Source organism: Acinetobacter uliginosus (assembly GCF_044130295.1).
GTDB lineage: Bacteria > Pseudomonadota > Gammaproteobacteria > Pseudomonadales > Moraxellaceae > Acinetobacter.
Window position 1 is genome coordinate 1 of record NZ_JBIQOC010000017.1, and the last position, 57,671, is coordinate 57,671.

A 57,671-nucleotide genomic window follows, 5' to 3' on the forward strand; every position below is an offset into this window, starting at 1 on the left:
TTTCGCTTCACCGCCGTAAGTTTTTGCACAAATAGTTGCAATCGCAGCAGTTAAAGTAGTTTTACCATGGTCGACGTGACCAATTGTGCCCACGTTTACGTGTGGTTTGTTACGTTCGAACTTAGCCTTAGCCATGAGATCTTCCTTATTAAAATACTTATGGAGGGTTAGCTCCATAAGTGATTTTGGTTTTTAACTATGAATTAGTTTGGGCTTATAGTAATCGAAAGATTACTCGTCGTCACCTTTTTTACCACCAGATTGGAACTTGCTGATGATGCCTTCAGCCACGTTACGTGGAGTTTCAGCATATTTAGCGAATTCCATAGAGTATGTCGCACGACCTTGAGACATAGAACGCATTTGAGTCGCGTAACCAAACATCTCAGCCAATGGAACTTCAGCACGGATTGCTTTAGTACCACCAGGTAAATCGTCCATACCTTGAACCATACCACGACGACGGTTTAAGTCACCCATGATATCGCCCATGTAGTCTTCTGGAGTTTCTACTTCAACTTTCATGATAGGCTCAAGCAAGATAGGATCTGCTTTCATGAAACCGTCACGGAATGCGTAAGAACCAGCCATTTTGAACGATAATTCGTCAGAATCGACATCGTGGTAAGAACCGTCGAACAATGTCGCTTTAATACCCACAACAGGGTAACCAGCCAATACACCATTCTTCATACGTTCTTGGATACCTTTATCCACAGCACCGAAGAATTCTTTAGGAACTACACCACCAACAACTTCTTCAGCGAACTCGTAGTCTTTACCAGCATCAGCATCCATTGGTTCTAAACGTACGTATACGTGACCAAATTTACCTTTACCACCAGTTTGACGTACGAACTTACCTTCTTGTTCAACTGTCTTTTTGATCGTTTCACGGTAAGAAACCATTGGTTTACCAATGTTTGCTTCAACACCGAATTCACGCTTCATACGGTCAACGATGATGTCAAGGTGAAGCTCACCCATACCAGCAATAATGGTTTGACCTGATTCTTCGTCAGTACGAACGCGGAATGATGGATCTTCCTTAGCCAAACGACCTAAAGCAATTGACATTTTTTCTTGGTCAGCTTTAGTTTTTGGTTCAACAGCCAATGCAATTACTGGCTCTGGGAATTCCATACGTTCAAGTGTGATGACATTTTTCTCATCACAAAGTGTATCACCAGTTGTAACGTCTTTAAGACCTACACACGCAGCGATATCACCCGCACGGATTTCTTCAACGTCTTGACGATCGTTCGCGTGCATTTGCACGATACGGCCGATACGTTCACGTTTAGATTTAACCGGGTTATAAACAGAGTCACCTTGTTTAAGAACACCAGAATAAACACGTACGAATGTCAAGTTACCTACGAATTTGTCGTTCATGATTTTGAACGCAAGCGCAGAGAACGGAGCTTCGTCAGATGCTTCACGAATCGCTTTAGTTTCAGCTTTATCGTCAAGTACACCTTCGATTGCTTTAACTTCAGTCGGTGATGGCAAGAATTCAATTACTGCGTCCAACATACGTTGAACACCTTTGTTTTTGAACGCTGTACCACAAAGCATTGGTTGAATTTGACAAGCCAAAGTCTGAACACGTAGACCAGCAACAATATCTTCTTTAGAAAGATCGCCTTCTTCTAGGTATTTATCCATTAGCTCTTCAGAAGCTTCAGCAGCAGCTTCAACCATATTGGTGCGCCATTCTTCAGCAGAAGCTTGAAGTTCAGCCGGGATATCACCGTATTCAAACTTCATACCTTGTGAAGCTTCATCCCAAATGATCGCTTTCATTTCGATCAAGTCGATCACGCCTTGGAAGTTTTCTTCAGCGCCAACAGGGATAACTACAGGTACAGGAGATGCACCTAAACGTGTCTTCATTTGTTCAACAACACGGAAGAAGTTTGCACCTGTACGGTCCATCTTGTTCACGAATGCTAAACGAGGAACTTGGTATTTGTTCGCTTGACGCCATACAGTTTCAGACTGAGGTTGTACACCACCTACAGCACAGTAAACCATACATGCACCATCAAGAACACGCATAGAACGCTCAACTTCGATTGTGAAGTCAACGTGTCCCGGAGTATCAATTACGTTGATACGGTGTTCTGGGAACTGTTTACTCATACCTGACCAGAATGTAGTCGTAGCAGCAGAAGTGATGGTAATACCACGTTCTTGCTCTTGTTCCATCCAGTCCATTGTTGCTGCACCATCATGTACTTCACCAATTTTGTGAGATACACCTGTGTAGAACAAAATACGTTCTGTAGTCGTGGTTTTACCAGCATCGATGTGAGCTGAGATACCAATGTTACGGTAACGAGAAATTGGGGTTTGACGAGCCATGATTTCTTGCATTCCTAAATTTTGTTGTTTAAAACAGGACGCTTTAAGCTGCCAAGCAGCTTAAAGCGATTCGATGACAACATGGTGAAAACCAAAATTGCCACCCTCCTGAATAGGGGCTGTTTTATCCGCTTAGAAACGGTAGTGAGAGAAGGCTTTGTTGGCTTCAGCCATACGGTGCACATCTTCACGTTTTTTAATCGCTGAACCCTTACCTTCAGCTGCATCAAGCAACTCGCCAGCAAGACGTAAAGCCATTGTTTTTTCAGAACGCTTAGCAGCAGCGTCTACTAACCAGCGCATAGCTAGGGCAGTACGACGGGATGGGCGTACTTCCATAGGCACTTGATAAGTAGCACCACCAACACGGCGTGCTTTTACTTCGACCATAGGGCGAACTTTTTCAAGAGTAGTCTCGAAAAATTCAACTGGGTCTACTTTAGATTTTTCTTGAACGCGATCTAAAGCACCGTAAACGATACTTTCAGCAATAGATTTTTTACCATCTTGCATTACGTGGTTCATGAATTTAGCGATTGTTTGGCTGCCGAACTTAGGATCCGGAAGGATTTCACGGGCAGCGACTACGCGACGTCTTGGCATTTTAATACACCTATAAATATGACACTTCAGGTTTATCCAGCATGAGTACAAAGTGTCATGTACATTCGCTGGCCTTACTACACGTCGCTTGAATTTCACAAAATTAAATGCAGAAATCAGACAAGCGAGACGATAAAGGATTGCGGTTCTACGTTCTTAAAAAGCTAATCTAAACAGATTATTTCTTAGGACGTTTAGTACCGTATTTAGAACGAGACTGGTTACGATCTTTAACACCAGCGCAGTCTAAAGAACCACGAACGGTATGGTAACGTACACCTGGTAAGTCTTTAACACGACCACCACGGATAAGCACAACACTGTGCTCTTGTAGGTTATGGCCTTCACCACCGATATAGCTTGATACTTCAAAACCAGAAGTTAAGCGAACACGGCAAACTTTACGCATTGCTGAGTTAGGTTTTTTAGGTGTAGTTGTGTAAACACGTGTACAAACACCACGACGTTGTGGACAAGCCTTCAACGCAGGAACTTTTGATTTTTCAATCAAAGTCGTACGACCCTTACGGATCAACTGATTTGTTGTTGCCATTTGGCAATTCTCCCGTTAATAAAAAGCCTCAAAAAAATACCACTTTTTGAGGGCACACAATTGTAAGCGAAGATAGAAAAATGGTCAATATTCGAGGCCATATCAAATATTGACCACTTAGCTGTATATTGGTCAGTAGACGCTTTTTTAAAGACGTAATTCCAGACTTTTATGCACTCTATTTTGTAACTTTTTTCTTGACGGGCTTAGGGGCTTCATTTTGTTCAGATTGCGAAGCAGCAAGTTGCTCAGTGCCTGCATCAGCTCCTTCAACATCTGCCTGCGTATATTCATCTATTTCCGGTTCATCTACCGTGATAGCCGGTTTTTGCGGTTCAACCTGAGCATGCGGTTCAACCATGTGTTCAGCCAAATACTCTAATCCTTGTTCTACCCGCTCACTTTTACGTTCATCATCAACAATGGCATCATCTGCTTTCTTCTTAATAGTTACTTTGGCAATCGTGCCATGCCCTTGCACCGGAATGTCCTGATCAAGTTTAAGCTCGCCGGAATTTGGCTCGTCTTTAGTAAAGGGATTTAACAATCTTGGCGCTGCCTGCGCCAACAACTCCAGGGATTTTTCATAAGCCGCAATAGGAGACAACTCCACTCCCTGATGCTGCTGCAAATAGCTTCTGGCATGGGAAAATATTTGCTGGGCTTTCTGGTTGACATCTTCCACCAGTTTCCAGCTATAGGCTGCACCTATACCTGCTCCGGCAACAGGCGTTAATTTACTGATCAATGAAAGGTTTGGGAGATGATTTAACCAGTTCCATTTTATGTCGCCATTTTCATTGACCAGCCATTTTTTCAGTGGCTCACTGTCATTGCTGGAACCCAGCATGTTTTGCAATTGTGCAGTGTCATTGGTTTGCAGCATATTAGAAACGATTTTCAGTGCCATCAATACACTCTGCTTTTCAGCAATCTGGCCCAAGTCGATTTGTTTAAACACAAACTGGACAATATCCTGTTCGGTATCTTTGTTCAATTCAAAGCCATAGGCACGCCCGACCTGATAAATCATGCGCAAGGACATGAGCAGTGATAAAGGCACGTCAATCGCTGAACCAACTACGCCTGTGGCACCGGTAACAGCCCCCTGTATAGAAGCCAGCCATTTGTTTTGTTCAGCCAAAGCCTGGCTCAACCGTTTGGAACGGTCGACATCCTGAGTCAGTTCCTGTAAATCTTTTGCTCCAGCCTGATCCAGTACAGTATCTACAGAACTGAGATTGGAAGTGAACTGATTTAAATGGTCAAAAAAATAGTCCGAAACCTTGTCTGAAAAATCCGGCGCAACAAAACTGGCCACACGATTCACTTTGCTGTACTGGCGACCCAGCAATTGTCTGGAGACATTGGGTAAATACTCACGCATCATTTGTTGAGGATTATCATATTTTCTAGGTTCAAATACGCTTTGAGAACGGGCACTTCCCTCAATGACATGACCGTTGCTCAAGGCCCCGGAAGCCTTGCCAGCACGCTCGGCAGCCGCGTGATTCAGTGCACTCATTCCTGTTACACTGATCTTTTTAGCCACTCCCAAAGCATTGGAGAGGAATCCACCTGAATGTTTATTATTGGTATCTGCCATTCTTTTACCCTCATCTTCTATTCTTACAATTATTGATAAATACTAGGTGTAGTCTAAGTTTATCTCAACACGAATGTGTATCTTTTAGTTAATTATGCCGCCTAAACATTACAGATACATACTGTCGAAATAGGCATAATATTTGCCATAAGAATTCAAAACCCTTTCTGCTATCATGAATGCGACCGAAAGACATGAGTAATGCGCTGGATTGAGGTTTTTACTTTTCTGCCTGAATCAGCTGCCTTTACTCAAAAATATCACCATATAAGGGATCTTTAGATGAAGCGTGTTGTAATCACTGGTATGGGTATCAACTCATGCATTGGTAATTCTTTAGAAGATGTCACTCATTCTTTACAAAACGGGATTTCTGGAACACGTTTTAACCCGACTTATGCAGAATTAAACTTTAAGAGCCATGTCAGTGCAGCCGCTGAACAAGATTTTGACCATATTGACCGTAAATTGAAACGCTTTATGGGTGTTTGTGCCATGTATGCCTACAACTCGGCAGTTGCTGCGGTAGAACATGCAGGTTTAAGCGTTGAAGATTTGGCGGGCAACCCACGTTATGGGATTACCGGTGGTTCAGGTGGTGGTTCAACTGCATCTGTCATTGAAATGAACGAATTACTGCAAACCAAGGGTGCGCGTAAAGTAGGTCCTTTCTTTGTTCCTCGTAACATGACCAACACCATTACCGCAAACGTAGGTGTGGCATTCAAATTACAAGGTGTGGCACATACCATTACCAGCGCATGTGCTACTTCTGCAGATGCCATTGGTTATGCCTATAACCTGATTCAACTCGGCAAACAGGATTTAATGCTTGCTGGTGGTGGTGAAGAAGATCACTGGTCTCAAAGCTTGCTGTTTGATGCGATGGGTGCACTTTGCTCTAAATACAATGACACGCCTGAAACAGCGTCTCGCCCATATTCGGCTGACCGTGACGGTTTCGTGATTGCCGGTGGTGGTGGTTTTATGGTGCTTGAATCACTGGAACATGCGCAAGCACGTGGTGCAAATATCCTGGCTGAAGTAGTTGGCTATGCTGCAAACAGCGATGGTGCAGACATGGTTGCTCCAAGCGGTGAAGGCGCAACACGCTGTATCCTGATGGCCCTTGAAGAAGCGAAACAGCATGGTGTTGACAAGATTGACTATGTGAATACCCATGGTACTTCAACTCCAGCTGGTGACGTGACTGAACTGAAAGCGATGGAACGTGCATTCGGTGAAGGTCAAGTACCGCCTATCAGCTCAACCAAGTCTATGACCGGTCACAGCCTGGGTGCTGCGGGCGTGCATGAAGCCATTTATTCGGTCTTGATGATGCAAAATGACTTTATTGCGCCAAACATCAACGTGACTGAACTGGATGAAGGTGCAAAACCGTTTGATATCGTACTTGAAAAACGTGACGCAAAATTGAATACTGTGATGAGTAACAGTTTCGGTTTTGGCGGTGTAAATGCTTGTCTCGTTTTCAAAAAATGGGAAGGCTAAGCTAAGAAGTGTTGATCATTCAGCAGTGGATGATCAACTTCTGCCACACTGCCCTTTAAAAGGGTGAATGGATGGATGCTCCTTCTGATGCTTTCTTGTGGGTAAAAGCATTACATATTATTGCAATCGTTTGCTGGTTCGCTGCATTGTTCTACCTGCCACGTCTATACGTTTACCATGCCATGAGTGATGATGCAGTGAGTCATCAGCGTTTTGAAGTCATGGAACGCAAACTATACCGTGGCATTATGTGGCCTTCAATGATTGCAACACTGATCACCGCGCACTTTCTAGTCGATTGGGGTGATGCAACGCGTCATTACCACGATGCACTGTGGTTTTACCTGAAAGTCGGATTGGTCGGATTATTGGTGATTTACCACTTTGTTTGTGGTTATTACCGTAAAAAACTGATCGGCAATGCGCATTACAAATCACATAAATTCTGGCGCTTCTTTAATGAAATGCCAACGCTGATTTTATTTGCCGTGGTAATTCTGGTAGTAGTGAAACCCATCTTCTAAGCATTAAAAAAGCCCTCAATCGAGGGCTTTTTTACATCTGACAAAAACCATATCTGAGAGAAACTTAGTTCAACATTTCCTGATTACGTTTCACCAGCATGTCCTGATGACGTTTGCGCATCCGCGGTTTATACAGGAGCTGATAAGTCACGGCTAAAATAATCAGCCAAATCGGACTGATCATCAGGGCACGCAAAGTATCGGCTTCCAGACTTAAAATAATCAAAGTAAAGAATAAGAACACCAGTACCACATAGGACATCCAGATCCCGCCCGGCATTTTAAAGGCTGACTTTGCATGCAGTTCTGGGCGCAGTTTACGGTAACGGATATAGCACACCATGATGATGCTCCAGATACTGATAAACAAAATCACGACAGCGAACTTGCCAAGGTAAAGGCTTCAACCGTGTTTGGTACAAAGTATTGCAATGCTGCACCTGCCATAATAAAGGCACAAGAGAACAATAAACCTTTGGCAGGTACGGCACGCTTAGACAATTGCGCCAGATTTTGCGGAGCCTGCCCTTCCCGCGCCAAGCCAAACAGCATGCGCGACGTTGAAAATACGCCACTGTTCATGGATGACATGACCGATGACAGCACCACCAGGTTCATGATAATCGCTGCTGCACCAATACCCGCATGCATGAACAGCGATACAAAGGGACTCTGATCCGCAGGAATCTGGTTCCACGGGGTCACCGACATCACAATGAATAACGACAACACATAGAATAAAATAATCCGGGTCGGAATGGCATTCACCGCTTTTGGCAAGTTCTTTTCAGGGTCTTGGGTTTCTGCTGCCATAGTTCCAATCAGTTCCACTCCAACAAAAGCAAACAAGGCAATCTGGAACCCGGCCAGGAAACCGCTGCCACCTTGCGGAAACATGCCGCCATGCGACCAGACATTACTAAAACTGGCAAGCGAACCTCCTGGCGCATGAAAATGGTTAAACACCATAAAGCCACCAATACCAATCAGTCCCAAAATGGCCAAAATCTTGATGAGCGCAAACCAGAATTCAATTTCACCAAACAGACGTACGGCGAGCATATTAATACCAAGTACCAGCAACACGCAGGCCACGCTGATCATGGCCTGTCCGGATGGCGTAAAGGCCATCCCTTCAGGCAGCCAAAAGCTGAGATAGTTGATAATAGCAGCCAAGTCTGCGATGCCAACCAGCACCCAGCCCAGCCAGTAGGACCAGCCAATATAGTAGCCTGCACCCGGACCAATCAGGTCATGCGCCATATCGATAAAGGATTTGTAATGCAGGTTGGAAAGTAAAATTTCGCCCAATGCACGCATCAGGAAAAAGAACATAGTACCAATGATCGTATAAATCAATAAAATTGAAGGGCCAGCCAGGGAGATGGTTTTGCCTGAGCCCATAAACAGGCCTGTCCCAATCGCGCCACCAATGGCAATGAGTTGCAGGTGACGGTTGGACAGTTTTCGTTGTAGTTCATGCGATGATGCCTTGGCATCGTCTGCTCGTGGTGTAGTGGTCATAACTGAACATCCTTTTAACATACGATTGCGTGTAAACCATGTGCTTTACATTGCAGGTCATCCCAACCAGCGACATTTACACGCCAGGCAGCACATCGGTCTCAACCGCTTTGCTGCCATACGGGGGAGATTTTTGACATTAAGGCTGTGCCGCCGTTACCGCAATTTCAATCAACCAGTCCGGATTGACTAGATCAGCCTGAATGGTGGCACGTGAAGGTGGAGTACAACCTTTCATCCAGTCAATCCAAATGGCATTGACGATTGAAAAGTCAGCGAGATTTTTAATATAAAGCTGTGCAGACAGCAGTCGGGATTTATCGGTTCCGGCCAAAGCCAGCAGTTCATCAATGGTGGCTAAAATTTCATGGGTCTGACCTGCGACACCATTACCGGTGTTCTTAGGTACTTGTCCTGAAAGATAAACTACCTGATTGAACACCGTCACGGCGCTCATGACGGCGTTGCTATTGAACTTTTCTATATCGCTTTGGGACATCTACATTTCCTTGTATCAATAAATTGAATGAATGATCTGATTTTTTAAAATTTAATCTTGAATAAAATTGACGCGTGCAGTGACAGCACACATCAACTCATAACCAATGGTGCCTGAACCGGCAGCGACCTCATCAATACTGAGCACAACACCTTGGGAAGATTTTCCCCACAGCACCACCTCACTGCCCACACCCGCATCATGTATAGTCGTTAAATCTACCGCGAGCATATCCATACTGACACGACCGACTAAATGGCTGCGCTGACCATTCACCAATATTGGCGTTCCGGTTTTGCTCAGACGCTGATAGCCGTCGGCATAACCGCAAGCTACGATGCCAATACGCATCTCCTGTTCAGCAACAAACTTCGAGCCATAACCCACGCTATCACCCGCTTTAAGCTGTTGAACGGCAATAATTTCACTGCGTAGACTCATCGCAGGCTGCAAATTCCAGTCATCAATGCTATGTGCAGGGAAATCGGGAGAACTGCCGTACAGCATGATGCCGCTACGGATCACATCTGAATTTAAATCTGTATGGCGAAGAATGGCAGCACTGTTACATACGGAACGCGCACCCGGTAAATCCTGTGTAACTACCTCAAACAACTGGCATTGATGCTCAATGCCGTCGCGTCCTAAACGATCTCCGTCAGCATCGGAGAAATGCATCATGTGAGTGATGCTGTGAACGTTAGGCAGTTGAGATAATTGTTGCCAGATGTCGCGGTAATGAACAGTCGCAAAACCCAGACGGTTCATGCCACTGTTCATTTTTAAATAAACATCAAACCGGGCTGGTCTGGGGAATCGGGCTAACCATTCAATCTGATATTGGCTATGAATGGTGAAACTCAAATTCAGCTCATCACAGTCAAACAGATCTTGCTCGGAAAAGATGCCTTCAAGCAATAAGACAGGACCTTTCCAGCCCAGAGCACGAATGCGTTTCGCCTCTGCCAAATCGAGCAGTGCAAAACCATCGGCAGATTTGAAAGCTTGATAGACACGCTCAATACCATGACCATAGGCATTGGCTTTCACCACCGCATATACTTGGCTATTCGGCATTTTAGTACGGGCAACATTTAAATTGTGCTGCAGTGACTGACGATGAATCACTGCAGTAATCGGACGTGGCATGTTGTTCTTCCTTGAATCAATATGACCTAAAACAGATTAGGCTGCTGAAGGGTAACGTTGGATCGATAGACCTTCGGTACTGATGTCCGGTTGATGATTCATGACCAGGTCACTGATCAACTTGCCTGAACCGCAGGCCATGGTCCATCCCAGCGTGCCGTGACCGGTGTTGAGGAACAGGTTTTTAAAACGTGTTGCACCAATAATCGGGGTAGAGTCCGGTGTCATTGGACGTAAACCGGTCCAGAAGGTCGCTTCTGCCAGGTTTCCACCCGGGAATAAATCTTTGGTAACCATTTCCAGAGTTGCACGACGATCCTGGTTTAAGCCATGATTAAAACCACTCAGTTCTGCCATACCACCCACCCGGATACGCTGATCAAAACGGGTAATGGCAATCTTGTAAGTCTCATCCAGCACGGTAGACTGCGGTGCAAATGCAGGATCTACAATAGGAATGGTCAGTGAATAGCCTTTCACCGGATAAACCGGTAGGTTCAGGTGCAATGGTTTTAAAAAGTCACGTGAATAACTGCCAAACGCCAAGACATAACGGTCTGCAGTGAGGACTTGTCCATTTACCACCACGCCCTTGATGTCATCGCCTTCAACCACCAGTTTTTCAACATTTTGGTTGAACTTAAACTCTACACCCAGCTCTTTGGCCAAGTTTGCCAGTGCATTGGTAAAGAGGTAGCAATCGCCGGTTTCATCATTTGGCAGATGCAGGCCACCGACCAGTTTATCTTTGGCAAATTCCAAAGCAGGTTCCACTTTGGCCAGATCATCTTTGAGCAAAAGTTCATGCTCCACACCACATTCTTTTAACACCTGAATGTCACGTTGCACCATGTCCAGTTGCGCTTCATTGCGAAAAACTTGCAAAGTGCCTTTAGAACGATTCTCATAGTGAATGCCGGTCTGTTTACGCAGCTCTCTGAGGCAGTCACGGCTATACTCAGCCACCCGGGTCATGCGCTCTTTATTAATCGCATAACTGTGTGGATTACAGTTCTTGAGCATCTGTGCCATCCACTGTAATTGCCACATGCTGCCATCCATATTGATGGCAAGCGGTGCATGATGCTGGAACATCCATTTCACCGCTTTAAAAGGAATACCGGGCGCTGCCCATGGCGTCGAATAACCTGGTGAAACCTGACCTGCATTGGCAAAACTGGTTTCTTCAGCAGGACCAGACTGACGGTCCAAGACAGTAACGGTTGCTCCCTGTTGTGCGAGGTAATACGCACTTGCAACCCCGATCACACCACTACCCAAGACAATTACACGCATTGCTTATCCCTAACGCATACTAGTTTATTTCACTAGTATATTTTTTGATTGATAGTTTTTTTCACTGTTTTAAGCGCTATAATCTAGGTAATTTAATAGTTTCGTCGCGAAAAAATTCTAAAAAAAGGAAAATCATAATGCGTAAATTGGATCGTATAGATCAGCAGATTCTGGATATTTTGCAGCGCGATGGACGGATTGCCATCAGCGAATTGGCATCTCGGGTCAACCTGTCCACCACCCCCTGTTCGGAACGGGTCAAACGCCTGGAACGCGATGGCATCATCATGGGCTATTATGCGCGGCTAAACCCGCAACTGGTCGATCGCAACTTGCTGGTATTTTTAGAAATCAAACTATCCGCCAAATCAGGCGATGTGTTTGATCAGGTTGCACGTGATTTAGTGGAAATTCCTGAAGTTCTGGAATGTCACCTGATTTCAGGCGAATTTGACTATCTGGTGAAAGCACGCTTAAAAGAAATGAGCGCCTATCGACGTCTACTTGGCGACTTACTCAAAAAACTTCCCTCCTCCGCTTCCTCACACAGTTACATTGTCATGGAGGAAGTGAAGGAAAGTTTTTATCTGGACCTACGTTAACGGTCCCAAAAGCTTGATTCAGGGAAGATACTAAAGGAACTACTTGCTTGTATTGAGTGATCAAAAAAATTGAAGCAAATCGGAAAATTTGGCTATCCGTGCTTTAGGTTTTGCCTGAGTAAGCTCTGCATCAGAACCATAACCATAGTCCACTGCGATGGTGTCTATACCATTGCTGCGAGCACCAAAAATATCATGCTCACGGTCACCCACCATCACACATTCAGCTGAATCTAACTTTTCCTTTTCAAGGATATAGGCAATCAAATCGCCCTTGTTGGTCCGCTCACCATTCAGCTCGCTGCCATAGGCATATGTAAAATATTGCAGCAGATTAAAATGTTCTAAAATTTGCTTAGCATAGATTTGAGGTTTGGCCGTAGCCAAATACAAATGGAAACCCTTTTGCTGCAAGGTTTGCAAAGTTGCAGCGACATCTTCAAAAACATGATTTTCATACAAACCGGTCACAGCAAAACGTTCCCGATAGCCCATCAAGGCCTGTTCAGCCAAAACATCATCCACCGGCACATTTAAAATTTTCGCCAAAGATGCCTGCAAAGGTGGACCAATAATCCAGTCGATGTTGACCTCATCGGCAATCGGATGGCCCACTTTGGTCAGACCATAACGTGCTGAAGTGGTGATCCCCACTTTGGGATCAGTTAATGTTCCATCCAAATCAATCAAAATATTCTTAATCACCAACCGACCCTTCAACTTAAATTTTTACTTCACAAATACTATCGAGACTTGGCTCAAAGTTGCCTATACTAACGCAAATTTTGTGATTTAAGGACATCATTGTGCGCCCTACTGTACTTTGCTTTTCTGGTTTAGACCCATCGGGTGGTGCTGGCTTGCAGGCAGATATTGAAGCGATTGGCCAAAGTGGTGCACATGCAGCAATTGCCTGTACTGCGCTGACCATTCAAAACTCGCAGCAGGTGTTTGATTTTGAAGCAACCTCCAAAGAATTATTGCTGGCCCAAGCGCATGCTGTAGTCGGCGATTTACCGATTAAATGTGTGAAATCCGGTATGTTAGGCACCACAGACAATATTGCCGCTTTGGCTGAATTTTTACGTGAACATCCTGAATATCTGTATGTGCTTGATCCAGTTCTGGTGGCCAATAGCGGCGGTTCATTGGGCGATCAAGCCACACTGGTCAAAGCCTTTGTGGAGCTGATTCCGCTAGCTACTGTGCTGACCCCGAACACCGTCGAACTTCGTGCCTTAACTGGCGTGGAAGATATTGACCAGGCTGTAGCAAAACTTTTTGCCATGGGTGCCAAAGCCGTTTTAGTGAAAGGTGGACACGAGGATACCCCTGACTATATCCGCAATGTGCTATACGTAGAGGGTGAACTGGTGTCTGAAACCCGGTGTCCTCGCCTTGAAGGTCAATATCACGGTTCAGGCTGTTCGCTGGCCAGCTTTATTACCGGCCGTTTAGCACAAGGTGATGACTTAAAACAGGCGGTCAACCATGCCGAAACCTGGCTGTTTGGCGTGCTGAAAAAAGCGGAATCCCCGGTGCCGAATGGTCAGAAAATTCCGAAACGGTTTTAAAAATCCATCTGCTGCATAATCATCTGCATAATCATCTGCATACGAACCTGCATAAAACCCTGATGATCAGTCCGCTATTCGGGTTTGATCTTGGTTTTTTTACTTTTTATATTCAAAAAATAAAGCATGTATACATACATGCTTTAATTAAACATTGACCTGATTTAAGCAATCAGAATTAAGCAATCAGGTATTTAATGGTGGTACTCGAACCATTATTTTTCACCGATTCAATCCCTTTCTCACGTGACTGCTCGCTTGAGTAAAATTGGCTGGTGCCAATAACTTGATAATTTGCTGCTTTTAAATTGAAATAGGGTTTGCCATTTTTTGCTTCCAGACGTTCATAGCGGTTATCTTCAGGGCTATTTTTCTGCACTGATTCAATACCATTTTGTGCAGAAGCTTTGGTCTTGTACAATTCGCTGGTCAGAATCACTTCCCCATTGCCCGCTTTCAAAACAAAGCGATATTGCCCATCGCTGGCCTGACTGACTTCATACCATCCTGCCATATAAAATACCCCTTGTTATTGTAAGAGTTATAAAAGAATAGAATTTATATTGTTTAAATAATATGCTACTTGTATTAAATATAAATGACTTTTTATTTCAAAGAAAGCACATTTTATGATCATAATTTAAATCTAGATTGGTATGATTTATCGCCTTAAATGAATACATTGCGCTATTTTGATCCAGACACTGTTGATAGCCATCGTTCCATGAACTGCAGGCAAGAGAGTAGACTTCTTTCATAATTATTCACACCCTTTTTATTTTTTTCCCATTGGGAGAAATAAAGGAAATTTATAAAAGAAGTCTACTAAATTGCCGGTCTATTCTCTCCCCAGCTTTTGATTAACACCCTGCCCTCCCTTAAACAATTTTTTTAGCGTAAGTAGCTTTCTGCATTTCCAGTATTTCCACACAAATCTGTACACTGACCTGGCTTTGCGCAGGAATGTGCTGTTCAAGGGTGTGCAGGATCACTTGAGCAATTTGCTGTTGTAACTCCAGACTACGTCCAGTCAATAAAGAAACTTTGGCATGCACATAGGCTTGTGAAACATCTCCCAAACCAATGACATAATCATGCTGGCAAATGGCACGGCTTTTGAGATCATTCGCAGCACCGACATAAGCTCCCTCAACCAGGGCCTGGTTTAAAGCAAGCAAGAGCGGTTTGGGTTGAAAGTTTTCTACATTGTCGGAATATTCAAGATGGATATGCGGCATAACAAGAACTCTTTAACATGAATGACTAAGGTTATAGCATGCTGGTGCTTTAATCATAAAATGGCTCTGTCAATGTTTAAGCCATAATGCTTCTGATAAAAACCAATAATACGATAGTTCATGCAGTCACGACTTCATAAAAAAGCTCCAGCATTGTCGCCAGAGCTTTTTGGGTTTTAATGTCGTGAATTAAGCTTTTTTCACAAATTCAGATTTTAATTTCATGGCACCAAAGCCATCCACTTTACAGTCCAGATCATGACCATCGCTTGAGTCCGGCAATAAACGAATGTTCTTCGCCTTGGTTCCCACTTTAATTACCGATGAAGAACCTTTGATTTTCAGATCTTTAATCAGGGTAACCGTATCGCCATCAGCAAGCACATTGCCATTTGCGTCTTTAATAATTGTAGCCTGTTCAGTACTGCTTTCGCCTTCTTTCCATTCATGAGCACATTCTGGGCAAATCAGCAAATCGCCATCTTCATAAGCATATTCTGAGTTACATTTGGGGCAATTTGGCAAAGACATAAAAAACCTCAAAAATCTTATTATAACATTTTATAAAGCAATCTTTTGCTAAAACCTTATTTATATTATGGAATAAACATGCTCAGCAGATGCTTTCAGCTTTCTTCCAAAACCTGTTTAAGTACAATCACATGATTATGGTTTTCACTTTTAGCCGCAGTGATAAGGCTGACTTTTTCTTGTCTGGCCATCTCTCTAATTTGCTGCAACACCTCTGTTTGTGAGCGCAGTTCAGCCCTGTAACGTTGCTGGAATTCTTCCCAATGCTGGGAGTCATGCGCATACCATTTTCGCAGCTCAGTTGATGGCGTGATTTCTTTAGCCCACCAATCAATTTTGGCATCTGCCTTTTTAATGCCTCTAGGCCACAGCCGGTCAACCAGAATCCGTTTACCGTCTGAAGCTAGAACTTCTGCATAAGCACGTTTAATTTGAATGTTCATCGCACAGCAGCTATTGATCTGGAATTTCAGGGGTAACCAGTAAAGTGAGCAGTTGCAACGATTCCTGCCATCCCAAATAACAGGCTTCCACTGGAATAACCTCAGGAATGCCTGATTGGGTAATATGCACTTCGGTTCCGACGGACACTGCTTTGAATTGAATGATCATTTCAATGTTTCCGGGCAAGTTGGAATCATCGAACTGGTCGCTATAGCGCAACAATTGGTTGGGAATGATTTCATGATAGGTGCCACCAAAGGAATGGCTAGAACCGGTAGAAAAATTGCTAAACGACATTTTATAGGTCCCACCGACTTTGGCATCCAGATGATGAACCTTAGCGGTAAAACCATGGGGTGGCATCCACTTGACCAGAGCATCCGGGTCAATAAATGCCTTAAACACCCGTTCCGGTGGTGCGGTAAATACGCGATGCAGTTTCACTGTATTGTTTTCAGTCATTTGCGAACCTCGTCTTATTGTTATTTTTAAAATGCAAGTTGATTGTGGTTATTCTCTGATGCTGCAGGGCTTTGGTCCGATATGAAGCAAGGTTTTCAATTCCTTGTTCATAAAACATTTATCAATGTCCCAAAACATTATAGGTCCAGAATAGCAGCATTCAAGCCGATATTTTTATCTAAATCTCAAATCCAGTTTTGAATATCTAGTCTGGCATGTCATCAATATGATTGGGTTCTGTGCGCGGCTGAGTATTCATATAGTGCCGAAAACAGGATGAACGCTCATACACCTGCATGCGTACCCGCATGATAGAACCTAAAGGCTGGTGTTCTTTTACCCCATGCCACGGATTGAAAGACAGCACGTCATCTGAATAGACCCGACGTGCCGGACTAAAGGTCTGCTGTTTTGGAAAATGTAAAGTTCCGATGACCTGATGCAGTGATTCATCTTCATCCCACAACACGGCGGCATCTTCAACAGGCATACGGTCCAGGTTGGTACATAGCTGAGCGCGAATAACATAATCAGCCGTATTACGCTTAAAAAAATCCTGGACCAGATCACGTATGCCGGAATCTTCCTGAATTTGCATCGGTATGCCAGTCAGTTGTTTTACCGACTCAGATTCAGGTGCCACACTGATTTTGGCAATATAGTTGCCATAACGTAATGCTGCCATGCTGTGATAGGTTTCCCCGAGTATATGATGCTGGCTACGTGCCAGTCCCTTGATCGTCGCAGATGCCTGCAATCCCGCACGGCTGACCAGATGATCGACCCCACGCATGACACCGCGTAAACCACGCATGACCAGTTCAGGTGCCCTTTCCGCTTCAGTCATAAAAGGCAGCATTTGCATATATTTGCGTACCGTTCCAAAAACCAGTACCGGCATATTGACCATCAGAAAATCCTGATTTTTTCCCTCACTGGAATCTTCTGGCAATAAGCGCTCGCCCGGCACATTTAAAATTTTAAGGGCAAAACCATGCGGCACCGGTGTCTTATCGCTACGCAAATCCCCGGGAGCAGCAGACAGACGGACCATGACATCATAATAGCCCGGATGGGCAAAAATTCCCTGCGCCAAGTGATCGGGCAGGTTTTCAGGAATGGTTAAAATGCCTTTTAAGAAACCGTGGGATTTAGCATGCGCATCGCGAACTGCATGACGATGCTTGTCAAAAACCTCAGTATTGCTTTGGGTCATATAATCTACAATATACTGAATATCTTCTTCTTCATTTTCCTGTTTTTGTTCGACTTCTGGACCATAGGCCACATAATTATTCACTGCCATGCCGTGCTCCTTTCATGCCTTGAAGAGGAATAAACTGTTTTGAAATTTATGTATTAATCTAGCAAGGAGTTTGCTTTACAAAGGAAGTGCTTGGTATACACATTGAAGGTATTTGGTAAATAAAGCAGAAAGATGAAACTAAACTGGCGTGGCTGCAAAGCATCAGTCCATCACATAATTTTTTTAATTTTAAAATCAAATATTTAATTAAATAAATTTAGAAGGTTTAAAATCAATAGAAAGGAATAGAATGCGAAAGCTGCTTGAACAGCTTCTTCTGAGTTTCAGTGGATGGGGTATGATTCTTATAAAATCTTGATATGAAAATGGCCCTAAGCATCTAAATGTTTAAGGCCTTTTTAACAGGTTCGATCCAATTAACTGTACTGGCTCAAACCTGGATCATCCCCCAGCCATTAAAATTTTTTAGGAATAGGGATTAACTTTTGACTTCATTTTCCCAGTCTTCATCTTCATAGACATAAGCCATACAGCCCCAGCCATCATATTCGCCGCCATATTGCGTCGCGATTTTAGTGAACCATTCTTCCAGATCGACGATGTCTGAATATTCAGGTTCCATATACACATAAATGGTGATAATCCACTCGACCGTGTCGGCTTCTTCATCTTCAAACAGGCTAATTTTTTGTTCTTCTTTGAGCAGATAAAGTGCACATTTTTGTGCCTGTTCTTCAGTCTGAAAAGCTATGGAAAATTCAATTTCATGCGCTTCAGTCAGATCGTCGCCATCTTCGGCCATTTGCCAAAGTACATTACCATTTTCATCATCGGGGAATTGGTCAAAATCGCGTGTCATGGAGTGTTTCCTTATTGTAATTAGATATCAGCTATATCATGCCATATAGATTAGCTCAAGTTTGTTTCAGTTTAGCCATTTCACTGTTTAGCTTAACTACAACACTTGTGCTGATAAGTCCCCTTTGTCCTGCCATTTTATTTTCCACAGATCGCTGGTCTTAGCCTTCCACCATCTGCTGCTGCAATTCACCTGGCTCATTCGGTTGCTGTGCCTTGAAGGCTGAAACCAGGGCTGCAAGCTTAAACTCTTCCAGACGTAACTTTAAAAATGATTCATGAATTCGGGCATGGCTGAATGCTGCTCCATAATGATTGATCAGGATAAAATCATCTTGCAACGCCTGAATAAACAGCCCCACCGTGTCATGCTCTAATTGAGATAAATACAGGTCAGCCTTGCTGTTAAACACATGTGTAACCAGAGCGATGGCAGAAAGTCTGCGATTTTCCTCGACATACTCGCATTGACCCACCTTGTTTGCTGCAATGGCATTTTTTATTTTTCGGCGGACTTCTGTTAACTGCTGCGCGGCATGAATGTCCTCATAGCCTTCAATCAATTGGTCCAACAGGATTTGTGCAGGATACACATATTGAAGGCCATAACCCTGAATCTTGTTTTCCAGTGCTTTTGAAATTGCAGCCAATTTTTCTTGTTCTACTGCCTGATGATAAAAAGCCCCTAATCGTTCTCTGGCCTGGGCTTCCAGGTTAAGCCGGCTATTTTTTTCCAGTTTTTCCAGATAATGTCGAGTGTTTTCAATCTCTGCCTTCATTTTTTCTAGCAGAAACTCTGCTTCAGTTTTAGTGGCTTCGACAAAGCTCTCGACCTGGTTTTTTCGCTCTGCAACGTAATGTTCAGTATCCAAAACGTCTTGATACTGACTCAAATTTTCAACCCGGTTTTTTAGATTGCCGATCTCGATACGACAGGTATTTAATTGATGGTGCAGCGCATCGTTTTGCTGTTCATGCTCTGCCAGATTATTTCGCGTGCGATCCAGATTCACCTGCAAAGATTTCAGAGTGCGCTGTTTTTTTCTTATTTTTATGATTGCCCGATAAAGCAATCCCACCAAAATGAGGGTGGTCAGGATATATAGATAAAACATTATTATTATCTCAAAATTATTATTTCGAAGAAATGTGAAACATTATTTATTAGTAACTTGTTTTTCAATCCCTAGAAAAAGGGATACTGTGTGCGATTGGTCGCATTTTTTTATTATTCTTAGATTTTCATCATCATAAAGCAGTTGGCTGACAAGAAGAAGTCAGCCCTCATAGCATATATGTAACTTATTATTAAAATTATGGACATTTGAACAGATAAAATTTCAAGATATTGATTAAAAAGGAATTTCTACCTTAATTTCAACATCTGCTCCGCTTAAAGGCTGTTTAAAAGCCAGATAGCTGGCATGTAAGGCCATACGTTTTAATGGACTTTGGTAGGGCTCTGGATGATAGAGCTTATCGCCCGTAATCGGATGGCCGATATACTGCATATGCACCCGCAACTGATGAGAGCGTCCGGTAATCGGGGTCAGCAACACCCGGCTAATGTCTTGCTCTTCAGAATATTCCAAGGCCTGATACAGCGTTCTGGCGGGTTTTCCCAAGTCAAAATGCACGATTTGACGCGGCCGGTTTTCCCAGTCGGTAATTAATGGCACTTCGACACTGCCTTCGGCTTCGAGCTTGCCTTGAACCAGCGCAATATAGTTTTTTTTGACCGTACGTGCCTGAAACATTTTACTGACCGCCACTTCTGCTTCACGGTGTTTGGCAAACATCAAAATACCGGAAGTTGCCATATCTAAACGGTGGGTAATTTTAGCGTTGGGATAGCGTTCCAATACCCGAAAATAAGCACTGTCATGATGTTCAGGCAAACGTCCTGGAACGGACAACAGCCCTGCCGGCTTTTCAATCACCACCAGGTCTTCATCTTCATAGACGATGGCGAGCGGTTCCTGAGGCGGCATATACACGAAGTTATCGTTGATGGGCATAGCATTACGGCACGTGGGAGAATGCGCGCAAAATAACAAGGTCAGATCCGACTGTCAACGTCTGTAAAATACAGAGTCGATCTGGAATTATTTATTGTTTGCACCCCATTTTCCAAACGCAGGTTTAAGCTGATGAGAGAGGTCATCTTCAATCAATTGCAGTACCTGATGATCTACTTCATATTGCCTGATCGTGATTTTAAACTGACCTTGAAACCATTGACTCAAATGTAGTGCATACGTGCTCTTTTGACCTTGTCCCAAATGTTGTTTCAACCGATTTTTAAGTCCTGTGGTAGATGAACCTACATACATCACTGTGCAAGGCACATTTAATCTTGCACAGGCATGAGTTCCCTCCGCTTTAAAGATACGAAAGTGATTAAATGTTTCATTCATATCACCGTCTACTTGTTCAATGATATAAATTGCCTTAGATATAGAGGGTAAATCATCTACAGTTGAAAATATAAATTCCTGAACGGGTATAGCCGTTTTAGCAGCATGACAATGTTGAATAAGCATATCGAGATAACGCATATAATTTATTATAGGTAAATGATTTATTAAATATTTTATCAATGAAGAAAAAGAAGAGAGATTTTTGTCTTATATTTTTGTCGGAGAATTTTTGAGGGTGTTAGGGAAAACATCTGTGGTTTACTTCAACCATTATAACTTTGTAAGTTATAACCCTATGCCTATAAATTGATAATCTATAGCGTCCTAAGCCGAATCGAGACCTTGTGGGTAAGTACTGCACTCACGTTGTACGCAACTGGCAGCAATCTACTCTTTTCGATCCCTTATCACACCCTTGAAACATATATTAGCCAAACACGGCCGGGATTAATTTCCTAAGATTTTTTGATTTCCCAAGTTTTTTGGGATTTTTTTTCTTTAAATGAATGATAAATAGAATTTTTTATCTTCCGGATTAAAATACAGGTTTTTTATTGCAGAAAAATTGGGATTACTGGAATTTATCTGCACATCAAACCGCATTTTTTCATCACTTTTTACCCCATTTAATCAGCCAGATAATAGTCTACCGTGGACACGACACGGACTTTCTTTAAATAAGGTGTGTTGCTGTCGCGATCTTCAATGCTAAACAGCCCCTGATTGGCCGCCTTGATTTTACCTAAACGGCTTTTGGAATCTGCGGCAAATTTTTCTGCCACACTGCGGGCATTTTGCGTTGCCTGCTCAATCATCGCTGGCTTGATATCATTTAACTTGGTAAATAAATATTCGGTTCGTTGACCTGAATCATCGCCACCAAAGGCAATGCCCTTTTTACCCAAAGCCACCAGACGGCTTTGTGCTGCCCGCACTGCATCTATTCGGTGGGTATAGACTGTAATGGTTTGATGGGCGGTATAACGGAGCGCGACATTGGCATCACCGCCATATTGCTGGGCATATTTATCGGTCGTAACCGGAGCTGCTGTGGTAATTTCCTGATCGCTAAAACCTTCGGCCTTTAAAAATGCCTGAATTTGCTGGGTTTGTGTTTCCATGGTGTCATACAGCTGGGTCAGGTCCTGACTGGCCGAGCTAAAACGGATTGGCCATACTGCGACATCAGCTTTCACCTCACGCTCAGATAGACCCTTGACCGAGACTATACGTTCATACTGCTTAATTTTGACTGCACTACTGCCGAGAATCCATCCCGCAATAATCATCCCCAGACAAATGAAAACACCTAAAACCAGTGCAGGTTTGAATTGATTCATGCTGCCAAATTCCTCTTTTGCTTGTTTTTGATTGTAGCGGTCCTGTTTTTATAAACTGCGAAACTACTGTTTAAAGATGATCTATTTGCCTATAAGCCTTTTAAAGTTGAATCTGGGTTAGGAATTTCGTATCAGATATAAGGCCAGAAATGGCACCAGATTAAGCAGTAAAATACCAATTTTATATATAGCCATGCCGCCATAATGAATGGCATCAAAAGTGTGATCTGAAAGCTGGAACCATTTGCAATGCAGCTGTTTCATCCAGTTACGGGCAAAAATAAACAGCAAAAACCAGATCATTAATATGATGTAATTAATGAGTAATGAACAAAGTAGAAAACGACTCCAGAAATCATCATTTAGCATTTTTATGGCCTGACCGGATGCTCGCTGATATTTTCTAAATTAGCAGATTTTATCCACAAAAATGAACCAATGATTTGTATCCGGTTTTTTGAATGTAAATTTGATTTCTTCTATTTTTATAGGTTTGAGAATTTTTTAGGGGGGTCAGGGAAAACATACTGTTTTACTTCAACCATTACCACTTTGTAAGTGATAACCTGATGCCTATAAATTGGTAATTTATAGCGTCCTAAGCCGAATCAAGACCTTGTGGGTAAGTACTACACTCACGTTGTACGCAACTGGCAGCAATCTACTCTTTTCGATCCCTTCACACCCTTGAGATATAGAATAGCCAAAGACATGCGGGATTAATTTCCTAAGATTTTGCATTTTTAATTATTTTTGGAATATTTTCCCACTTTATCTATATTTGTAAAAAAATTTCCCTAATTGATATAAAATGCCGCTTTTTATTGCGCCAAACCAACATGAATCGGAATATTTTCTCCATCTCTATAAATCGCAACATTGAAGATTAGCATCAGATTATAAATGGCTATTTCTTCTTGGTCATTTCCGACAGCAAATCCAGTTGAATTTCCTGAATTTTAGCCAGACGATCCCACTGATGCATTAAAAGATGATCGAGTTTTTCATGTAAATGCCGAATCTCCAGTTCAGCTTTTAAGTTGACCTGATAATCATTTTGCGAACGCAAACGGTCTTTAGCTTCCTGCCGGTTTTGGCTCATCATGATTACGGGTGCCTGAATGGCGGCCAAACAGGACAGCATTAAATTTAATAAAATGAAGGGATATGGATCTGCAGGATGTTTCACCATTACCACGGTATTGATCAAAATCCACAGCGCCAAGAAAATGGCAAAGCAGATCAAAAAGGTCCAGCTACCACCGAAACTTGCAATTTTATCAGCCAGTTTTTCTCCAAAAGTCCAATTCTGATCGAGCTTGTTCTCTACATTTTTGCTGATCAGCTCATGCTGTTGCATACTGTTCAACACTTCATATTCCAGATCAGTGACTTCACCTTGTTCAGATTTTAAAATGGACTGTACATACTGCATACGGTATTTGGTTAAATCGGCTTGGCAGATAAAGTCGCTAGGTGACCACTGTGGAAAGTCCTGTGAAATTTCCTCTGTAATGACTTTGCGAATTGTTCCGATCGGGATAAGATTTTTTTTAGGAAAGCTTTTTTTGCAGACCATGCATGTTTGACATTCTGTTCTTCCGTTCATACCCCATACCTTCTGTTTCATCTATACTTCAATATGCCATGATGTTGATCATTTCCAGACTTAAATAAACACTTGTTTCTGGTCATATTTTGCCAGGACAAGCTTGGTTTTAACTTTATCCCTTCCATATTTTCAGCCTAATTTTAAAGCAATAATCCAGCAATTTTAAAGATAAATATGCCAGATACTATAGACCTATAGCAGTGAGCCATTACGTTGTTTATTCATTTATAAACAAAAATTTAAACCAAAGCCAAGCTGTGAATTCCACTGCCCTTTATCACACATAGAGCTGTTTAACATTCTGATTGATATAGGTATTTAAGCCATCGTCATATTGCGCCAGCTGTTGCATATTTTCAATATGCTGATAGCCGGCACTGGCATAGCTATAGGTATAAATTTTTGATTTTTTCTTAAATTGAACACGAATAAACTGATTGCCAAGTTCATAGCTAGCCACACCAGAGTCGTGGTTCCAATCAAGATAATGTTGCAATTGGGCGCCCTAAATACCGTGAATATAAAGTTTAAGATGAGGGTGTATTGAGCATTTTTCAAACAATCCACAATAATCAGTCCATAGATGAATGGGAAGCGATTTCTATTCGCCAGTTATTCCTATCTATTTATATTTATTCAAAACCTGATCTAAGATTGAAACATTTTAGTGTTCCGCAGCTAAATCAATCATCAACCAGATAAAAAAAAACTCCGCCAGTTAGGCAGAGTTTTTCAGTTTCAGATTTAAATTATTCCGTACAGCACTTGCTACAGCCTTCTACTCTTTCTGTTGGCCAGTTCATTCTTGCGCGTTTATAGGCGAGTTCATAATTTGCAAAGTATCCAATCAAAATCTGGTCATCCGATTTTGGCAGGTCTTCGCAGCCCAGTGTCGCATTGTGTATATAGTGTATGCCTTTAGCTGCAGGTTGTTCATCTACAATAAATTTGATCATTGATAGTTCCCCGAATAATTTTTATAAAGTTGAACCACAATAAACCCATATAAAATTTATGGATTTAATTCAATAATATAATTATGCCTTTATTGGGTAAAAATCAAGCGATTTTACATGAAATATCCGTGACATTCTTTAAATAAATATTTCTTAAAAATTTTGTGTAAACATATATTTTATTTGCATTTTCAAAGCAGGTTTTCCTGTGATGTTTTTGTCCAAAGCGTACCCAACATATCAGCATAATAATCAATATCAGGACACAGACAAGGCTAAGACAGAATGGATAGCAGAGTCGCCCAAATTCATTCAGCTGTGGAAATCACGGAATTTGTAATTCCACCTATAATCACGCTTGATACACTACGATAGAATGCCCAGCCAACAAAAAAGCCCTATGGATGAATAGGGCTTTTGTTCAAAACAGAGGATAACTGTTTGATAGGTGCTGCTTAGGCAATTTTGTTGTTAAATTGATTGCCAAGGCATTTGGTACACGGTGGTAGACGATCAGTACCAATTTCTAAGTAGGTGCGGTGTCCGCATTTGACACAAAAATAGAAGCCTGTTCCGGGTTTAGAGCCAGCAGTAACCATTTTTGTTCTCCATAGGTTTTAGAAATGGTGAACCTAGTATACCCCTATCGTGATGATTGTCTATTGATCATTTCGAAAATTGATGGTGGCATAATTGCAAAAAATAATTTCAAATAACAATTTTGACTGCTTTACAGAAATTTGCTGATCCAATTCTCAACTTGCAGTCCGTCGACTCGTAAGAATTCTTTTTCATTGTTGGTGACCATGACCCAATTATTTGCGCGGGCATGTGCAGCCAACCATAAATTATTATTCCAATAATTTGACCTTATTTTTGGAATTGATAACATATGCCACAATAATTCAAAACTACTACATTTCTTGAATCTAGAGTTTGTATTTGTTTAGATAGATTTTTCAGCACTAGAGTGTAATTTACCTAAAATAATGGCAGCTAAGAATAAGTCTGAAAAATGAGGCTAACTAAACTTACTCCTTAACTCTGATGACTGATTTTGATGATGTAACTATAAAACTTAAGCTTATTGAAATTTTATTTTTTAAAATCCTAATTTTTTGTCATCATCTTTTTTAATTCAGTTAATTTCAATAAAGGATTTCCTTTGTGCAGCATGCGATGACAATTAGAACAAACTATTGCTAAATCTTCTAATTTAGTTTCAATTAATCCATCAGCTTGATGTAATGGAACCAAATGATGAACCTCACAAAAGCCATCACCTATTGCACCATATGTATTTTTAAAGTTAAAAGAACAAACTTCACATTCAATTTTTCCTGTTTGAGCAAATACTATTTGCTTTTTTTCTGTCACTATTTTTCTATTTCTCTCCCTAATCAAATGTGTCTTAAATCTAGGATTTCCTTCAAGCCCAATAATCTCTTCCTCAACATCAGGTAAACTATCAAAAAAATTATTACTTTCAATATATTCTTGTACTCTGCTAACAAGATTTCTAGCCTCAGGTGCTTGAGCATACCATACATTACTTTGACCAATTCCACCTTTAACAGCTCTTGGAATTAAGATAGTCCTCTCATTAACAGGGATAAGGTATGCATCAACAAAATTAGCTTCTATAAAATAAAAATCTAATTTATTTTTTTCATGAATATCAGATATTTTTAATAACTTTCGGGGCTCTTTATAAACTTTAGCATTTTTATACCATCCAACAACTACAGTACCACCACTATCTGGTCCTGCTGTCCATACTACGGTTACGCCATCAGCAAACTCATCCCCCTTACCAGCTCCTAATTTTTTAATATCAATTTTTCCTGAGGAACGGACATATCCAAATACTTTTCCATCTACATTAGTAAAATTACATACCTCATGACCAATTGAATGATCATTGAAAGCCCCTCCTCTTTTAGGTATATCTCCTTTAGCTCCATTATAATTATCCATCCAACCTACATTACAAAATAATATTGCCATAGCCTACCCTTAATTTTCTTTTTTAATAAACAAAACCCCACTTAACAGTAGGATTTTTTAAAACAATATCAATAACTTTTAATCTTTAATCCTCCCCAACCCTCCTTTTTCAAAGGAGGGAGTTCCCCTCTTTCGCAAAGAGGGGCTAGGGGAGATTTTAAAAAAGATTAAGCCACATTCCCTTCCAAGAAATCCTGTGCAAAGCGTTGCAATACACCACCCGCTTCATAAACAGAAACTTCTTCTTCGGTATCCAGACGGCAGGTTACAGGTACTTCAACAATCTGGTTTTTACCATCATCAGTCGAACGTTCAATGACTAAAGTCAAGGTCGAACGTGGCGCAATATTACCTACTACGCTATACAGTTCCGTACCATCCAGCTTTAAAGTCTTGCGGTTAGTACCCGGTTTAAATTCAAGTGGTAATACGCCCATACCGACTAAGTTAGTACGGTGAATACGCTCAAAACCTTCGGCCACAATCGCTTCCACACCGGCAAGACGCACACCTTTAGCTGCCCAGTCACGGCTAGAACCCTGACCGTAGTCCGCACCCGCAATAATGATTAACGGTTGCTTACGGTTCATGTAAGTTTCAATCGCTTCCCACATACGCATCACTTCACCTTCCGGCTCGACACGCGCTTTTGAACCCTGCTTGATGGTACCGTCAGCACGAACCACCATTTCATTGAACAGTTTCGGGTTGGCCAAAGTCGCACGCTGCGCAGTCAAGTGGTCACCACGGTGCGTTGCATAGGAGTTAAAGTCTTCCTCAGGCACGCCCATTTTATGCAGGTATTCACCCGCAGCTGAATCCATAATAATCGCATTTGATGGCGATAAGTGGTCGGTAGTGATGTTATCCGGCAAGATCGCCAGCGGACGCATGTTTGTCAAGGTACGCGGTGCAGCCAAAGCTCCTTCCCAATACGGCGGACGGCGGATATAGGTACTTTGCGGACGCCAGTCATACAGTGGACTTGCCGCTTTTTCACGCTCGCCCAAATCAAACATCGGGATATACACTTTTTTAAATTGCTCTGGTTTTACCGCAACTTTTACCAGCGCATCAATTTCTTCATCCGATGGCCAGATGTCTTTGAGGTAAATCGGATTACCATCTTTATCGTTGCCAAGTGAATCTTTTTCAATATCAAAACGAATCGTTCCGGCAATCGCATAAGCAACGACTAATGGCGGAGAAGCCAGGAAAGCCTGTTTTGCATAAGGATGGATACGACCATCGAAGTTACGGTTACCTGAAAGTACCGCAGTGGCATACAGGTCACGGTCAATAATTTCTTGCTGAATTTTTGGATCTAGCGCACCCGACATACCGTTACAAGTCGTACATGCATAAGCGACAATACCAAAACCGAGTTTTTCCAGGTCGTGCAGTACACCCGCTTCTTCAAGGTAAAGTGCAGCGGCTTTAGAACCCGGTGCAAAAGAGGATTTTACCCAAGGCTTACGGGTTAGACCCAACTCATTTGCCTTACGTGCCAATAAACCGGCTGCCACTGTATTACGCGGGTTAGAGGTATTGGTACAAGAAGTAATCGCCGCAATAATCACCGCACCATCCGGCATTAAGCCTTCTGCTTCTTGCGCACGAGCGGCCTCTAAATTACCCGCAATGCCTTTTTCTTTCAGGTCAGCCGTTGATACACGTGCATGCGGGTTTGACGGGCCGGCAATGTTACGAGTTACCGTTGACAAGTCGAAACGCAGTACGCGTGGATATTCCGCCTGTTTCATGTCTGAAGCCCAAAGACCAATTTCTTTGGCATATTGTTCAACCAGTTTCACCTGGTCTGCTTCACGACCGGTTAAAGTCAGATAATCAATGGTGTTCTGGTCAATATAGAACATCGCCGCAGTTGCACCATATTCAGGTGTCATGTTAGAGATGGTCGCGCGATCACCCACCGACATGCTGTCAGCACCTTCACCAAAGAATTCCAGGTACGCACCCACCACACGTTCTTTACGCAAGAACTCCGTTAGCGCCAAAACGATATCGGTTGCAGTAATGCCCGGCTTGCGCTGACCTACAAGTTCCACACCAATAATGTCCGGCAGACGCATCCAAGACGCACGGCCGAGCATGACGTTTTCAGCTTCCAAACCACCCACGCCCACAGAAATCACACCCAAGGCATCAGTATGTGGCGTATGCGAGTCTGTACCAACACAGGTATCCGGGAATGCCACACCTTCACGCTTTTGGATCACCGGAGACATTTTTTCCAGGTTGATCTGATGCATAATGCCGTTGCCCGCAGGAATCACATCGACATTTTCAAATGCGGTTTTGGTCCATTCAATAAAATGGAAACGGTCTTCGTTACGACGGTCTTCTACAGCACGGTTTTTGGCAAAAGCATCTGGGTCAAAACCGCCGTATTCCACAGCCAATGAATGGTCAACGATCAGCTGGGTTGGAACAACCGGGTTGACTTTAGACGGATCGCCGCCCTGATCGGAAATGGCATCACGCAAACCTGCAAGGTCAACCAGTGCGGTTTGCCCCAGGATGTCATGACACACCACACGTGCCGGATACCAAGGGAAATCGTGATCTTGTTTACGTTCAATCAGCTGACGTAAAGACTGTTCCAGAATAGCAGGATCACAACGGCGTACCAGCTGTTCGGCAAGTACTTTTGAAGTATAGGGAAGTTTTGCATATGCGCCTGGCTGAATATCTTCTACGGCTTGGCGTACGTCATAATATTCGAGCTGGGTACCTTGCAGTGGTTTGCGGTAGTTGTTGTTCATAGCTTACCTGCCTCTTGAATCATTTTTTCTTTACTACGTAATTGTTGTTGCGAGTTACAATCGGTTCAACGGCATAGTACACTGCCGAAAAGCCATTTCCCAAATCTTTTATATTTCATATATTTAGATATAAAAACAGGTGTTTTAGAAACATATTGTTACATAATTTTTTGGGATATTTGCTCTAATCATGCTTTTTTTGGAAAAATAGCGGGAAATACGCCTCATTCTTTAGTATTAGATATGCCTAAGCGAATAACAAACAATCTTGTTCTGTAATATTTATCCTAATCATTTAAGTGAATGTAAAGCTTATATTTTTTTATATTGCATTCGCTCTTGTCAGGCATTAAAACCTACAAAATAGCACTAAGCTGCAAATCTGAGGATCTAGCACTGCTTTTGATGCTTATCTTTTGAACATGCTTATTAGTAATACCGGTTTTTGCATCATTCCATCATTCTAACCCCTTCAAGTATGAGGTCAGAAAAGATCTTCACCTTACAAAAAATTGATCAAGGGTAAAAAATTTTGGTCGCCATTTTTATGTTAGAGCAGCGATTTTAATGCTAATGATTTTGTCGCTTGCCCGCATTCATTTAAACAAAACTGCATATTTCCGAATTTCAGTAAAGCTATAGCAATCTGGGCTTTTTGTTTGCCTATCTGCACTGCATGCTGCAAAATATCTGCACTAATGATTTGTGAAATATATCCAGAGGCTAGTCATGTCAACGTCTACTGCTTTTACACTATTCACTTTAAAGGGTGTAGATGCACAAAAATTCCTTCAGGGCCAAGTGACTTTAAATGCTGAGGCATTAGCCGAAAACCTGACTCGCTATACCGCGATCTGTAGTTTAAAAGGACGAATCCAGTTTGGCTTATGGCTAAAAAAAATTAGTCCGGAAAGTTTTGAAATTGTGGTCACTGACGATCAGGCCGAAGAATTTGCCAAACACATTAAAAAATTTGGTGCTTTTTCGAAAATGAAGCTGGAACAAGTCGGCCGAGTTTTCCCTACGCTCAATGGCGATAGCACCGATTTTTCTAGCACTGAAACCGATATCGCAGCTTGGCAGCTGCAAGCGATTGAAGCCGGTCAGGCCTGGATTGAAGCGACAACGGCACAAGAATTCCAGCCGCAAGAACTGCGTTTGCATCAGCGTGAAGGCGTACATTATGACAAGGGCTGCTATTTGGGTCAGGAAATTATTGCACGCCTCTGGTTCAAGGCCAAACCGAAACACTGGCTGCATTTGGTGCAAGGTAGCGGTGATGCTCCTGCTGCTGCAACCCAGTTAAACAATGATGTTGAAGTGATCAACAGCATTGCTGTGGATGGCGGTTATAAAGCCCTGGTCGTGGCAAAACCTGCTGCGCTTGAAGAGCTGGGGTTACAAGTTCTAGATTTGCCTGAAGCTTTAAATGGTGATGTAGCACGTCCACAGTAAATCTTGAAACTTTAGATATTTAAGCTTTGGATATATGCTGCACTGAGCCTCCATCTTTGGAGGCTTTTTTATGCATTTGAAGGGATACTAAACCGATCACATTTCCGGATTAAAAACCATGAAACAGCTTGTTCATGTCTTTGCAGACATATTTTTTAAATGAATAATCACGCGCATGCTTGGCATCAAATTTTGCTTCAAGCTCACCTTTTTTAAAAATATAGACACGGTCATCTTTACTGACCAAATATTCAGCCCCCAGTTTCATCAGCAAAGCATCCATTTTTTCTTCTTCAGGAATATTGCTGTCCAGATTGACCCGATCATAGGCACGTTTAATGGCTTTAATGAACATTTATCTACTCACACATTAATTCAGCCGCGATTTAAACAAAGATTGGCTGAAAAACAAAGTGCCATTTCGCTGCTGCGTATTTTTCTCTGATCCTTGTGCTTGATGGTTTTAAATTTTAAGCACAAAATAATTCATCTACAAAGCCCTCACCCTACTTAAGCTTGCTTTAAGATTTTCTACCCAAAATCGAGCCAGTAGCAATTATGTAAATATCTATGAAATATTATGGTAATGCACCCCTCATGTATTTACATTAACATAAATAAACTTATGATGTTAAAGGAAGGGTTCCATATTCATTTTTAAGTACATAAATGGAATTAAGATTATGTTTATAAAAGGTTTTTAAAAAATATGAAAAGAATTATACTTGCCAGCCTGATCGCTTTGTCTTCAAGTTTCGCGATGGCTGAAATGACAACCACTTCTGTTGATCCTGCATTTGCCAAAGTAGAAACACTGGTCAAAGCCAACGATATGAAAGGCGCTTATCAAGAACTGGATAAACTAGCAAAAACAGGAAATGCACAGGCCCTTTATAATTTGGCCTACCTGACTCAAACCGGTCAAGGCACTACCAAAGATGAGAAAAAAGCCATCCAGCTGTATCAAGAGTCTGCAAACAAAGGCTATCCAGTCGCCAACTATGTCCTAGGTAAAAACTACATGACCGGTACTTTAGGTCTGCCCCAAGATACTAAAAAAGCCAAACAGTATTTAGAAAAAGCATCTAAACAAGGTTTTGATGATGCCAGCGTAGATTTGGCCGTATTACTGTTTTCTGAAGGTACAGCAGCATCAGATAAACTGGCTTTACAAAAATTAGATCCGCTGATCAAAAAAGGCAATTATCAGGCCATTCATGCCAAAGCGTTATATGACATCAGTCAGGGTTTTAAAAACAAAAACGAAGCGCCAATTAAGCAAGGCTTAAAAAGCATTCAGGATCTGGCACAAAAAGGCTATATTCCCGCTTTAATGGCTGTAGGTAACATGTTTGCCAACGGTAAAATCGTTCCGCAAAACCTGCCTGAAGCGAAAAAAATTTTTGAGGCTTTAGCCAAAGAAAATATTCCGCAAGCCAAACAATCTTTAGCTGTGGTGGATAAAATGATTGCCGAACAGGCCAAAAACCCGCCTAAAGCTACTACTGAAAAGAAAAGCTAATCACTGCAGAGATGATTAAAAGCCTCAATTCCGGGGGCTTTTTTTTATAGCTGTTATTTTGTTGCTATTCATGCTGACCGTAAAATTTTAAGCCCACCAGACACTAATTAACACACTCACCACAATGAATCCTAAAATGGTACTCATCAATAAAGGAGTTAAAGTTTTTTCATTTAAACCATACGCTTGACCTAACATGGCAAAAATGGTCGGCATCGGCAAAGCGGCAATAAGCGTTCCAGCATAGACCATTTCCTGACTCACATCGGTTAAATAATTCAAACCCAGAAACATCAGCAAAGGCATGATCAGGTTACTTGAAATCACCAGATAAAAGCTTTGCAGATTCACATATTTCAGCGTCAATCCCACAATCCCGCCACCAATCGAGAACAAGGCTAAAGGCGATGCCGTTTGTCCAAGCAAGGCCAAGACCTGATCCAGCTGTTTAGGAATATGAATCTGAAAGATGGCGCAGGCTATCCCCAGCATGACGCCCATAAACAAGGGATTTTTCAATAAAGTAACCACCGTGCTCTGGAGGATTTGGGCAAAACTGGCCTTTTGTGAGTTTCCCAGTTCCGCCAGAATCAGCACTGCCGGAATAAGCAGCACACTTTCAATGATTACCACCAAAGAGGTATAGGTCATCGCCTTTTGTCCCAGCAGCAAGGACAATACCGCCGTACCAATGAGCCCGGTATTCGACATGGCCGCACCTAGCGACAAAACTGAAGACTGTGAACGGTCATTTTTAAAGTAATGGGAAACAATAAAAAATGCCGCAGCATATAAAATAAAAGTCACGCCGCTATAGACAAGAAAGTATTCGGGATACCAGATTTCATGCAAATCTTTTGCGGCCAAAGATTGGAAAAATAAAGCAGGTAGCGCAATTTTAATGACAAAGGCCCCAACAGCATTGACTTGCTCTTTTGTTAAAAGCTGAAAATTTACCGAAAAATAACCTAAAGCTAATAAGAAAAAGATCGGCACGATGACCGTAAAGACCATATGGAATTTGTCCTTTCAATAAATAAAACTACTTGCCCAGACTCCGACTCTTTAGAGTCGGAGTATTAAAACATTCAAGCGAAATATCGGGATGAAGCATTAAAAAGCGCTAAACAACGCTTTTAATCCACGCGGCTGACAGCGCAAATATTGCGGTGCAATTTGAATATTTTCACCCAACTCTGCGGCAGCATGCCATGGCCAGCGCGGGTCATACAGCATAGCACGAGCTAAAGCAATTGCGTCAGCTTGCTGATAATGCAAAATTCCTTCAGCCTGCATGGCTTCAGTAATTAAACCCACAGCAATCACGGGAATGCTGACCACCTGCTTAATGGCATGAGCAAATGGAACCTGATAATTGGCTTCCAGATGAATATTCTGATCGATATGCAAGCCACCACTCGACACATGGATATATACCGCCCCCAATTGCTCTAAAGCTTTGGCCAAACCGACCGAAGATTCGACATCCCAACTGTCATGCCCCTCCATCCAGTCTGTTGCAGAAATACGCACACCTATAGGGTAACCTTCAGGAACTACATTTTTCATGGCCTGAAATATTTCCAGCGTTAAGCGAATGCGGTTCTCGAAACTGCCGCCATATTCGTCTTGGCGCTGATTCGATAATGGTGACATAAATTGATGCAGCAAATAACCATGTGCTGCATGCACTTCAATTAAGTCAAAACCGGCATCCACGGCACGCTTGGCAGCATCAGCAAAGTCTTGAATCACTTGCTGGATTTCATCTTTACTCAGCGCATGCGGTGCATGATCGGCTGGATTAAAAGGAATGTCACTGGCAGAAACTGTTTGCCAGCCATGAGTCTCTGTCGGCTTAAATTGACCTCTTCCATTCCAAGGTTTATCGGTTGAGGCTTTACGCCCTGCGTGTGCCAATTGCACTGCAAACGGCATAGGCGAAAGTGTCTTTATTTTTGTCAGTAATGCCTTAATCTGATCACGCTGTGTATCATTCCACAATCCCAAATCGGCATAACTGATCCGCCCTTCCGCTTGCACTGCGGTGGCTTCAACAATACATAAACCGGCACCAGACAAGGCATAATTAGCCCATTGCTGCTCATGCCAATAGGTCACTTCCCCTTGTTCAGTTGCCGAATACTGACACATTGGAGCAATTACGATTTTATTGCTCAGTTTTAACGAACCAAATTGAATTGGTTGAAATAATAACGCCACGCTTAGCCCCCTGTTAGAATACCTTGCTCACACTTAATCCCGCACTCCAGTTCAAACCATCTGCGGGTTCAAAGAAGCGTCCATTACCCTCATTTACAATCACTGAACCGACATAGTCTTTATCCAACAGATTATCGACTCGCGCAAAAGTCCGGACTTTCCAGTCGGCCTGTTTCCAGACATAACCGACATTGGCCGAAACGATGCTATAACTTGGTGCGGCATCGCTATTTACATCATCTACATAGACCTGATCCATATAGCGGACATCAAAACCCGCATTAAAGCCGATTTCCGGCTGCCAGCCTAAAGAGGCAAATGCCTGATTTTTAGCGATACCCGGAATCTTGTTGCCTTTCTGCACCATACTGTCCGGAATCGCTGCATCAAATGTAGCATCAATATAGCTGTAGCTGGCCTGAGCAGTTAAATCACGCCATAGATTTTTGTTCCAGGACAGCTCCCCCCCTTCACGCAGCGTTTTATCCGCATTCTTATAGGTCGCACGGCCATCCACTGTTCCAGCAGAAACAATATCGTTTTGTGTTTTGCTTTGGAAGACTGCAGCCGTGAAATTGCCCCACATATTTTGTGCTTTCACACCCAGTTCATAATTATTACTGCTGGCGGGCTTTAAATTAAAGTTTATGCCATCGTTTGCTGAATAGGCCATTTCGGTAAAGGTGGGAGTTTCAAAACCTTTGGCATAGCTGGCATAAACATTGAACCGGTCATTCATTTTCCAGCTTAAAGCCACTGAAGGTAGCACCTGGTCATAGTCGGTCTTGCCGCTATCATCGCCATTGCCTGTGACAATATAGTGATCGTTGGACTGGTAATGTACATTGCTATAACGCAGTCCTGTGTCCAAGGTCCAATTGGGTAAAAAATCCCACGCGGCTTGAAGATAGGGATCTAAATTCCATAAAAAATTCTGTTCATCACGGCGTAGCTTCCCTTTTACGCCAAATTGCCCATTGGCATCAAAGTTTTCATAACCCTGGCGGTCTTCATCCATATAATCAAAGGCCAGACCTGCTGTTACACGTGTATTGGGTAAAAGATTCTTTCCAGTCCAGCGAATATCAGTGCCGTAATAATCACGGCTGAAATCAATCACACCGCCGGCATGGCGTGAGTTTATTTGAGTTGCCGAAGGAATCGACTGATACTGGGTCACTTCACGATGTCCCAGATAAGCCATAGCATACAGTTCATGCTGGTCATTGATCGGTTTAGACCAGGTCAGACCGGTCTGGGTTTGATTAATTTCCTTGCGCACGTCATAGATATTGTTCGCATCATTGACCTGTTTGGGATTGGCTTGCCACTGCTGGCGGGTCAAACCTTGCGGATCATCGGCATTTATATCAACATGATTCATAATCCAGTTCAGTTTAGAGCCGTCATCCAGATTCCAGGTCAGTTTGGCATTACTCAGTACTTTATGCGCAGCACTGTGGTCACGGTAGCCATCAGTATCAAAATAAGAGGAACTGAGCACATAACTCGGCTCACCGGCCCGATCTGCACCACCTTGCAATATCACATTGGCACGGCTTTTATGCTGACTGCCAGCTGAATAGCCCAATTCAATGGAATCTTTGCATGCTCCCTGTTTGGTCGTGGTCAAAATCGTTCCGCCAGAGGAATTGCCATAAAGTGTAGAAAATGGCCCACCCAGTACTTCAATATGATCCAGACTGCTTAAATCAATATTTGAGGTCTGGCCCTGCCCATCCGGCATGCTCGCAGGAATACCATCGACATATAAACGGATACCACGCACACCAAAAGTTGAACGGGCACCAAAGCCACGCATGGAAATCTGTAAATCCTGGGCATAATTTTCGCGGTTATTCAACTGTAGCCCGGGAACTCCTTTCAAGCTTTCAGAAAGATTTACACCCAGATGATTCGTATGCTTATTTTGTTCGATTCGATATACGGAATCAGGTGTTTGCAGCCAGTCAGTATCGCTACGTGTCGCTTCCATTTTAATGACAGGAAGCAAAACCGGGTCAGTAGAATCAGGGGCAGCATAAAGATGCTGGCAGAGGCATGCTGTCAGGTAAAGCAAAGTCTTAGGGAAGAAAATCTCGTAATATTTACCTGGCATAGCTTGCTCTATATCTTATTAAAATACTGCTTAAAAGCTTAAACGAACTACCTGCATAGCGTTTAAGTTTATTTGTAGTACCAAAGTTAATGACCCTTTCAGATTAAGATGAAGCATTTAGATTGAGGCGAAGCATAAAGCAATCGGCGAATCAAAATGACTGCTAGAATCAGTCCATTGCATTTATTAATCAACTGCAACAAGCATATAGATTTTTTTAAGACTCCCTTGCAATCCCCTCTTAGCAGTCCAATATTAAGCACAAAGTTTTCTTGATACATTTGATCCCATGCCTGAATTACCTGAAGTTGAAACCACCAAAACCAGTCTCTTGCCACTGTTGGATCAAACCGTCTTAAAGGTAGAGGTCCGTCAGCCGAGCTTACGTTGGCCTATTCCTGAGAATATACAAAAGTTGGTGGGTCAAAAATTGCTGAAACTCACCCGCCGTTCCAAATATATTTTGGCAGAGTTTGAACAAGACTGTATGCTCTGGCATTTGGGCATGTCGGGCAGTTTCAGATTATGTGCAGCAACAGATGAACTGCGCAAACACGATCATCTGATCATTCAATTTGAAGATATTGAACTGCGTTATCATGACCCGCGCCGTTTTGGCTGTATTTTATGGCTCGATCAAAACTCGCAAAGCAAACTGATTGATACTTTAGGGCCTGAACCTTTGAGTGAAGCCTTTAATGCTGAATATCTGTTTGAAAAATTTAAAAAGAAAAATGTAGCAGCGAAAGTGGCGATTATGGATAACCACATGGTGGTAGGAGTGGGCAATATTTATGCCACGGAAAGTTTATTTAATGTAGGGATTCACCCCGCTCAACCTGCTTCTAGCCTGAGTTTTCAGCAAATTGAACAGTTAGTTATAGAAATTAAACGCATTTTAAAACAGGCCATTGATCTCGGTGGCTCGACTTTACGTGACTATACCAATGCCATGGGTGAAAATGGTTATTTCCAGCAAACCCTGCTGGCTTATGGCCGGGCCGGTGAAATGTGTGTGAACTGTGAAACCACGTTGGAAAATTTAAAACTCGGACAGCGTGCATCGGTCTTTTGTCCAGAATGTCAGCCTCTAAAAAAAGTTAAAATAGCCCACCAGAAAGCCATTAAAGGAAGCCAAGCATGAAATCTGCCATCGTTCGACATATCCTGGTTAAGGATAAAGTGTTTGCTGAACAGCTAAAAAAGAAAATTCAGGATGGGGCTGATTTTGCCAACATTGCCAAACAGCATTCCACCTGTCCATCGGGCAAAAAAGGTGGCGAACTGGGTGATATCAAAAAAGGCCAGTTAGTCGGTCCGATTGATAAAGCTGTATTTACATTGCCTGAACGTGAATTACATGGCCCGATTAAGAGTCAGTTTGGCTGGCATTTACTGGAAATTAAGTTCCGGATGTAATCCCCCCTTGCGAAGCAGTGATTCTCACCTTTTCCAAAGGGGGACCACTCCTCCCTTTATCAAAGGGAGGTTGGGAGGGATTTTATAAAAAAAGGTACATTCAGCACCGTTTTTTATTTCAGAAAAGAAATTACATTTGTGGACGTTGTTTCAATTCATCACGGATTTCACGCAGTAACTGAATATCTTCCGGTGTTGGGGCAGGTGCTGCCGGCACTTCCTCTTTTGTACGGCGCATACGGTTTAACATTTTTACCATCAGGAACACCACCCAAGCCAAAATAATAAAGTTAATTAAAATCGTGAGGAAATTACCATAGGTCAGCACGTTAATTCCGGCTTTGGTCAATGCATCCAAAGATTGCAGATTCTCCGGATTATCCCCGAGGACGATAAATTTCTGGGTAAAATCAACGCCTCCACCCGTAATCAGGGTAATGATGGGCATGATGATATCTTTCACCAATGAGTCGACAATTTTACCGAATACCCCGCCAATGATAACCCCGATAGCCAAATCCATCATGTTGCCCTTGATGGCAAACTCTTTAAATTCTTGAACAATACTCATACTTGACTCCTTAGACCATTTTCAGTGTTTTTATAGGGTGATAATTAATCTGTTGTTAGGGGTACTTTAGCAATTTTTGCTCACAGAGCAGTTTCATTTTGTAACTTATGCTCACAAAAAAACCGCTAACCTTAGTTAGCGGTTTTTTATATCTGCTAAACAGAAAAATTATTTACCGCGGTTACGCTTACGTTCGTTTTCAGTCAAGTAACGCTTACGGATACGAATTGATTTCGGTGTTACTTCAACCAACTCGTCATCTTCGATGAATTCAAGCGCCTGTTCAAGCGTGTATTCAATATTAGGTACAAGTGTTAAGGCATCATCAGTACCTGATGCACGTACGTTAGTGAGCTGTTTTGCTTTAGTCGGGTTAACCACCATGTCGTCAGAACGCGAGTTAATACCCACGATCATTCCTTCATAAACTTCCAACTGTGGTTTAGCAAATAGACGGCCACGGTCTTGTAGTGTGAACAATGCATAGCCCAGGCAAGTACCTTGAACCATAGAAATCAACACACCGTTTTGACGTTTAGCAACAGTACCTTGTTTCATTGGACCGTAGTGCGAGAAGCTTGATGTCATGATCCCTGTACCAGAAGTCATGGTCAAGAATTCAGAACGGAAACCGATCAAGCCACGTGAAGGAACAGTTGCTTCAATACGGATACGGCCTTTACCGTCAACTTCCATATTGGTCATCTCGCCTTTACGGTGACCCATTTGTTCCATTACAGCACCTTGATGCTGTTCTTCAACGTCAAAAGTTACGTTTTCGTACGGCTCTTGCATTTGGCCGTCGATTTCTTTCAAGATTACTTGCGGACGAGATACACCCATCTCGAAGCCTTCACGACGCATGTTTTCGATCAAAACTGAAAGGTGAAGTTCACCACGGCCAGACACTTTAAAACGGTCTGGACTGTCAGTATCTTCAACACGAAGTGCTACGTTATGAATCAATTCGCGATCTAGACGTTCACGGATGTTACGTGAAGTCACGAATTTACCTTCTTTACCAGCAAACGGTGAGTTGTTGACCTGGAACGTCATCGATACGGTAGGTTCATCTACAGACAATGGCGGTAAAGCTTCAACAGCTTTCGGATCACAGATTGTGTCAGAAATGTTGAGTGCATCAATACCCGTTACACAAACGATATCGCCTGCAGAAGCTTCTTCAACGTCAACACGATCTAGACCATGGTAACCCATGATTTTTAAGATACGGCCGTTACGCGTCTTACCATCTTTATCGATCACAGTCACTTGCGTATTTAATTTCACTGAACCGCGCTGGATACGACCAACACCGATCACACCAACGAAGCTGTTATAGTCAAGTGAAGAAATCTGCATTTGGAATGGACCATCAACATCAACTGCTGGTGGCTCAACGATATCAACGATTGTTTGGAACAACGGTGTCATATCTTCAGCAAGTTCTTCTGGAGAAGGACCAGCAACACCACGAAGACCTGAAGCATAAACGATCGGGAAGTCTAACTGTTCGTCAGTACCACCAAGATTATCAAACAGATCAAAAACTTGATCGATCACCCAGTCACAACGTGCACTTGGCTTGTCGACTTTGTTGATAATCACGATTGGTTTCAAACCACGTGCAAAGGCTTTTTGTGTTACGAAGCGTGTTTGTGGCATTGGACCTTCTTGTGCGTCCACAAGTAGCAATACACAGTCTACCATCGATAATACACGTTCTACTTCACCACCGAAGTCGGCGTGCCCCGGGGTGTCGACGATGTTAATGCGGTATTCAGTATTAGTACGTTCATCTAACCATTTGATTGCAGTGTTTTTTGCAAGAATGGTAATACCACGTTCACTTTCAATAGCGCCTGAATCCATGACACGCTCAATCTCGCCCGCTCGTTCACCGAGTGCACCTGATTGTTGTAAAAGTTTGTCTACAAGAGTTGTTTTACCGTGGTCAACGTGCGCAATAATGGCAATGTTGCGGAGAGTTTTAATATCTGACATGTAAATTCGATACGCTTTAAACTTTAAATTTGAGGGCAAATTATACAGAAAAAACTAAACTTTTAGTAGTGACAGTTTATTGACAGTTACAAGTTTTTTTGACTATTCGTCCTTTTTTTCGTTTGTAAACTCCTGTAACTCGATTAGAATAACGCCAAATTGCTGTTGTACCTTTCTTACATGTCTGATTTACAAAACTCTCCCAAACAACAAGATCGTCTTGATTTGGTCTACGGATTAAACGATCGCCCCAAACCATTTATCGCTTTTCTCGCTGCCCTGCAACATTTACTTGCGATTATTGTCCCGATTGTCACCCCTGGTCTTTTGATCTGTCTTGCTTTAGGCGTTTCAAAAGAAGACACCAACATGATTCTTTCCATGTCTTTGGTAATCTCCGGGATTGCAACCTTTTTACAATGTAAAAAAGTTGGCCCTTTGGGCGCGGGTCTTTTAATTGTACAAGGCACCAGTTTTAACTTTATTGGTCCGATTATCGGCATTGGTTCAGCCATGGTCGCAGCAGGTACCCCTGTTGAAGCAGTGATGGCTTCTATTTTTGGTGTAGTAATTGCCGGCTCATTTATTGAAATGGGTGTATCACGTATTTTACCTTGGGTAAAACAACTGATCACTCCCCTTGTTACAGGTATTGTCGTCCTGCTGATTGGTTTGACCTTAATTAAGGAAGGTTTAATCAGTATGGGGGGCGGTTATCAGGCCATGGGCGATAAAACCTTTGCCAACGCCGATAACCTGATCATGTCATGTACGGTACTGGCGATTATTATTGTCCTGAACCGTGTCCGTATTACCTGGATCAAAAGCTCCGCCATTCTGATTGCCCTGATTATTGGTTATGCTCTTGCCGGCTTTATGGGCCATCTTGATTTTTCAGGCATGAAAGATGCGCCAATGGTTCAGATTCCAACACCGATGCATTTTGGTTTAAGCTTCTCTTGGAGCTTGTTTATTCCAATGGCCTTTATTTATCTGGTCACATCTTTAGAAGCGATTGGTGACATTACCGCAACTTCAAAGATTTCCAATCAGCCAGTCGATGGTCCAGTATGGATGGAGCGTATTAAAGGCGGTGTGCTGGTGAATGGTGCCAACTCTTTGCTCGCCGGCTTATTCAATACTTTCCCAAGTTCGGTATTTGCACAAAATAATGGCGTCATTCAGCTTACTGGTGTTGCAAGCCGTTATGTCGGCATCTGGATTGCAGCATTACTGGTGATTTTGGGCTTGTTACCTGCAGTTGCTGGCGTGATTCAAGCAGTTCCTCAAGCCGTGCTTGGCGGTGCAGTCATGGTGATGTTTGGTGCTGTGGCGGCTTCTGGTATTAATATCTTGTCAGGGATTCATCTTGACCGTCGTGCCCTGTTAATTATTGCCATTTCACTGGCACTCGGTTTGGGGGTTGCACAAGTCCCACAAATTTTGGAACATCTTCCTGAATTATTCCGTAACATCTTCAGTTCCGGTGTGGCGACTGGTGGTATTGCAGCATTGCTTTTAAATATTATTCTTCCTGAATCGAAGCAATAATTTCATTTCAGCATCAACTCTGCCCAGCATTGTCTGGGCAGAGTTTTTCAATGGCGAGATAAAAAATGGATCCAAGAAGTGAAGTTGTCATTCGACAGCATGAATACCTTTCTGGACGTGTGCTTTTAGTCAATGCACCGACTGATGATTTACTTTCCAATCTAGAGAAAGACATCAGCCCTTGTTTGTGGACATGGAATTATAATGAATTTCAATATTTTCAGTCACAACAGGCCGCTGTACATTTTGGGGTAGAGCTTCCTGAAGGCAGTTTTGACCAGGCCATTATCTTTGTACCGAAGTCCAAAGAACTGTTAAATTATGTCCTGCATAATGTCGTCAGCCGTCTAGGTTTAGGGGCTTCCATCTTCCTGGTGGGTGAGAAAAAAGGCGGCGTTGAACGCGCAGCCAAACAGCTACAGCCTTATGGTAAAGCCTTTAAACTGGACAGTGCACGTCATTGCCAGCTCTGGCAAGTCAAGATTGAATCGACGGTTAAAGAAAAGACTTTGGCAAATTGGGCCCAAGAATATACGGTAGCAACACCAAAAGGTGATCTCACTATTTGTGCCCTGCCCGGCGTATTCAGCCAAAATCGTTTAGATGTCGGCACAGCAGTATTCTTACCGTTTTTATCACAGGTCACTTCAGGTAAAATTGCCGACTTTGGCTGTGGTGCCGGTATTATCAGTGCTTATCTGGCCAAACTGAATCCTAAAAACCGCATTTTTGCCCTGGATGTTGATGCTTTTGCATTGGCCTCTACCCGCATGACTTTTGAAAAAAATGACCTTTCTCCCGAACAGCTTGAAATTACTGCTGTGACGGGTATTGAAGATGCGCCTCTTTTCTTGCATGCCATCGTCAGCAATCCGCCTTTCCATCAAGGTATTCAGACCAATTATGATGCCAGTGAAAGCTTGTGCAAAACTTCACGCCGTCATTTGAAATCGGGTGGTGAACTCTGGATTGTGGCAAACCGCTTTTTAAATTATCCATTACTCATTGAACAAAGCTTTGGCAAATGTACAACCAAAGCCGATCAACAAGGCTTTAAAGTGCTGTTCACTAGCACCGAAAAGAAATCTTAAGGAACAACGATGAGCGAAACTCAATCTGCACATTTACAGCGTAAGCTGGGTGCACGTCATTTGAATATGATCGCCATTGGTGGTTCTATCGGCACAGGCTTATTCCTGGCTTCTGGTGCAACCATTGCCAATGCTGGTCCAGGCGGTGCTTTATTGGCTTACTGCCTGATTGGAATCATGATTTATTTCCTGATGACCAGTCTGGGCGAGCTTGCGACCCATAACCCGACCTCAGGTGCTTTCTTTACCTACGGTACAAAATATGTAGAAGGCGGTTTTGGCTTTGCTTTGGGCTGGAACTATTGGTACAACTGGGCCATTACGGTTGCTTTTGAACTGGTTGCTGTCCAGTTTATTATGAAATTCTGGTTTCCTGATATTCCCGGATTTTACTGGAGTGCCATTTTTCTGAGCGTGATTTTTGCCATTAACTCACTCTCTGTAAAAGGCTTTGGTGAAAGTGAGTTTTTGTTCTCCCTGGTTAAAGTCATTGCCATTATTGTCTTTATTATTATTGGTATTGCCATGATTGCAAAAATCATGCTGACACCAAATATGGTGACCTTTGCTAACTGGACCAAAGGTGATGCACCTTTTGTTGGTGGTTTGCAGGCAATGATTGGTGTCGCCATGATTGCCGGATTCTCCTTTCAGGGCACAGAGATGGTGGGTGTGGCTGCGGGTGAATCGAAAGATCCTAAAAAGACCATTCCAGTAGCCATCAAGCAAATTTTCTGGCGTATTTTATTATTCTATGTGGTGTGCATTTTCATCATTGGTACGCTAGTGGCCTATGATGATCCACGCCTTTTACAGGCAGCTGCAAGTGAAAACATTACCCTTTCACCTTTTACCTTATTGTATGAAAAAGTCGGTTTTGCTTTCGCCGCAGGTTTAATGAATGCCGTAATCTTAACTGCGATCCTGTCCGCAGGTAACTCAGGCATGTATTCATCCACCCGTATGCTGTTTGACATGGCACGCAAAGGCAGTGCACCAAAAATCTTTGGTAAACTGGATTCGCGTGGTGTACCCATGAATGCACTGTATGCCACCACAGCAATTGCCGCACTTTGCTTCCTCACCACTTTTATTGGGGAACAACAAGTGTTTAACTGGTTGCTGAATATGTCGGGAATGTGCGGATTCATCGTATGGTTGGGTATTGCCATTTCACACTACCGTTTCCGTAAAGGTTATTTGGCACAAGGTTATAAACTGGAAGATTTAGCGTATAAAGCCAAGTTTTTCCCATTTGCACCTTGGTTTGCATTTATTCTTTGTACGATTGTCGTACTCGGACAGAACTATCAAGCCTTTATTACGGGTGATTGGCTCGGTGTATTGTCCACCTATATCAGTATTCCATTATTTCTAGTAATCTGGCTGGGTTATAAATGGAAAAACAAAACCAAGTTGGTTTCTTATCAAGATATGGATGTTAAACAGATGAATCCTGATCAGGACTAAATCGGGTAGTTAAATAAAAAAACAGCCTAAAGGCTGTTTTTTTATTTAACTTATATCAATGATGTGACAGAAATTCTTTCAAAGCAAAACTGACTTCATTTTTATGAGTGGTACACAACCCGTGCGGTGCTCCCTTAATTTGCTCTTCCACACCCTGTTTTAAAAGTTTGACGGTCTGCTGACTGCAAATTCCTGGCGGAACAATGTCATCTGCTGTTCCATAAAGCACCAAGGTCGGTACTGTAATCTGGGTTAAATCGTCACGTAAATCGGTTTCTGAAAATGCATGGATACAATCATAATGCGCCTTGATTGAACCCTGCATTGCAATACGCCAGAAATTTTGTATTATCCCTTCCGAAGTTTTATTTAACAGCTTGTCATATCCATAAAATGCTTTAGCAAAATCCAGATAAAAATCGGCCCGGTTAGCGAGTAAATTTGCACGCATCTCATCAAACACGTCCGAATCTACACCGTCTGGATAATCATCTCGTTTAATCATGAGTGGAGTTACGGCTGCAATAAGTGCAAGTTTAGTGACTTTATGCTGACCATATTTTGCCGTATAACGGGTCACGACTGCCCCACCGGTAGAATGTCCGACTAAAGCGAACTCGGTTAATCCAAGATGCTCAATGAGTTGATGCATATCTTGTGCATATTGATCAATGTTATGTCCAGCCCAAGGCTGACTCGAGCGTCCATGACCACGTCGATCAAATGCAATCACCCGATAGCCATGTTCTGCAAGAAATAACATCTGGTCTTCAAAAGCATCACTGGAAAGAGGCCATCCATGGGAAAAGACCACAACCGGCCCCTCTCCCCAGTCCTTATAATAAATCGAGGTTCCATCTGTTGTCGTTAACATCTGTGCCATTTTTTCACCCTCTTTTTATTGTATATAGGTGTTTATTAGAACAAGATCGAAATGAAACAGTGTATTAAACAAGTTATGCTTATGTAGCGAACATAAAAAAGCAGCCCTAAGGCTGCTTTTTTTAGATTAGATCAATAATTAATTATTGAGCTTGAGCAGGTTCTGCAACAACAGTACGGCTACCAGAAATAGTCGCGAATACACGACGGTTCATAGCACGGCCTTCTTTAGTGTTGTTGTCAGCAATCGGTTGATCCCAAGCGAAACCTTGAGTAGACAAACGAGCTGGATCTACATTGTATTCATTTACAAGTGAAGATTTAACAGAGTTAGCACGAGCTAAAGATAAACGTTCGTTCAATGCACGTGGACCAGTGTTATCTGTGTGACCTTCGATGCGAGCAGTAGCGTTTGGATATTCAACTAACTTCTCGGCAACTTTAGCGATTTCTGGTTTGTATTGGTCTTTGATGTTTGATTTGTTTGTATCAAAGAACACACGAAGTTCCATGTTAAGGTCTTCAGTCAACTCTTGTGGAGCTGGTTGAACTGGAGCTACAGGCTCAACTGGAGCAACTTCAACTACAGGAGCAGCAGGTTTCAAGTGACCGCCAAGAACTACGTTAAGGCCAGCTAAAGCTGTATAGTTCCAGAAATCTTCATCGATGTTATAAGTAGCACGAGCTTCAGTACGTAGAGATAAAGCATCGTTTAAGCGCCAGAAAGCACCTAGACCTGCGTTACCTAAAGTACCTTCTTCAGACTCACCATCTGCAATTGAACCTGCAGCTTTATATTTGTAATGACCAGCACCTAAAAGTACATATGGCTTGATTTTGCTGTCATAGTTTTTAGTGATCAAATCAGAAGTAGCATAGAAGTTACCATTGATTTGAGTCTGCTTATATTCTGCACCTGCAGGTACGCCAAGGCCTTCTACATCACCTTTCACTTGGTTATATTCAGCTTCAAAACCTAACCATGGAGTAAGTTCTACACCCAATGCAGCTCCAACGAATAAATCGTCTTGTAGCTCACCATCAGTAGAGTCCATCAAGTGGTCTTTAGCACCATTGTTGTGTTGAGTGTCTTGGAAAGTATAACCAAGCATTAATGGAGTAACAGTTACGCCTGCGTTTGCAGCTGCTAAAGGAGCAGCTACGAGCATTGCCAATGCAATACGACTCATTTTCATGGATTTATCCTCCAGAGATAACAATTGTTGTTCAAGCTCAAGCCTAGAATTTGGCTATTTCTGAGATAGGCTTTCTTATACCCCAGTTTTATTCTTAAGCTATTCACAGTGAATCATACAAACACTTTATTTTTTTTCCAAGTGCTTGATAACTTTAATCAAGTAAATTATTGACAAAATTACTTACAATTTCCGTTGTAATTCGGTAATTTTTTACTCAATTTATTCTTATGAATAGCTTATTGTCACTTGCAAATTATTTTAACAGCTTTCTTAAAAGTTGAGTAATAAATATTACCCGCAAAAAAACAATTAAAAAACAAAACACTAATAACACAAATAATTAAAAAAAATATATTACAGGATCACTTTAAATGCTTTTTCAAAACAAAAATGGTTTCACGTTAGTTGAGCTCATCGTTACTTTGGCTATTTTTGCCATTCTGGCGACCATTGCTTTACCTTATTTTCAAGACATAAAAGCCAAACAGGAAGTCAATACCACTACCAATAAACTGATTTCAACGATTCAATTAGCTAAATCGCATGCATCTATTTATCATAGCAATGTGGTGATATGTCCAAGTCAAAATAAAGTGAATTGTCAAACAAACCAATGGACTACCGGTTTACTGGTTTTTCTCGACAGCAATAAAAATAGGCAAATTGATACGAGTGAAAAAATTATTTATACAGAATCTACCGATTTAAAATATGGGCACTTAGACTGGAAAGGAACTTTGAATGTTCCCAGCTTAACTTTTCAAGCGGAAAATGGCTTGCCCATAGGTTCAAATGGCAGTTTTTATTACTGTTCAATAGTTTCTGATCATCACCAGAAACTGGTTCTGAGTGCGATGGGACATATGCGGATAGAAAACCTATCGAGCTGCTAAAAGACTTATCAGTCTAAAGACATCCTACAATCTTTGTTTATTCCAGCTCATTTTTCAATATACTGCTTAAGCTTGGAAAGTAATTCCCTAAAAAAATCAATCTCGGAGAAAGAACAATGACAGACATCGTAATCGTAAATGGGGCACGTACTGCAATGGGCGGCTTCCAAGGTAGCTTGGCCAGTGTAACAGCCCCAGAACTTGGAGCAGCATGTATCAAAGAAGCGATTGCACGTGCTGGATTACAAGCAACCGATGTCGAAGAAGTCATTATGGGCTGCGTGTTGCCTGCCGGCTTAAAACAAGGACCAGCTCGCCAGGCAATGCGTCAAGCTGGACTACCCGATTCAACTGGCGCAATCACCATCAATAAGCTGTGTGGTTCTGGCATGAAAGCCGTGATGCAAGCGGCTGATATGATTAAAGCCGGCTCTGCTGAAATTGTGGTTGCAGGCGGTATGGAATCCATGACTAATGCACCTTATGTATTGCCTAAGGCACGTGGTGGTTTGCGCATGGGTCATGGTGAAATTAAAGACCATATGTTCTTGGATGGTCTTGAAGATGCAGAAACAGGCCGTTTAATGGGTTCATTTGCACAAGACATGGCAAATACCCGTGGCTATACGCGTGAACAAATGGATGACTTTGCGATTCGCTCTTTAGAACGTGCACAAAAAGCCGTGAATGAAGGTTACTTTGCCGATGAAATCGTGCCTGTAACCGTATCGAGCCGCAAAGGCGATATAGTGGTTGATAAAGATGAACAACCGTTCAATGCCAATATTGCAAAAATTCCAGCACTTCGCCCTGCATTTGCCAAAGACGGCACCATTACTGCAGCGAATGCCAGCTCGATTTCAGACGGTGCATCTGCATTGGTATTAACATCGGCGGATAATGCAGCAGCAAAAGGTTTAAAACCTCTGGCTAAAATTGTGGCCTATGCTACAAATTCTCAACATCCATCTGAGTTCACCATTGCTCCGGTCGGTGCCATTCAGAAAGTTTTAAATAAAACCGGTTGGGATGCTCAAGACGTCGATCTTTGGGAGATTAACGAAGCTTTTGCCATGGTGACCATGTGTCCAATGGATGACTTCAAACTTGATCCAGCTAAGGTCAACATCAATGGTGGTGCTTGTGCCCTTGGTCATCCGGTTGGCTCTAGCGGTTCGCGTATTATCTTGACGCTCATTCATGCTTTAAAACGTACTGGTGGTAAAAAAGGGATTGCTACCCTGTGTATTGGTGGTGGTGAAGCAACTGCTGTAGCGATTGAGCTTTTGTAAAAAATTTCCCTTCGTTAAAGAGAAAATCAAGTATATTCCCCCTCTCTCTAACTCTCTCCCTTAGGGAGAGAGTTAGAGAGAGAAGATAAAAAAATCCCTCTGTTGAGGGATTTTTTATGCTTACACTTTTTTATATTTTCATCATCTAAATTTAAGCTTAAGCCTGCTAGATTAGAAGCATCAAAACAACAACAAAGGCTTTTCATGCAACTTAATCATTATCTTAATTTCCAAGGCGAAACCGAAGCAGCATTTAACTTTTATAAATCTGTTTTTGGTGGCGAGTTTTCCAATCTGACCCGTTATGGTGAATTGCCAGCGCAAGAAGGTGTCACGCTATCTGAGGCAGATAAAAATCTTATTCTGCATGTATCCTTACCGATTAATGCATTTACGGAATTGATGGGATCTGATGCCAATGATCAATTCTGTGCGCAGACCAATAGCATTTTCACGCCAGGTAATAATCACTATATTTCAATTAATCTGAATGCCCATGAGCAGGCAGAAGCACAACGCTTATTTGATGCTTTATCTGTGAATGGACAAATAGAAATGCCTTTAGAAAAGACATTTTGGGGAGCGCTCTATGGCACATTTACCGATCAGTTTGGGATTAAATGGATGGTCAATTGCCAATTAGAAGCCATGTAATCACGGTTTTTTATTTAAACATGCATAAAAAAGCCGGAATCAATCCGGCTTTTTAACATTTGCTTAAAACAATCAAGCACCTGTTTGATAATGTGCTTTTGGCACTGCAGTTGAAGCTTGATAAGGATTGGTGAAATCACCCAAACCTGCAGCAGCTTCAGCAATATCTTTACCTTCTTTAATCACGAAAGTATCGAAACCTGAGCGCTTCATATAGTTCAACACGTCTTTAAATACATCACCAGTAGCCCGTAACTCACCTGCAAAACCTTGACGACGTAACAATGCAGCGAATGAATAGCCACGACCATCGTTAAAGCCTGCAAATTCGATAAAGATTGCATCTAACTGGTCAAGCGGAAACTCATGCGTTTCAGGAGAGGCATCTACAGTAATGTAAAGTGCTTTTTTACCTGAAATATTGGCAATCTGGTCTAACTGTTCAACCGTTAAAACCACGTCACCCTGTGGTAATACGTCATCTTCACCAATTAATTGATACGTATTGTCTGCAATCGTGCCATCTTTAGAGAGCACTTGTAGTGCGGTATTAAGCATATGCACGCTCCTTAAATGGTTGAATGCCAACACGGCGGTAAGTATCAATAAACTCTTCACCGTCATTTCGAAGGTCAAGATAGGTATTTAGAATTTCTTCCACTACATCTGGAATACGGTCTGCTGCAAATGATGGCCCAAGGATGTCACCAATTGAAGCATCGTGGTCGGCATTACCACCAAGCGTGATTTGGTAGAACTCTGCACCTTTTTTGTCTACACCCAAAATACCGATATTACCAACATGGTGGTGACCACAGGCATTCATACAACCTGAAATGTTGAGATCCAGTTTACCTAAGTTGTAAATAGTATCCAGATCATCAAAACGGCGTGAAATCGCTTCAGAAATTGGAATGGATTTCGCATTCGCCAATGAACAGAAATCACCGCCCGGGCAGCAGATGATGTCAGTAATGAAACCAATATGCGCACGAGCCAGATTGTGCTGATCAAGGATCTGCCATAATTCAAACAGGTCTTTTTGCGGTACATCGACCAAGGCAATGTTTTGTTCGTGGGTGGTACGGAACTCGCCGAAGGTGTACTTGTCTGCAAGATCTGCAATCAGGTTCATCTCTTCAACAGTCATATCACCAGGAGCAATACCGGCACGTTTCAGAGAAATCGTGACGATACGATAACCTTTTACTTTATGTGCATTGGTGTTGATGTTGAACCACTGCTTAAACTTCGGATGCGCAGCAAACTGCTCAGCAAAGTCTTCATCGGCATAATCTTGGTAAGCAAATGGCGTGAAATTCTCATCCATTTTCGCCAAGGTATCTGCATCGATTTTTAGAGTCTTGATGGTATGTGCAAATTCAGCTTCAACTTTTTCTGCAAATACGGCTGGTGTTAACGCTTTTACTAAAATCTTGATACGGGCTTTGTATTTGTTGTCACGACGACCATGCAAGTTATAGACACGCAGTACCGCTTCCAAATACGCAATCAAATCTTCACGTGGCAGGAAGTCACGGATAAAGCTACCAATCACCGGGGTACGACCCAAGCCACCACCGACTTTGATTTTATAGCCGATCTCACCTGCTTCATTACGCACGATGTATACACCAATGTCGTGGAATGACGTTGCCGCACGGTCAGTTTCTTCTAATGCAGAAACCGCAATTTTGAACTTACGTGGCAAGAAGGCAAATTCCGGGTGGAAAGTTGACCACTGACGGATCAATTCACAGGTCGGACGTGGATCTGCAATTTCACCGGCAACCACCCCGGCATACTGGTCAGTCGTGGTATTACGGATACAGTTACCAGAAGTCTGGATGGCATGCATTTGTACAGATGCCAGCTCTTGCAGCATGTCCGGTACATTTTCTAGTGCAGGCCAGTTAAACTGAATGTTTTGACGTGTTGATACGTGTGCATAACCACGGTCATAGTCTTGAGCCAATTGCGCAATTTTACGCAATTGTTTTGAATTCATCAGACCGTAAGGCACTGCAACACGCAACATTGGCGCATAACGTTGTACATAAAGGCCGTTTTGCAGACGAAGCGGACGATATTCATCTTCCGTCAATTTACCGGCTAAATAACGTTCCGTTTGGTCACGGAATTGTGCAACACGTTCATTGACCAGTTGCTGGTCAAAATCAGTATATAAATACATGGCGTACAGCTAGTAGTTTCTATTATAACGGCGGACAGCATAACGAGATTTGATCTATCAACAAAATGCGTTTTTTACATATTTCATAGCGATTTTATTGATAAGTGTGTCTAAGCTGCACGGATATACAGCCTTTCAGCCTTTTTTGATTCATTTTCCATGATATTGCTTATTTTATTTATTCCTTAGCATTTATTTTCATAAAAAAGCCCGACGAATCGGACTTTTAAAATTTAACCGAATAAATAGGTAGCTTATTTTTTATCGGGTAAGGCATAAGCCACGATAGAGTCGCCCATTTTGGTGCCAAATGAACCATGACCACCGGCCATAATGACTACATATTGTTTACCATTGGCTTCATATGTCATTGGCGTTGCCTGACCACCCGCCGGTAGACGGCCTTTCCAAAGCTCATCACCATTGGTGACATTAATAGCACGGATATAATTGTCTTGGGTTGCACCCACAAACATCAAATTACCTGCAGTCGAGATTGGACCGCCCAGCATTGGCACCCCCATTTTAAATGGCGGTAATGGAATACCTGGCATACTGTCACGAATGGTACCGATCCGGCGTTTCCAGGCCACTTCATGGGTATTTAAATCGACACCCGCCACATAGCCCCAAGCCGGCTGTTTACATGGCAGTCCGAAGGGTGAAAGAAAGGCACTGATTTCTACCCCATAAGGCACACCGTACATGGGCTGAACACCTTGTTCAGTCCCCGCGCCTTTGGCTGTTTGCTTACGGTTCGGATCTTCAGGGATCAGTCTGGACACAAATGGCAAGCCAATCGGGTTCATTACTGCAATTTGACGGTCGGGGTTGACCGACATACCTCCCCATTCAAACACACCCAGGTTACCCGGGAACACCAGCGTGCCATTTTCAGAAGGTGGCGTATAAATGCCATCATAGTTTAATTTCTTGAACGCTACACGGCACATTAACTGGTCAAACATGGTGGCACCCCACATCTGCTTGTCGGTTAATTTTTCTTTAGGCGCCAAGTCAAAATCAGAGAATGGTTGAGTTGGGGAATAACGTTCGCCTTTGGTTTGTGGGCCGCGTTTTACCGTTTGCGGCACCGGCCTCTCTGTAATCGGAACGATTGCCTTACCCGTATGACGGTCCAGCACAAAAGCATTCCCTGTTTTCGTCAGCACATAGATTGCAGGAACAAGATTGCCAGATTTATCTTTAATGTCCGCTAAAGTCGGCTGCGCTGGTACATCCATATCCCATAAGTCATGATGGGTGGTTTGGAAATTCCAGACCAGCTTACCGGTAGATGCATTTAAAGCCAGCATGGAGTTGGCATAGCGTTCATCCAGTTCGATACGGTGCCCACCATAAATATCTGGCGTACCGACACCTGTAGGTACATAGACCATATCCAGTTTTGCATCATAGGCTAATGGTGCCCAGGCATTGGGGGAGTTATGAACAAATTTCTGGCCTGGTGCAGGAATGGCATTTGGATCTTCAGCACCAGTATCGAATACCCAAAGCAGTTCACCGCTATTGACGTCATAACCGCGGATCACACCAGATGGCTCTTCAGTCGAATAGTTATCGGTGGTTGAACCGCCAATAATAATGGTTGTACCTGTAACCACTGGCGGTGAGGTTGGAATATAACCGCCCGGGTATGGGAATGGCATGTCTTTTTGCAGATCGACTTCGCCATTTTTACCAAAGTCAGTACACGCCTTGCCCGTGTCGGCATTGATCGCGACAAGACGGCCATCATTCACCGGCAAAATCACTTTTTTAGGGCAATCGGCTGAAGCTGTTTTCTTGGCAGCCAGACTGGCTTCGAAGCCTGCCGTGTTATTGGCATCATAATAAGACACACCACGGCAAGTTAAATGTTGATAGGTATTATCAGCACGTAATTTAGGATCATAAGTCCATTTGGCTTGACCTGTTGCCGGATCAAGTGCAGTCAATTTCTGGTGAGTTGTACAAATGTACATATTGTCACCCACTTTAATCGGCGTGACCTGATTGGTGGTTTCACCCGAGTCATTTTCAGTTTTGAATTCACCAGTGTGATATTCCCAGGCCACTTGCAAGTATTTTACGTTTTCAGAATTAATTTGCCTTAACGGAGAATAGCGTAAACCGGACTGGGTCCGGCCATACGCAGGCCAGTCACCATCTTCAATCCCCGGAATAGGCTGTGATGTTGCAGGCTGTTTAGTGCTTAACTCGCCACGAATTTCCTGTGGATCATTAAATACCGAGTAAATCATCACGGCAATGGTGATGGCCAATGTGCCTGCAAGAACCAGTTTTGCCCCTTTGGGATGTTCAAATCCGCGAGTCACCGCAGGAATAAGTAATAAAAGACCAAATAGTCCTAAAATGTCGAGACGAGGTGCCAGCGCAAAGAAGTCAGAGCCCACTTCCCAAAGCCCCCACACCACAGTCCCTAATAGCAGCGCCGCGTAAATCAGCAGTGCCGAGCTTTTTAATTTGTGTAATAAAACTGCAGTAGCAATGAAGAATAGACCTGCGATGATGTAGTACCAAGACCCACCAAGCACTGCAAGATATATTCCTCCAATCAGCAGTACTAAACCGAAAATGATGGCCACAACAGCCAAAATCGTTTTTAGCCCTGAACCTGAAGATGGAGTACTCATATTGACCACCTATTTTTAGAATTCTTTTAAAGCTCATACCTAAAGTTAAATATGAGCACCTTTTTAATTTTTAGATTTTAAATATCTGGATTAAACCGATCTGCAAAAGAAAGTTGTGCTCCAAGCATCGAATGATAAAACCCAAGTACTTATCATCTAGAAACTAGACATCTAGAAACTAGACATCTAGAAACTAGACATCTAGAAACTAGACATCTAGAAACTAGAACGCTGTTTGTAACTTAATACCGCCAACCCAGGCATTCTCGCCATTTTTATATGCACCAACCTGATGGATATATTGAATATTTGGACGGATAGTGAGCCAGTTTGTTGCATGAATACCATAGTAAATTTCCGTATCGTATTCTTCGCTCTGTAGGCCACGGGCATCCACACTGTTATTGCGAATGTTCGCATCACTGACATCGTGATTGATCTTGATGCGGGCAATACCGATCGCAATCTCGTCCTGAGGATGAAAGTCCATTAAACCTTTATAAACCAGACCCATATTTTGCATGTCACTGACTTTGTTTGTGTCACGATCATGTACAGTTAAGTTTACAAAAGCACTCAGACCGCGAGATGAATCACCGTTATGTGCAGTCAGTTGCTGTTTGGCCACGACCCAAGCACCTTGTTTGTGCTCAGTTTGAGATGCTTCTTTTATTTCTGCAGCATCGGCGCTGCTGTAGTAATAACCTGCACGATATTCACCCGGAAGTTTTGCCGCGCCGAGTTTCGGTGTCCAAACCACTTCAGCAGGAATAATCGTACCATGAGAACCATCGGTACTTAAATTGAAGCCTTTGCCTCGTTCAAGGTTTTCAGGGTTATATTCATAGGCACCGACCTGGGCATAGACGTCAGGAGTGAAGTTATATTTCGCTCGGGCAGCCCATTGACTCACTGGCCAGTTGTACCACTGATCACCGACCCAGTTCCCCACTTGAGAACCACAAAGCGCCAGATTCTGGAAATCACAATCAAAACTGTTGAAATCTTCACCCTCACCAAAGCGCCCCACTTTGAGATCCAGTTTTTGTTCCAGGAATTTTTTCTTGATCCAGAAGTCCGTTAAACGCCAGGTTTGGCCACGGCCCCAGACTTCTTGTACCGAACTGAGATGACCATTTAAGGCAGCTGAACTATTCGACAGACTACGGCCATTACGCTCGGTCACGGTTATTTGCGCTTCAGTGTCTTGCCAGCCTAGAATTCTGTTTAAATCGAAGTGGACACCGATTGCAAACTGATCTGCGTATTCAGTGCCATCACTGGAATGATGGTCTGAGTCCAGTAAAGTCGCAATTTCACCGGTATAACCCAGACTGAAGTCATATCCTTTTTGTTGTAATGCTGTACGTTGACCATTCCAGTCACCGAACATCCACTGGCTTTGTGAATCAAATGCATTGCCTGCATTTGCGGTGTTTAATACAGCGCTGAGAGAGATCAGGCCCACACCGACACCGAACATGCTCCATAACTGCTTCACAGCCGCTCACCTTTATATTATTTTTTTCTAATACTGATGCTACTCCTGTTTTTTATTTAACATTGGGCGCAAATTGTGAATACATTGTTTTTCAATGTTAATGTTTTTAATCTATGTGAAAACTACCAGTTTCCGGCGCCTAAATGCTGTCCTATATATAAATATTCTGCCTGAGAGCGGGAAAATTTAATCGGACAGGCCAACTGGGTTTCCGTCTGCTTGCTGTCCGGAGCCAGCGGCACTTCAACTGCCCATTTTCGTTCTTGAGCCAAACGAGAATCCAAGGCTTCATCCAGAGTTAAAACAGGCTCTACACACACATCCTGATCGGCAAAGATCACTTGCCACTCTTGCCAAGTTTTCGATTGAATCTTTTCCTGAAGCGCCCGCTTGACGACTTGCTGATCTGCCGGGTCAAACGAAGCCCCTTTTTCACCAAGGATGGGAAGATCCAAAATGTGTGCCAAGCCCGACATAAACTGTGGCTCCAAACTCCCAATCGATAAATAACGGCCATCCTGAGTCTGGTAATAGTCATAAAAACTACCGCCATTTAAATACGACTGTTCGGGAAATTGTTTGGTATTTCCTGCCAATGTGGCAGCCGCTGCCATATTATTTAAAGTGGCTACACAATCGGTCATCGAAATATCAATATATTGTCCCAAACCGCTGTGCTCACGTTCCACCACAGCAGCCAAAATCCCAATGACCGCATGTAAGGAGCCTCCAGCCACATCGGCGACCTGTATACCTAATGCCGGTGGTCCACCCTCTTGCCGGCCACTATGTCCGGCAATTCCGGACAAGGCCAAATAATTTATATCGTGTCCGGCCTTATCTTTATAACTTCCGGTTTGTCCATAACCGGTAATGGAGCAATAAATCAGTCGAGGGTTCAATGCTGCAAGCGTGGCGTAGTCGAGACCCAGGCGCTGCATCACCCCCGGCCGAAACTGCTCGACCACAATATCGTATTCAGTAATCTTCTGTTTAATCAGTTCAATGTTGTGCGGATCTTTTAAATCCAGAGCAACTGACTGTTTATTACGGTTTAAATAACTGTGTGCCGTTGCCTGTCCATGGGCATAAGGCGGCAATAACCGAATCAGGTCTGGCCGTGTAGGTGATTCAATGTGGATCACTTCTGCACCGAGGTCTGCCAGATACAAAGTGGCAAATGGACCCGGGAGTAAAGTTGAAAAATCAAGTACTTTTAATCCTTTTAAAGCCGTAGTCATGTC

General features: G+C 42.7%; 54 protein-coding genes and 1 pseudogene. 14 read left to right on the forward strand and 41 right to left on the reverse strand.

The window, feature by feature from the left end; translation table 11 throughout:
- The 5 genes from ACE01T_RS05380 to ACE01T_RS05400 all read right to left on the reverse strand — a co-directional run.
- A partial coding sequence (locus ACE01T_RS05380) for a GTP-binding protein (RefSeq protein ID WP_227548364.1) occupies nucleotides 1–135 on the reverse strand: 135 nt, incomplete at its 3' end.
- A 96-nt stretch (nucleotides 136–231) separates the two neighbouring features.
- The gene (gene fusA, locus ACE01T_RS05385; RefSeq protein ID WP_086197644.1) at nucleotides 232–2,367 is read right to left on the reverse strand and encodes an elongation factor G; all 2,136 of its coding nucleotides are present in this window, start codon (nucleotides 2,365–2,367) and stop codon (nucleotides 232–234) included.
- 132 nt (nucleotides 2,368–2,499) lie between these two features.
- On the reverse strand, nucleotides 2,500–2,970 hold the full coding sequence (gene rpsG / locus ACE01T_RS05390; RefSeq protein ID WP_004648014.1) for a 30S ribosomal protein S7: 471 nt from the start codon (nucleotides 2,968–2,970) through the stop codon (nucleotides 2,500–2,502).
- 178 nt (nucleotides 2,971–3,148) lie between these two features.
- Nucleotides 3,149–3,523: a 30S ribosomal protein S12 gene (gene rpsL, locus ACE01T_RS05395; protein ID WP_004648013.1), complete on the reverse strand. Its 375-nt coding sequence runs from the start codon at nucleotides 3,521–3,523 to the stop codon at nucleotides 3,149–3,151.
- A gap of 178 nt (nucleotides 3,524–3,701) precedes the next feature.
- Entirely contained in the window at nucleotides 3,702–5,129 is a 1,428-nt protein-coding gene (locus tag ACE01T_RS05400; RefSeq protein ID WP_395518872.1) for an EcsC family protein, read from the reverse strand.
- 282 nt (nucleotides 5,130–5,411) lie between these two features.
- Between ACE01T_RS05400 and ACE01T_RS05405 the strand changes: the two genes are divergently transcribed.
- Together ACE01T_RS05405 and hemJ are read left to right on the forward strand one after the other, a co-directional pair.
- Nucleotides 5,412–6,641, forward strand: coding sequence for a beta-ketoacyl-ACP synthase II (locus tag ACE01T_RS05405; RefSeq protein WP_395518873.1), 1,230 nt, complete (start codon nucleotides 5,412–5,414; stop codon nucleotides 6,639–6,641).
- 71 nt (nucleotides 6,642–6,712) lie between these two features.
- Nucleotides 6,713–7,165: a protoporphyrinogen oxidase HemJ gene (gene hemJ, locus ACE01T_RS05410; protein WP_395518875.1), complete on the forward strand. Its 453-nt coding sequence runs from the start codon at nucleotides 6,713–6,715 to the stop codon at nucleotides 7,163–7,165.
- Between the two features lie 64 nt (nucleotides 7,166–7,229).
- On the opposite strand, the pseudogene ACE01T_RS05415 reads toward hemJ, so the two are convergent.
- The 4 genes and pseudogenes from ACE01T_RS05415 to ACE01T_RS05430 form a co-directional block, all read right to left on the reverse strand.
- A pseudogene (locus tag ACE01T_RS05415) lies at nucleotides 7,230–8,689 on the reverse strand (amino acid permease).
- A 139-nt stretch (nucleotides 8,690–8,828) separates the two neighbouring features.
- Nucleotides 8,829–9,188: a RidA family protein gene (locus ACE01T_RS05420; protein ID WP_395518876.1), complete on the reverse strand. Its 360-nt coding sequence runs from the start codon at nucleotides 9,186–9,188 to the stop codon at nucleotides 8,829–8,831.
- A gap of 51 nt (nucleotides 9,189–9,239) precedes the next feature.
- Nucleotides 9,240–10,337 (reverse strand): alanine racemase, encoded by a 1,098-nt coding sequence (gene alr / locus ACE01T_RS05425; RefSeq protein ID WP_395518877.1) that lies wholly within the window; start codon nucleotides 10,335–10,337, stop codon nucleotides 9,240–9,242.
- A gap of 36 nt (nucleotides 10,338–10,373) precedes the next feature.
- A complete protein-coding gene (locus ACE01T_RS05430; protein ID WP_395518878.1) occupies nucleotides 10,374–11,633 on the reverse strand; it encodes a D-amino acid dehydrogenase in 1,260 nt (419 codons plus the stop codon).
- A gap of 137 nt (nucleotides 11,634–11,770) precedes the next feature.
- Here ACE01T_RS05430 and ACE01T_RS05435 point away from each other — a divergent pair, with 137 nt between their 5' ends.
- Entirely contained in the window at nucleotides 11,771–12,235 is a 465-nt protein-coding gene (locus tag ACE01T_RS05435; protein WP_086197651.1) for an Lrp/AsnC ligand binding domain-containing protein, read from the forward strand.
- Nucleotides 12,236–12,295: 60 nt separating this feature from the next.
- Here ACE01T_RS05435 and ACE01T_RS05440 read toward each other — a convergent pair whose 3' ends face one another.
- Entirely contained in the window at nucleotides 12,296–12,940 is a 645-nt protein-coding gene (locus ACE01T_RS05440) for an HAD-IA family hydrolase (RefSeq protein ID WP_300043113.1), read from the reverse strand.
- A gap of 101 nt (nucleotides 12,941–13,041) precedes the next feature.
- On the opposite strand from ACE01T_RS05440, the gene ACE01T_RS05445 reads away from it, so the two are divergent.
- On the forward strand, nucleotides 13,042–13,809 hold the full coding sequence (locus ACE01T_RS05445; protein WP_395518879.1) for a hydroxymethylpyrimidine/phosphomethylpyrimidine kinase: 768 nt from the start codon (nucleotides 13,042–13,044) through the stop codon (nucleotides 13,807–13,809).
- 178 nt (nucleotides 13,810–13,987) lie between these two features.
- Here the strand turns inward: ACE01T_RS05445 and ACE01T_RS05450 are convergent, their stop codons facing one another.
- The 18 genes from ACE01T_RS05450 to acnD form a co-directional block, all read right to left on the reverse strand.
- Nucleotides 13,988–14,323 carry a YegP family protein gene (locus tag ACE01T_RS05450; RefSeq protein ID WP_300043107.1) on the reverse strand — a complete coding sequence of 112 codons (336 nt, stop codon included), beginning with the start codon at nucleotides 14,321–14,323 and terminating at the stop codon, nucleotides 13,988–13,990.
- Nucleotides 14,324–14,687: 364 nt separating this feature from the next.
- Nucleotides 14,688–15,047 carry a 5-carboxymethyl-2-hydroxymuconate Delta-isomerase gene (locus ACE01T_RS05455; protein WP_092820368.1) on the reverse strand — a complete coding sequence of 120 codons (360 nt, stop codon included), beginning with the start codon at nucleotides 15,045–15,047 and terminating at the stop codon, nucleotides 14,688–14,690.
- 189 nt (nucleotides 15,048–15,236) lie between these two features.
- Nucleotides 15,237–15,578, reverse strand: a complete 342-nt coding sequence (locus ACE01T_RS05460) for a zinc ribbon domain-containing protein YjdM (RefSeq protein ID WP_261183644.1) — start codon at nucleotides 15,576–15,578, stop codon at nucleotides 15,237–15,239.
- A gap of 95 nt (nucleotides 15,579–15,673) precedes the next feature.
- Entirely contained in the window at nucleotides 15,674–16,021 is a 348-nt protein-coding gene (locus tag ACE01T_RS05465) for a DUF488 domain-containing protein (protein WP_300043096.1), read from the reverse strand.
- A gap of 10 nt (nucleotides 16,022–16,031) precedes the next feature.
- Nucleotides 16,032–16,484, reverse strand: a complete 453-nt coding sequence (locus ACE01T_RS05470; protein WP_395518881.1) for an SRPBCC family protein — start codon at nucleotides 16,482–16,484, stop codon at nucleotides 16,032–16,034.
- 205 nt (nucleotides 16,485–16,689) lie between these two features.
- The gene (locus tag ACE01T_RS05475) at nucleotides 16,690–17,790 is read right to left on the reverse strand and encodes a catalase family protein (RefSeq protein ID WP_300043090.1); all 1,101 of its coding nucleotides are present in this window, start codon (nucleotides 17,788–17,790) and stop codon (nucleotides 16,690–16,692) included.
- Between the two features lie 439 nt (nucleotides 17,791–18,229).
- Entirely contained in the window at nucleotides 18,230–18,610 is a 381-nt protein-coding gene (locus tag ACE01T_RS05480) for a ribonuclease E inhibitor RraB (protein ID WP_092820373.1), read from the reverse strand.
- 160 nt (nucleotides 18,611–18,770) lie between these two features.
- Nucleotides 18,771–19,724 (reverse strand): SNIPE associated domain-containing protein, encoded by a 954-nt coding sequence (locus tag ACE01T_RS05485; protein WP_395518882.1) that lies wholly within the window; start codon nucleotides 19,722–19,724, stop codon nucleotides 18,771–18,773.
- Between the two features lie 237 nt (nucleotides 19,725–19,961).
- Nucleotides 19,962–20,627 carry an RluA family pseudouridine synthase gene (locus tag ACE01T_RS05490; RefSeq protein WP_300043079.1) on the reverse strand — a complete coding sequence of 222 codons (666 nt, stop codon included), beginning with the start codon at nucleotides 20,625–20,627 and terminating at the stop codon, nucleotides 19,962–19,964.
- Nucleotides 20,628–20,714: 87 nt separating this feature from the next.
- The gene (locus ACE01T_RS05495; protein ID WP_395518883.1) at nucleotides 20,715–21,152 is read right to left on the reverse strand and encodes a hypothetical protein; all 438 of its coding nucleotides are present in this window, start codon (nucleotides 21,150–21,152) and stop codon (nucleotides 20,715–20,717) included.
- A gap of 503 nt (nucleotides 21,153–21,655) precedes the next feature.
- Nucleotides 21,656–22,369 (reverse strand): SIMPL domain-containing protein, encoded by a 714-nt coding sequence (locus tag ACE01T_RS05500; protein WP_395518884.1) that lies wholly within the window; start codon nucleotides 22,367–22,369, stop codon nucleotides 21,656–21,658.
- A 117-nt stretch (nucleotides 22,370–22,486) separates the two neighbouring features.
- Nucleotides 22,487–22,738, reverse strand: coding sequence for a DUF6868 family protein (locus tag ACE01T_RS05505; protein WP_395518885.1), 252 nt, complete (start codon nucleotides 22,736–22,738; stop codon nucleotides 22,487–22,489).
- A 538-nt stretch (nucleotides 22,739–23,276) separates the two neighbouring features.
- Nucleotides 23,277–23,978 carry a DUF1003 domain-containing protein gene (locus tag ACE01T_RS05510; protein WP_395518887.1) on the reverse strand — a complete coding sequence of 234 codons (702 nt, stop codon included), beginning with the start codon at nucleotides 23,976–23,978 and terminating at the stop codon, nucleotides 23,277–23,279.
- 280 nt (nucleotides 23,979–24,258) lie between these two features.
- Nucleotides 24,259–24,477, reverse strand: a complete 219-nt coding sequence (locus ACE01T_RS05515) for a hypothetical protein (RefSeq protein WP_395518888.1) — start codon at nucleotides 24,475–24,477, stop codon at nucleotides 24,259–24,261.
- A gap of 253 nt (nucleotides 24,478–24,730) precedes the next feature.
- Entirely contained in the window at nucleotides 24,731–24,937 is a 207-nt protein-coding gene (locus ACE01T_RS05520; RefSeq protein ID WP_180044588.1) for a hypothetical protein, read from the reverse strand.
- Between the two features lie 455 nt (nucleotides 24,938–25,392).
- Nucleotides 25,393–25,536 (reverse strand): zinc ribbon-containing protein, encoded by a 144-nt coding sequence (locus ACE01T_RS05525; protein WP_086197667.1) that lies wholly within the window; start codon nucleotides 25,534–25,536, stop codon nucleotides 25,393–25,395.
- 511 nt (nucleotides 25,537–26,047) lie between these two features.
- Nucleotides 26,048–26,944, reverse strand: a complete 897-nt coding sequence (locus ACE01T_RS05530) for an HNH endonuclease (protein ID WP_180081683.1) — start codon at nucleotides 26,942–26,944, stop codon at nucleotides 26,048–26,050.
- A 167-nt stretch (nucleotides 26,945–27,111) separates the two neighbouring features.
- Nucleotides 27,112–29,730, reverse strand: coding sequence for a Fe/S-dependent 2-methylisocitrate dehydratase AcnD (acnD, locus tag ACE01T_RS05535; RefSeq protein WP_300044093.1), 2,619 nt, complete (start codon nucleotides 29,728–29,730; stop codon nucleotides 27,112–27,114).
- A 729-nt stretch (nucleotides 29,731–30,459) separates the two neighbouring features.
- Between acnD and ygfZ the strand changes: the two genes are divergently transcribed.
- A complete protein-coding gene (gene ygfZ, locus ACE01T_RS05540) occupies nucleotides 30,460–31,185 on the forward strand; it encodes a CAF17-like 4Fe-4S cluster assembly/insertion protein YgfZ (RefSeq protein ID WP_180044024.1) in 726 nt (241 codons plus the stop codon).
- A gap of 109 nt (nucleotides 31,186–31,294) precedes the next feature.
- Here ygfZ and ACE01T_RS05545 read toward each other — a convergent pair whose 3' ends face one another.
- Entirely contained in the window at nucleotides 31,295–31,540 is a 246-nt protein-coding gene (locus ACE01T_RS05545; protein ID WP_395518890.1) for a hypothetical protein, read from the reverse strand.
- 354 nt (nucleotides 31,541–31,894) lie between these two features.
- Between ACE01T_RS05545 and ACE01T_RS05550 the strand changes: the two genes are divergently transcribed.
- Nucleotides 31,895–32,707, forward strand: a complete 813-nt coding sequence (locus ACE01T_RS05550; protein ID WP_300044098.1) for a tetratricopeptide repeat protein — start codon at nucleotides 31,895–31,897, stop codon at nucleotides 32,705–32,707.
- An 87-nt stretch (nucleotides 32,708–32,794) separates the two neighbouring features.
- Here ACE01T_RS05550 and ACE01T_RS05555 read toward each other — a convergent pair whose 3' ends face one another.
- The 3 genes from ACE01T_RS05555 to ACE01T_RS05565 form a co-directional block, all read right to left on the reverse strand.
- Nucleotides 32,795–33,721 (reverse strand): AEC family transporter, encoded by a 927-nt coding sequence (locus ACE01T_RS05555; protein WP_300044100.1) that lies wholly within the window; start codon nucleotides 33,719–33,721, stop codon nucleotides 32,795–32,797.
- Between the two features lie 99 nt (nucleotides 33,722–33,820).
- On the reverse strand, nucleotides 33,821–34,930 hold the full coding sequence (locus ACE01T_RS05560; protein WP_300044102.1) for an NADH:flavin oxidoreductase/NADH oxidase: 1,110 nt from the start codon (nucleotides 34,928–34,930) through the stop codon (nucleotides 33,821–33,823).
- A 13-nt stretch (nucleotides 34,931–34,943) separates the two neighbouring features.
- Nucleotides 34,944–37,049, reverse strand: coding sequence for a TonB-dependent receptor (locus tag ACE01T_RS05565; RefSeq protein ID WP_300044104.1), 2,106 nt, complete (start codon nucleotides 37,047–37,049; stop codon nucleotides 34,944–34,946).
- A gap of 289 nt (nucleotides 37,050–37,338) precedes the next feature.
- Between ACE01T_RS05565 and mutM the strand changes: the two genes are divergently transcribed.
- Both mutM and ACE01T_RS05575 read left to right on the forward strand, forming a co-directional pair.
- Nucleotides 37,339–38,193, forward strand: a complete 855-nt coding sequence (gene mutM, locus ACE01T_RS05570) for a bifunctional DNA-formamidopyrimidine glycosylase/DNA-(apurinic or apyrimidinic site) lyase (RefSeq protein WP_395518891.1) — start codon at nucleotides 37,339–37,341, stop codon at nucleotides 38,191–38,193.
- Nucleotides 38,190–38,468, forward strand: coding sequence for a peptidylprolyl isomerase (locus ACE01T_RS05575; protein WP_300044108.1), 279 nt, complete (start codon nucleotides 38,190–38,192; stop codon nucleotides 38,466–38,468). The genes mutM and ACE01T_RS05575 overlap by 4 nt, the downstream gene beginning before the upstream one ends.
- 130 nt (nucleotides 38,469–38,598) lie before the next feature.
- Here ACE01T_RS05575 and mscL read toward each other — a convergent pair whose 3' ends face one another.
- Together mscL and typA are read right to left on the reverse strand one after the other, a co-directional pair.
- Entirely contained in the window at nucleotides 38,599–39,039 is a 441-nt protein-coding gene (mscL, locus tag ACE01T_RS05580) for a large conductance mechanosensitive channel protein MscL (RefSeq protein WP_395518892.1), read from the reverse strand.
- A gap of 168 nt (nucleotides 39,040–39,207) precedes the next feature.
- Nucleotides 39,208–41,043, reverse strand: a complete 1,836-nt coding sequence (typA, locus tag ACE01T_RS05585; protein WP_166170857.1) for a translational GTPase TypA — start codon at nucleotides 41,041–41,043, stop codon at nucleotides 39,208–39,210.
- A 180-nt stretch (nucleotides 41,044–41,223) separates the two neighbouring features.
- On the opposite strand from typA, the gene ACE01T_RS05590 reads away from it, so the two are divergent.
- The 3 genes from ACE01T_RS05590 (at nucleotide 41,224) to ACE01T_RS05600 (ending at nucleotide 45,155) form a co-directional block, all read left to right on the forward strand.
- Nucleotides 41,224–42,594: a uracil-xanthine permease family protein gene (locus ACE01T_RS05590; protein WP_086195686.1), complete on the forward strand. Its 1,371-nt coding sequence runs from the start codon at nucleotides 41,224–41,226 to the stop codon at nucleotides 42,592–42,594.
- Nucleotides 42,595–42,659: 65 nt separating this feature from the next.
- Nucleotides 42,660–43,685, forward strand: a complete 1,026-nt coding sequence (locus ACE01T_RS05595; protein WP_086195687.1) for a methyltransferase — start codon at nucleotides 42,660–42,662, stop codon at nucleotides 43,683–43,685.
- A 9-nt stretch (nucleotides 43,686–43,694) separates the two neighbouring features.
- On the forward strand, nucleotides 43,695–45,155 hold the full coding sequence (locus ACE01T_RS05600) for an amino acid permease (protein ID WP_395518893.1): 1,461 nt from the start codon (nucleotides 43,695–43,697) through the stop codon (nucleotides 45,153–45,155).
- 55 nt (nucleotides 45,156–45,210) lie between these two features.
- On the opposite strand, the gene ACE01T_RS05605 is transcribed toward ACE01T_RS05600, so the two are convergent.
- Together ACE01T_RS05605 and omp38 are read right to left on the reverse strand one after the other, a co-directional pair.
- Nucleotides 45,211–46,038: an alpha/beta fold hydrolase gene (locus ACE01T_RS05605; RefSeq protein WP_300044116.1), complete on the reverse strand. Its 828-nt coding sequence runs from the start codon at nucleotides 46,036–46,038 to the stop codon at nucleotides 45,211–45,213.
- A 142-nt stretch (nucleotides 46,039–46,180) separates the two neighbouring features.
- Nucleotides 46,181–47,233 carry an outer membrane protein Omp38 gene (gene omp38 / locus ACE01T_RS05610; RefSeq protein WP_180044211.1) on the reverse strand — a complete coding sequence of 351 codons (1,053 nt, stop codon included), beginning with the start codon at nucleotides 47,231–47,233 and terminating at the stop codon, nucleotides 46,181–46,183.
- Between the two features lie 374 nt (nucleotides 47,234–47,607).
- On the opposite strand from omp38, the gene ACE01T_RS05615 reads away from it, so the two are divergent.
- From ACE01T_RS05615 to ACE01T_RS05625, 3 genes are all read left to right on the forward strand, one after another.
- A complete protein-coding gene (locus ACE01T_RS05615; RefSeq protein WP_395518894.1) occupies nucleotides 47,608–48,129 on the forward strand; it encodes a GspH/FimT family pseudopilin in 522 nt (173 codons plus the stop codon).
- A 116-nt stretch (nucleotides 48,130–48,245) separates the two neighbouring features.
- Entirely contained in the window at nucleotides 48,246–49,421 is a 1,176-nt protein-coding gene (locus ACE01T_RS05620; RefSeq protein ID WP_395518895.1) for a thiolase family protein, read from the forward strand.
- A 204-nt stretch (nucleotides 49,422–49,625) separates the two neighbouring features.
- Nucleotides 49,626–50,075, forward strand: a complete 450-nt coding sequence (locus tag ACE01T_RS05625) for a VOC family protein (RefSeq protein ID WP_180044217.1) — start codon at nucleotides 49,626–49,628, stop codon at nucleotides 50,073–50,075.
- A gap of 72 nt (nucleotides 50,076–50,147) precedes the next feature.
- On the opposite strand, the gene ACE01T_RS05630 is transcribed toward ACE01T_RS05625, so the two are convergent.
- From ACE01T_RS05630 to ACE01T_RS05650, 5 genes are all read right to left on the reverse strand, one after another.
- Nucleotides 50,148–50,633 carry a DUF934 domain-containing protein gene (locus ACE01T_RS05630; RefSeq protein WP_180044219.1) on the reverse strand — a complete coding sequence of 162 codons (486 nt, stop codon included), beginning with the start codon at nucleotides 50,631–50,633 and terminating at the stop codon, nucleotides 50,148–50,150.
- Nucleotides 50,626–52,269, reverse strand: coding sequence for a nitrite/sulfite reductase (locus tag ACE01T_RS05635; RefSeq protein ID WP_180044221.1), 1,644 nt, complete (start codon nucleotides 52,267–52,269; stop codon nucleotides 50,626–50,628). The genes ACE01T_RS05630 and ACE01T_RS05635 overlap by 8 nt, the downstream gene beginning before the upstream one ends.
- A 254-nt stretch (nucleotides 52,270–52,523) precedes the next feature.
- On the reverse strand, nucleotides 52,524–54,926 hold the full coding sequence (locus ACE01T_RS05640; protein ID WP_395518896.1) for a glucose/quinate/shikimate family membrane-bound PQQ-dependent dehydrogenase: 2,403 nt from the start codon (nucleotides 54,924–54,926) through the stop codon (nucleotides 52,524–52,526).
- 223 nt (nucleotides 54,927–55,149) lie between these two features.
- Nucleotides 55,150–56,409, reverse strand: coding sequence for a carbohydrate porin (locus ACE01T_RS05645; RefSeq protein WP_395518899.1), 1,260 nt, complete (start codon nucleotides 56,407–56,409; stop codon nucleotides 55,150–55,152).
- 140 nt (nucleotides 56,410–56,549) lie between these two features.
- On the reverse strand, nucleotides 56,550–57,668 hold the full coding sequence (locus ACE01T_RS05650) for a CaiB/BaiF CoA transferase family protein (protein ID WP_395518897.1): 1,119 nt from the start codon (nucleotides 57,666–57,668) through the stop codon (nucleotides 56,550–56,552).
- Nucleotides 57,669–57,671 lie beyond the last annotated feature (3 nt).

Bases quoted from the DNA above. Each gene is read 5' to 3' on its own strand.
- ACE01T_RS05650 (WP_395518897.1), bottom strand. From the start codon at position 57,668: ATGACTACGGCTTTAAAAGGATTAAAAGTACTTGATTTTTCAACTTTA.
- ACE01T_RS05630 (WP_180044219.1), bottom strand. From the start codon at position 50,633: ATGCTTAATACCGCACTACAAGTGCTCTCTAAAGATGGCACGATTGCA.
- ACE01T_RS05625 (WP_180044217.1), top strand. From the start codon at position 49,626: ATGCAACTTAATCATTATCTTAATTTCCAAGGCGAAACCGAAGCAGCA.
- ACE01T_RS05405 (WP_395518873.1), top strand. From the start codon at position 5,412: ATGAAGCGTGTTGTAATCACTGGTATGGGTATCAACTCATGCATTGGT.
- typA (WP_166170857.1), bottom strand. From the start codon at position 41,043: ATGTCAGATATTAAAACTCTCCGCAACATTGCCATTATTGCGCACGTT.
- ACE01T_RS05435 (WP_086197651.1), top strand. From the start codon at position 11,771: ATGCGTAAATTGGATCGTATAGATCAGCAGATTCTGGATATTTTGCAG.
- ACE01T_RS05475 (WP_300043090.1), bottom strand. From the start codon at position 17,790: ATGGCAGTGAATAATTATGTGGCCTATGGTCCAGAAGTCGAACAAAAA.
- ACE01T_RS05555 (WP_300044100.1), bottom strand. From the start codon at position 33,721: ATGGTCTTTACGGTCATCGTGCCGATCTTTTTCTTATTAGCTTTAGGT.
- hemJ (WP_395518875.1), top strand. From the start codon at position 6,713: ATGGATGCTCCTTCTGATGCTTTCTTGTGGGTAAAAGCATTACATATT.
- ygfZ (WP_180044024.1), top strand. From the start codon at position 30,460: ATGTCAACGTCTACTGCTTTTACACTATTCACTTTAAAGGGTGTAGAT.
- rpsL (WP_004648013.1), bottom strand. From the start codon at position 3,523: ATGGCAACAACAAATCAGTTGATCCGTAAGGGTCGTACGACTTTGATT.
- ACE01T_RS05460 (WP_261183644.1), bottom strand. From the start codon at position 15,578: ATGTCTTTGCCAAATTGCCCCAAATGTAACTCAGAATATGCTTATGAA.
- ACE01T_RS05490 (WP_300043079.1), bottom strand. From the start codon at position 20,627: ATGCCCATCAACGATAACTTCGTGTATATGCCGCCTCAGGAACCGCTC.
- ACE01T_RS05615 (WP_395518894.1), top strand. From the start codon at position 47,608: ATGCTTTTTCAAAACAAAAATGGTTTCACGTTAGTTGAGCTCATCGTT.
- ACE01T_RS05520 (WP_180044588.1), bottom strand. From the start codon at position 24,937: ATGATCAAATTTATTGTAGATGAACAACCTGCAGCTAAAGGCATACAC.
- ACE01T_RS05510 (WP_395518887.1), bottom strand. From the start codon at position 23,978: ATGAACGGAAGAACAGAATGTCAAACATGCATGGTCTGCAAAAAAAGC.
- ACE01T_RS05635 (WP_180044221.1), bottom strand. From the start codon at position 52,269: ATGTATTTATATACTGATTTTGACCAGCAACTGGTCAATGAACGTGTT.
- ACE01T_RS05505 (WP_395518885.1), bottom strand. From the start codon at position 22,738: ATGCTAAATGATGATTTCTGGAGTCGTTTTCTACTTTGTTCATTACTC.
- ACE01T_RS05565 (WP_300044104.1), bottom strand. From the start codon at position 37,049: ATGCCAGGTAAATATTACGAGATTTTCTTCCCTAAGACTTTGCTTTAC.
- ACE01T_RS05590 (WP_086195686.1), top strand. From the start codon at position 41,224: ATGTCTGATTTACAAAACTCTCCCAAACAACAAGATCGTCTTGATTTG.
- ACE01T_RS05550 (WP_300044098.1), top strand. From the start codon at position 31,895: ATGAAAAGAATTATACTTGCCAGCCTGATCGCTTTGTCTTCAAGTTTC.
- ACE01T_RS05400 (WP_395518872.1), bottom strand. From the start codon at position 5,129: ATGGCAGATACCAATAATAAACATTCAGGTGGATTCCTCTCCAATGCT.
- ACE01T_RS05470 (WP_395518881.1), bottom strand. From the start codon at position 16,484: ATGACTGAAAACAATACAGTGAAACTGCATCGCGTATTTACCGCACCA.
- ACE01T_RS05525 (WP_086197667.1), bottom strand. From the start codon at position 25,536: ATGGTTACTGCTGGCTCTAAACCCGGAACAGGCTTCTATTTTTGTGTC.
- mutM (WP_395518891.1), top strand. From the start codon at position 37,339: ATGCCTGAATTACCTGAAGTTGAAACCACCAAAACCAGTCTCTTGCCA.
- ACE01T_RS05640 (WP_395518896.1), bottom strand. From the start codon at position 54,926: ATGAGTACTCCATCTTCAGGTTCAGGGCTAAAAACGATTTTGGCTGTT.
- ACE01T_RS05485 (WP_395518882.1), bottom strand. From the start codon at position 19,724: ATGTTTTATCTATATATCCTGACCACCCTCATTTTGGTGGGATTGCTT.
- omp38 (WP_180044211.1), bottom strand. From the start codon at position 47,233: ATGAAAATGAGTCGTATTGCATTGGCAATGCTCGTAGCTGCTCCTTTA.
- alr (WP_395518877.1), bottom strand. From the start codon at position 10,337: ATGCCACGTCCGATTACTGCAGTGATTCATCGTCAGTCACTGCAGCAC.
- acnD (WP_300044093.1), bottom strand. From the start codon at position 29,730: ATGAACAACAACTACCGCAAACCACTGCAAGGTACCCAGCTCGAATAT.
- ACE01T_RS05620 (WP_395518895.1), top strand. From the start codon at position 48,246: ATGACAGACATCGTAATCGTAAATGGGGCACGTACTGCAATGGGCGGC.
- ACE01T_RS05545 (WP_395518890.1), bottom strand. From the start codon at position 31,540: ATGTTCATTAAAGCCATTAAACGTGCCTATGATCGGGTCAATCTGGAC.
- ACE01T_RS05480 (WP_092820373.1), bottom strand. From the start codon at position 18,610: ATGACACGCGATTTTGACCAATTCCCCGATGATGAAAATGGTAATGTA.
- ACE01T_RS05575 (WP_300044108.1), top strand. From the start codon at position 38,190: ATGAAATCTGCCATCGTTCGACATATCCTGGTTAAGGATAAAGTGTTT.
- ACE01T_RS05455 (WP_092820368.1), bottom strand. From the start codon at position 15,047: ATGCCGCATATCCATCTTGAATATTCCGACAATGTAGAAAACTTTCAA.
- ACE01T_RS05450 (WP_300043107.1), bottom strand. From the start codon at position 14,323: ATGGCAGGATGGTATGAAGTCAGTCAGGCCAGCGATGGGCAATATCGC.
- fusA (WP_086197644.1), bottom strand. From the start codon at position 2,367: ATGGCTCGTCAAACCCCAATTTCTCGTTACCGTAACATTGGTATCTCA.
- mscL (WP_395518892.1), bottom strand. From the start codon at position 39,039: ATGAGTATTGTTCAAGAATTTAAAGAGTTTGCCATCAAGGGCAACATG.
- ACE01T_RS05500 (WP_395518884.1), bottom strand. From the start codon at position 22,369: ATGAATCAATTCAAACCTGCACTGGTTTTAGGTGTTTTCATTTGTCTG.
- ACE01T_RS05645 (WP_395518899.1), bottom strand. From the start codon at position 56,409: ATGTTCGGTGTCGGTGTGGGCCTGATCTCTCTCAGCGCTGTATTAAAC.
- ACE01T_RS05600 (WP_395518893.1), top strand. From the start codon at position 43,695: ATGAGCGAAACTCAATCTGCACATTTACAGCGTAAGCTGGGTGCACGT.
- ACE01T_RS05420 (WP_395518876.1), bottom strand. From the start codon at position 9,188: ATGTCCCAAAGCGATATAGAAAAGTTCAATAGCAACGCCGTCATGAGC.
- ACE01T_RS05595 (WP_086195687.1), top strand. From the start codon at position 42,660: ATGGATCCAAGAAGTGAAGTTGTCATTCGACAGCATGAATACCTTTCT.
- ACE01T_RS05495 (WP_395518883.1), bottom strand. From the start codon at position 21,152: ATGCTTATTCAACATTGTCATGCTGCTAAAACGGCTATACCCGTTCAG.
- ACE01T_RS05605 (WP_300044116.1), bottom strand. From the start codon at position 46,038: ATGGCACAGATGTTAACGACAACAGATGGAACCTCGATTTATTATAAG.
- rpsG (WP_004648014.1), bottom strand. From the start codon at position 2,970: ATGCCAAGACGTCGCGTAGTCGCTGCCCGTGAAATCCTTCCGGATCCT.
- ACE01T_RS05430 (WP_395518878.1), bottom strand. From the start codon at position 11,633: ATGCGTGTAATTGTCTTGGGTAGTGGTGTGATCGGGGTTGCAAGTGCG.
- ACE01T_RS05465 (WP_300043096.1), bottom strand. From the start codon at position 16,021: ATGAACATTCAAATTAAACGTGCTTATGCAGAAGTTCTAGCTTCAGAC.
- ACE01T_RS05530 (WP_180081683.1), bottom strand. From the start codon at position 26,944: ATGGCAATATTATTTTGTAATGTAGGTTGGATGGATAATTATAATGGA.